This is a genomic window from Kribbella monticola, assembly GCF_003261635.1.
GTDB classification, from domain to species: Bacteria; Actinomycetota; Actinomycetes; order Propionibacteriales; family Kribbellaceae; genus Kribbella; species Kribbella monticola.
Genome location: NZ_QFXK01000092.1, coordinates 55,994 through 113,496 on the forward strand (window position 1 = coordinate 55,994; position 57,503 = coordinate 113,496).

Below are 57,503 nucleotides of genomic sequence, written 5' to 3' on the forward strand. Positions count from 1 at the left end.
GCTCGATCACGGCGGAAACGTCGGGCATGGCAGGGATCTCCTCGCTCGAAGGAGGCAACCCAGTAGGTGCCTCCGGCAACGGAAAGAGGCAGGAACCGGACTGGTTCCTGCCTCGGAGGCTCTGGGTGTGGAGTGACGAGCGGGTACTACGAAACGCCGGCTCCTCCCAGAGCCGGTCGATACTGCTGCACTGCTCGCTCGATCACCCGCCCAGGCTAACACCACCTGATCGCGGCGGGCACCGGGTTACCTCGGGCACGAAGAGGCGGCTGCGACTACGCTCGGTCAGATGACGACGGAGCAGGTGGTCCTGGTGGACGACGCCGGACGCGCGATCGGGACCGAGGACAAGGCGACGGTTCACCACGCCGCGACGCCGCTGCACCTGGCCTTCTCCAGCTACGTCTTCGACGATCGGGGCCGCCTGCTGCTCACCCAGCGGGCCTTCACCAAGAAGACCTGGCCGGGTGCCTGGACCAACAGTTGCTGCGGTCACCCGCTCCCCGGCGAGCCCGCGGAACAGGCCGTACGCCGTCGGCTGGCGGACGAACTCGGGCTGGTTCCGGCGACCGTCGAGCTGGTCCTGCCCGCGTTCCGCTACCGGGCCGAGATGCCGGACGGGGTGGTCGAGAACGAGCTCTGCCCGGTCTTCCGGGTCGACTGCATGGATGATCCCGAACCCGATCCGGCCGAGGTCGCGGCGTACAAATGGGTGGACTGGCCGAGAGACGACGTACAAGCTGGGCTCGAAGCAGCCGTCGGGGCGGAACTCTCGCCCTGGTGCGTGCTGCAACTGCAGGAACTGAAGCGACTGGGCGAGGTGCCGGGGGAGTGGGCGGTGGCCGATCGGGCTGCGCTGCCACCCGCGGCACAGTAGGGCGGGAAACGTGAGCGAGCTGTCGATCCGCGAGGCCATGACGGACGCGGACTACGAGCAGTGGCGTGAGGTCCGGATCGCGGTCCTTCCGTACGAGCGGTGCCCGAGCGTCGCCGAATTGCGCGACCTCGACAAGCCCGGGCGGTTGATGCTGCTCGCCGAGCGGGACGGGAAGGTCGTCGGCAACGGGATGTCCGATCAGTCGAACGAGACCGGCCGCGCAGCCGTCATCCCGCGGGTGCGACCGGACGCGCGCCGGCAAGGCGTCGGTACGGCGTTGCTGCTCGCGCTCGCCGAGCATGCCGTTGCCCAGGGCTACCATCGGGCCGGCTGCACGGTGGACGATCCCGGTTCGGTGCTCTTCGCCGAGAAGTTCGGTTTCGCCGAGGAGAGCCGCCAGGTCGAGCAGGTCCGCCGGATCGGGGCCGAGCCCTGGCCCGCACCACCAGTGGGCTACGAAGTGGTTACCGTGGCCGAGCGGCCGGAACTGTGGCCGCTCGCCTACCACCAGGTCGCTCTCCCGACCTTCCCGGACATGGACATCCCCAGCCTGCTGAACGTCTCCGAGCACGACTGGGCGACCGAGTGGATGACCGATCCGGAAGCGATGTTCGTCGCCGTCGCCGGCGAGGAGGTGATCGGCGTCGCCGGCCTGCTGCTCGATCCGGACAAACCCGAACGCGCCGAGGTCGCCTACACCGGAGTACGCCGGGAGTGGCGCGGCAAGTCGGTCGCCTCGACCTTGAAGCGCTCGAGCATGGCCTGGGCGGCCGAGCACGGGATCACCGAGATCTACACCTGGACCCAACAGGGCAACGCGAACATGCGCCGCCTCAACGAACACCTCGGGTTCAGCTACGGCATCACCAGCATCGACGTCCGCGCGGCCCTTCCCCTCAAGGCCTGAAGTCAGCCGGCCGAAGTCAGTTCGGTGAGCAGGTCAGGCCCTGTCCACGCTTTGCGGGGCCCCTGCTCGGCAGCGCGGATCAGCTCGACCAGCCGGGTGTTGACCGGTGCTGGGCGATCGAGGGACTCGGCCAGCCGGACGACCTCGCCGTTGATGTAGTCGATCTCTGTACGGCGGCCTGCTTGCAGGTCCTCCCACATCGAGGTCCGAGCGAGGGGATCGATGGCCAGTGTCTTGCTCGCGAGGCGTTTGTAGATGAAGTCGGGCAGCCGGAGCAGCACGGGGAAGCGGTGTGGCGGGATCGCCATCAGTTGTGCGGGTTTGATCCCCGCGGCGTCGAGCAGACCGAGGGTCTCGGCCTGGGCCGCCGCCAGGCAGCGCCGGAACGAACGCTGGGACAACTCTTCCTTCAACGGCACGTCGGCCAGCGCGTTGATCGGATTGTTCAGGTTGAGCAACAGCTTCGCCCACTGCACCGGCAGGATGTCGCCATGCTGGGTGAGCGGCAGTCCGGCGGTCGTGAATGCCTCGGCGTACGGCGCGAGCGCGGGATGCGCCTGGACGTCGAGCCCGCCCGATGTGCCCTGATGGAACGCGCCGCCACCGCGGTTGAGCACGTTGAACGGAACCATCCCGGCCAACACCACCTGGTCGGGCAACCGCTCTCGCAGTACGTCGCCGTTGCGGATGCCGTTCTGGAAGCTCACCACGATCGCGCCCGGCTTCAGTACTGCGGCCAGCTCCTCGGCCGCCGTCGCCGTGGCCGCCGACTTGACCGTCACCAGCACCAACCCTGCGTCCGCCACGGCAGACGCAGCCGTTTCGAAAGCAACATCCCGGACGCTGAGATCCGCACCCAGGTAGTCGGTGAGGTGCAACCCGTGCTCGGTGAGCTCGTCGGCCATCCGCTGTCGCCCGACCAACGTCACCGGCGTACCGGTGGCCGCCAGTCGTCCGCCGACATAGCAGCCGATCCCGCCGGCGCCGTACACCGCGATGCTCACCCGGACATCCTCCTCGCTCGGAAGGTCCGACAGTACGTCAGCGGCGGCCGGGTGCCGGGAGCCCATCGGTCCCCCTCCCGTCGATGGACTCCCGGCCGCGCCGACGGACCGGCCGCCGTGGTGGCGCCGGCCGGTCCGCCGGACATCAGTGCAGCCGCACCCGCGGGTCCAGTACGGCGTACACGACGTCCACCAGGATGTTCGCGACGACCACGGCAGCCGAGGCGAACAGGACGATCCCGATGATCACCGGCAGGTCCTGCTGGTTGATCGCGGTCACCGCGGTCTTGCCCAGCCCCGGCAGGCTGAAGACGGTCTCGGTGACGACCACGCCACCGACCAGCTGGCCCAGATCGATCCCGAACTGGGTGACCACCGGCGTGAGCGCGCTGCGCAGCCCGTGCCGCACGATCACCCGGCGCTCGCGGATCCCTTTCGACCTCGCCGTCCGGATGTAGTCCTCGCCGAGCACATCCAGCATCGAGCCACGGGTGAGCCGGGTATAGGTTGCCGCGAGCAACAAGGCCAGTGCCAGCCACGGCAGCACCATGTGCTGCAGCCAGGTCACCGGGCCCTGGGAGAAGGGGCTGTAGCCGCCGGCCGGGAACCAGGTGTAGCCGGCCAGCGTGAGCCGGAAGTACAGGAAGTACAGCAGCAGCAGGCCGAGCAGGAACGATGGGAACGAGTAGAAGAACAAGGCGAACAGGGTGAGTCCGCGGTCGGCGAGCGAGCGCGGATGGACCGCGGAGATCACTCCGTTGAACACCCCGAGCAGCAACCACAGCACCGAGGCGCCGAGCGCGAGCGACACCGTCACCGGCAGCGCCTGCCCGATGATCGTCGTGACCGCGACCTGGTGGTAGTAGTCGTAGCCGAGATTGCCCTGGACCGCGTTCTCGACGAAGTGCAGGTACTGCTTCCAGATCGGCAGGTCGAGCCCGAGCCGGTGCTTGATCAGCGCGATCGTCTCCGGGGTCGCCTGCCGGCCGGCCAGCGTCTGCGCGACGTTGCTAGGGGCAACGAAGAACAGCCCGAAGACAGCCAGCGTGATCAGCCAGAGCACGAGAATGCCGTGGCCGAGGCGACGGAGCAGGAACACAGCCATGGGACACCTTCCTCAGCGCAGTCGGTCGGCCCGTGGGTCGAAGGCGTCCCGGACGCCGTCGCCGAACAGGTTGAAGGCGAGCGTGGTGATCAGCAGCGCGATGCCGGGGAAGAGGATGAACCACCACGAGGTCGTGTAGTAGTTCTGCGAGGAACTGATCATCCCGCCCCAGTCGGCCGTTGGTGGCGGCAGGCCGAGCCCGAGGAACGACAACGTCGCCTGGGTGACGATGACGACCGGGATCAGCAACGTGGTGTAGACGATCACCGGCGCGAGCACGTTCGGCAGGACGTCGACGAACATGATCCGGGTGTCGCCCGCGCCGAGCGACCGGGCCGCCTCGACGAACTCGCGTTCGCGCAGCGAGAGCACCTGGCCACGGACGATACGGGCCACCGACGCCCAACTGAAGAACCCGATCACCATCACCGTGACGGTCAGGCTGGGCCCGGTGACGGACACCAGCGCGATCGCGACGAGCAGGAACGGCACCGACAACACGACGTCGATCAGCCGGGCCAGCACGGTGTCGACGATGCCGCCGAGGAAGCCCGCCGCCAGCCCGAGTACGACGCCGATCGCCACGGTGATGGCGGTCGCGATCACTCCGACCAGCAACGAGACCCGCGCGCCGTACGCGATCCGGACCAGGATGTCGCGGCCCAGATCGTCGGTACCGAGCCAGAACGTGCCGTTCGGTCCGCGCGGCAACCCGTCCGGGGTCAACCCGATGTCGCGGAACTGCTCGTTGGGCGGATGCCCGGTGACGGAGGCGAACACGGGCGCGAAGATCGCCATCAGCACGATCAGCAGGATCACCCCGAGCGAGATCATCGCGACCTTGTCCCGCCGCAGCCGGCGGATCGCGAGGACGAACGGGCTGCGCCCCTCGATCGCCTTGGCCGGCGTGGCGTCGAGAACCTCCACCGCGGCGGTCATGACGCCCTCAGATCCGGTACGGCGGTGGACAGGTCCTCGCCCAGCCGCAACGGGAACAAGCAGGCCGTCTCGTGCTCGGGATGTTCGGCCGCGACCGGTTCGAGTGGCGGCTCGGTGACCGTGCACTCGGTCCTGGCCTTCGGGCACCGGGTGTGGAACCGGCAACCGCTGGGCGGATTGGTCGCGGACGGGATGTCACCCATCAAGATGATCCGCTCGCGGCTGTCCGCGGTGTCCGGATCGCTCACCGGCAGCGCCGACAGCAGCGCCCGGGTATAGGGATGCCGGGTCTGCTCGAACAACTCCTCGGTCGGCGAGACCTCGACGATCTTGCCCAGGTACATCACCGCGATCCGGTCGCTGACGTGCCGGACGACGGACAGGTCGTGTGAGATGAACACGTAGGTCAGGTCGAACTCCTGCTGCAGATCGGCCAGCAGGTTGATGATCTGCGCCTGGATCGAGACGTCCAGCGCGGACACCGGTTCGTCGCAGATCACCAGCTTCGGCCGCAGCGCCAGCGCCCGGGCGACCCCGATCCGTTGCCGCTGGCCACCGGAGAACTCGGCCGGGAACCTGTTGTAGTGCTCGGGATTCAGCCCGACCAGCTCCATCAGTTCCTGGACCTTCCGCTTCCGCTGCTGCCCCGACGAGATGCCGTGGATGGCGAACGGGTCGCCGATGATCGAGCCGACCCGGCGGCGCGGGTTGAGCGAGCCGTACGGGTCCTGGAAGATCATCTGTACTTCGCGCCGCAACGGCCGCATCTCGCGCCGGGACAAGCGGGTCAGGTCGGTCCCGTTGAACCACACCGAACCCGACGTCACGTCGTACAGGTGGGCCATGCAGCGGGCCAGAGTGGACTTGCCGCAGCCGGTCTCGCCGACCAGACCGAGCGTCTCGCCGCGCCGGACCTCCAGCGAGACGCCGTCGACCGCCCGGAGAACTTCCTTGTGCTGGGTGGGAAATTCCTTGCGGAGGTCCTGCACCTTCAGCAAGGTCTCGGTCATGAAGCCACCGCCTCGGTCACGTCGTGGTTCAGCCAGCAGGCCGATTGGTGCCGCGGATCGCCCTGGACATCGGCCAGCGGTGGCGTCTCGACCCGGCAGCGGTCGAAGACGTGCGGGCACCGGGCGGCGAACGGGCAGCCCTCGGCCAGGCTGATCAGGCTCGGCGGCGTTCCGGGGATCGGTGTCAGCCGCAAGCTGTTCTGCGCCGGCAGCGAGGCCAGCAGCCCTTGGGTATAAGGATGATGGTTGCGGTAGAAGATGTCGCGCCGGGGCGCCTTCTCCATCGCGGCCCCGGCGTACATCACGATCACCTCGTCGGCCATCTCGGCGACCACGCCGAGATCGTGGGTGATCAGGATGATCGCCGTACCGAACTCCTCCTGGAGCCGGCGCATCACCGTCAGCACCTGTGCCTGCACGGTCACGTCCAGCGCGGTGGTCGGCTCGTCCGCGATCAGCAGCGCCGGATCGAGCGCCATCGCCATCGCGATCATCACCCGTTGCCGCATCCCGCCGGAGAACTGGTGCGGATAGTCGTCCAGCCGCTCGGCGGCCCGCGGGATCCCGACCAGCGTGAGCAGGTCGGCCGCCCGGCGGCGGGCCGCCTGCTTGGAGATCTGCCGGTCGTGTGCCTGGATCATCTCCACGATCTGCCAGCCGATCCGGTAGTGCGGATGCAGGCTGGACAGCGGGTCCTGGAAGATCATCGCGATCTCGGCCCCGCGGAGCCGCCGCAAGGTGGCGGCGTCCGCGGTGATCAGGTCGGTGCCCTCGAAGTACGCCGAACCGGTGATCGTCGCGCCGCGGGTCAGCCCGGTGATGGTCTGGGTGGCGACGCTCTTGCCGGAGCCGGACTCGCCCACCACGGCCAGGGTCCGGCCGGGTTCGACGCTGAACGACAGCCCCCGGACGGCGCGGACGATGCCGTCCGGGGTGTCGAAAGAGACCCGGAGGTCCCGGACTTCCAGCAAGGCCATCCGTCAGCCCTGCTTGCCCTTGGCCAGCCAGACGTTCGTCGGATCGAACATCTGCAGCGACGGGACGTAGACCGCGTTGTTCACCTGCTCGGCGTGGTAGTTCGCCTGCTTGGGGTTGCTGACCGGGTAGAACGCGGCCTGGTCCATCACCCGGGCGTCGGCCTTGGCCCAGATCGCTGCGGCGGCATCGGTGGTCGGCGCGGCCAACGCCTGCTGGGTCAACGCGTTGGTCTGCGCGTCGTTGAAGAGCCCGAAGTTGCTGCCGATCGGCGGGAACGAGGACTCACCGGAGAACAGCGGCTTGAAGAAGGTCAGTGCGGCGTTGCCGTACCAGTCCGATCCCCAGCTCGCCAGGGACAGGTCCCACACGCCGCGCTTCGCGACCGTCGGCACCTGCAGGTACTTCACGTAGAAGTCCGCGTTCGGCGACGGTACGCCGACCACCGTGATCCCGACCTTGCTCAGGTCCTGCTGGATCGTCTGGAAGGTCTTGCTGCTGCCCTCCGAGGCGTTGCGGTAGAGGAACTTCAGGGTCAGGTTGGGGTGCCCGGCGGCGGCGAGCAACTGCTTGGCCTTCTCCGGGTTGTACGGGTAGGGGTCGATCTGCTTGGAGCCGGTGATGACGTCGGGCAGGACGTGGGTCAGCGGCGGGTTGATGGTCGGTCCGCCGAGGACCTGGATGATGTGGTCGCGGTTGATCGCGTAGCTGATCGCCTGCCGGACCTGCGGGTTGTCCAGCGCCTTGTTGTTGTTCGGCGAAACCGTGTTGTAGATGACGTACGGGTTGGTCGACGAGGTGTCGCCGATGTTCAGCAGCTTGTCCTTCTTGGCGATCAGCGCGGGCAGCTGCGAGGGCGGCGGCGCCAGGTCCCAGCCGAGGTCGGCGTTCGGCGTACCGGTCTGCAGTTGCTGCTGGACGGAGTCCTGGCTGACCGTCTCGTTCACCACGATCTTGTCCACGTAGGCCTTGCGGACCGAGTCGGTGGCCGGGTCCCAGGCCGGGTTGCGCGAGTAGGTGATGGACTTGGTCGGCACCCACGAGTCGATCTTGTACGGCCCGTCGGAGGGGAAGTTGTTGCCCAGTTCGGTGCTGGCCGGCAGGTACTTGAGCGACTCCACCGGGGCCGGCGAGAAGGCCGACAGGGTGAGCATGTCGACGAAGTACGTGGCCGGCTGGGTGAGGTGGAAGACCACGGTGGTCTCGTCCTTGGCCTCGACACCCGGCAACGGCGTCTTCTCGATGTAGTCCTTGATCCCGGCCGGCGTCTTGGCGACCTTGCCGAAACCGTCGGCGAAGGCCTGGTAGCCGACGAGCAGGTCGGCGAAGTCGGGGATACCGCCGAACGGCTGTACCGGGTTGGCGGTCCGCTTGACGCCGCGGACCAGGTCGGCGGCGGTGATCTGGCGGGCCGGCGTGGTGTTCCATTTCGCGCCCGGCTTGATCTTGATCGTGTAGGTCTTGCCGTCGGCGCTGATCCCGCCGTTCTGGGCGGTCGGGATCTCGGTGGCCAGGTCCGCGACCGGCGTGGTGTTCTTCCCACCGGGTTCGGCCGGATAGGTGAACAGCTGGCGGCTCCACATCCGCAGGTTGAGGTAGCCCAGCGAGTAGTAGCTGATGTTCGGATCCATGTAGTCGACGTCGCCGCCCCCGAGCATGTTCAGGGTGCCCCCGCGGACCGCTTCACCCGCGTTGCCGGTGCCGGTGCCGCCGGGGGTGGTTCCGTTGCTGTTGCACGCCGCCAACGTGATCGCCATCGCCGCGACCAGGGATGCGGCCGCGAACCGCCTTGCTGCCATTGGTCCTCCTCCGAGACTCGATAGCTGCGAAAGTAGGACCGCGGGAGGAGAGCACGAGCGGGGTCACGCAAGCGTCAAGATCTTGTCATCCGGCGACTGCGCGAACATGACGAAGTCATGACGGACGTCACCTGACCGGTCGCCCCTTGGCGAGCGACACTGATGACGTGGCACACAGCTTGCTGTTGGTGGACGACGAGCCCCGGATCCGGCGGGTCCTGCGCCTTGCCCTGGAGGACGAGGGGTACGACGTGGCCGAGGCGGCGAACGGACTGGATGCGCTGGCCGCCCTGCGCCGCGAGCCACCCGACGTGGTGCTGCTCGACCTGATGTTGCCGGACCGGGACGGCTTCACGGTCTGCCGCGAGATCCGCCGTACCAGTGACGTGCCGGTGATCATGGTGACCGCGCGGGCGGACAGCCACGACGTGGTCGCCGGGCTGGAGGCGGGCGCGGACGACTACGTGACGAAGCCGCTGGTCGCGAAGGAGCTGTCCGCGCGGATCAGGGCACTGCTCCGCCGGGTGGAGCCGGCCAGTACGCCGCAGTCCGATACCTTTCTGGTCGGCGACCTCGAGATCCATGTCGCGGCCGCCGAGGTGCTGCGCGACGGTGAGGTGCTGCCGTTGACCCGGACGGAGTTCAAGTTGCTGGTCGAGCTGGCCGGCGCCGAGGGCAAGGTGTGCAGCCGCGAGCACCTGCTGTCGAAGGTCTGGGGGTACGGGTACTTCGGCGACAGCCGGATCGTCGACGTCCACGTCCGCCGGCTGCGGCTGAAGATCGAACGGGACCCGGCCGGCCCGAAACATCTCGTCACCGCGCGCGGTCTCGGCTATCGACTGGTGAGCTGACCGTGCGACGGCGGTTCGGCCTGCGGGACCGGGTGATGCTCGCCTACGGACTGCTGGCGCTCGGGCTCTCGACGGTGCTCGCCCTGGTCACCTTCAACGTGGTCGCGAACTACCTCACCAACCAGCGCGAGTCGTCGGCGGTGGTCGAGACCGCGGACAACGCGGCCGCCCTGCACTACGGGTTGTTCAGCAGCGCCTCCCAGTGCCTGCCGAACCGGGACCGCAAATCCAACGAGTGCAGCGGTATCGCCCCACGGCCCAACGTGGACGTGCTGGATCTGCTGTATTCGTTGCCGTCCACCGACTCGGCGGCGTCGATGCTGTACTACGACGGCCAGTGGTTCTCGGCCACCGGGCGGCCCGAGGATCTCCCGGCGGACATGGCGACGGCGGTGCGGGCCGGCTCCGAGCAATACCGCCGGATGAAGGTCGGCGGCCAGCAGGTGCTCGCGGTCGGCGTACCGATGGCCCGGCCGGACGAGGCGTTCTTCGAGTGGCATCCGTTGTCGAACCTGGACAACACCCTGCGGACGTTGAAGATCACCCTCGTCGTCGCCGCGATCCTGACCGCGCTGCTCGGCCTCGCCGTCGGCAAGCTGGCCAGCACGGTGGCGCTGCGGCCGCTGGCGAAGCTGACCCAGGTCGCGGCAGCGGTGGCCCGTGGACGGCTCGACGCCCGGTTGCAAGCCGAGGACGATCCCGATCTGGGCGGGCTGGCGCGATCGTTCAACCAGACGGCCGCGACGCTGGAGCAACGCGTGATCGCCGATGCCCGGTTCGCCGGCGACATCAGCCACGAGCTCCGGACGCCGTTGATGACGATGCTCAACTCCATGCAGCTGATCCAGAACCATTGCGGCGAACTGCCGCCAGCCGTGCGCGAACCGGTCGAGTTGCTCGGCGACGACCTGGAGCGGTTCCGCCGGCTGGTGCTCGACCTGCTGGAGATCTCCCGCGACGACGGCGGTGACCAGGGCAGTCGTGAGATCGTCCGGATCGCCGACCTGACCCGGGCCGCCGCGGATGCCGCGGCGGGGCGCGAGGTCACGACGGTCGCGCAGGACGCCGAAGGCCTCACCCTGCAGGCGGACAAGCGCCGGCTCGAACGGGTGATCGCCAATCTCGTCGAGAACGCCGAGTATCACGCGGGTGGCTGCAAGGGCGTGCTGGTCCAGGCGGGCGGACTCGGCGTCATCATCTACGTCGACGACGCGGGGCCCGGCGTACCGGTCGCGGATCGGGAGCGCATCTTCGAGCGGTTCGGCCGCAGCGAGGACAACCGGCGGGGGATTGGGCTGGGGCTGGCGATCGTGGCCCGGCACGTCGAGTGGCACCACGGAACCATCCGGGTCAAGGACCGCCCCGAAGGCGGCGCCCGCTTCATCGTCGAGCTGCCGGCGAAAACCAGCTGACTCGCCCGGCCCCTCCGCTCTACCCTGTCTGCATGGCTACTTGCCTCTGTGTCTAGCTGCGCGACCCGCTTCCGTGCCAGAAGTGCGTCCACCAGCTATCACGGAGAGTAACCATCATGATCACCGCTCGCGGTGTCGACCTTCGCGTCGGCGCTCAGCTTCTGCTGTCCGACCTGTCCTTCCACATCAGCCCCGGCGACCGCATCGGCCTGGTCGGGCGCAACGGCGCAGGCAAGACCACCCTGATGCGCGCCCTGGCGGGCGAGCTCCGTCCGGCCGCCGGCTCGATCGCGACCACCGGTTCCGTCGGCTACCTGCCGCAGGACCCACGCGCCGCCGACCCCGCCATCACGGTCACCGCGCGAATCCTGTCCGCCCGCGGCCTCGACGCCGTAGTACAGCGCCTTCGTAAAGCGGAGGCGGCGATGAGTACCGCGACCGGCGAGGCACAGGAGCGTGCAATGGCGGCGTACACCCGCGCCGAGACCGACTTCCAGGCAGGCGGTGGGTACGCCGCCGAGGCCGAGGCGGCCCGGCTTGCTGCCGGTGTCGGTCTGCCGACGCGTGCTCTGGAGCAGCCAGTGGGCCAACTGTCGGGCGGTCAGCGACGCCGGGTCGAGCTGGCCCGCATCCTGTTCGCCGACCACGGCACGCTGCTGCTCGACGAGCCGACCAACCACCTCGACGCCGACTCGGTCACCTGGCTGCGGTCGTTCCTGCTCGGGTACCAGGGCGGTCTGGTGGTCATCAGCCACGACCGTGAGTTGCTCGCGGCAACGGTCAACCGGGTGTTCCAGCTCGATCCGGCCCGACGCACGATCGACATCTACAACACCGGCTGGAAGAAGTACCTGACCCAGCTCGAGACCGACGAGCGCCGGCGCGCGCGGGAACGTAGTACGGCGGAACGCAAGGCGGCGGTCCTGCACGCCCAGGCCGCCAAGATGCAGGCCGGAGCCAGTACGGCCGTTGCCGCGCGCAACATGGCCCGCCGGGCAGACAAACTGCTGTCCGACCTCGAGCCGGTACGGCGTACTTCGCGGGTAGCCCGCATCCGCCTGCCCGAGCCGGTGCCGTCCGGACGGACTCCGCTGAGCGCAACCGGCCTGACCAAGTCGTACGGCGGGTTGCAGGTGCTCACCGGTGTCGATCTCACCGTCGACAGGGGCAGCCGGCTGGTCATCCTGGGGCTCAACGGCGCGGGGAAGACCACGCTGCTGCGGATCCTCGCCGGACACGAGCAACCCGACGCGGGTCGGGTCATGCACGGCCATGGACTGCGACTGGGGTACTTCGCTCAGGAGCACGACACGCTCGACCTGGCCGGTACGGTGCGGCAGAACCTGGCTGCCGTGGCACCGGCGTTGACCGACGGCGAAGTACGGAATGTACTGGGGTCGTTCCTGTTCAGCGGTGACGACGCGGACAAACCTGTCGCCGTCCTGTCCGGCGGTGAGAAGACCCGGCTGGCGTTGGCCGGCCTCGTGCACTCCGGGGCGAACGTGCTGCTCCTCGACGAACCGACCAACAACCTGGATCCGGCATCGCGGGACGAGGTACTGGGTGCTGTCAGCAACTATCCGGGCGCGCTGGTGATGGTGACCCACGACGAGGGCGCCATCGAGGCACTCCAACCGGACCGGGTACTGATTCTGCCGGACGCTGTCGAGGACCTGTGGACGGACGACTACCTGTCGTTGGTATCGCTGGCCTGAGCTGTGCCGCGGCCCCTGCCTGGTGGTGGATTCCGGCAGGGGCCGCGGGTTCTCGGGTCAGCGCAGACCGAGTTCCGTGCTCACCCAGGCGAGGCGGTCGTCCTTGGCGGGCTGGTCGAGGAAGTGGTCGGTGTTCTCGTACAAGCTCACCTTGGCCGACGGCTTGGCCGCGCTGAAAGCGGCCCGGACCTCAGGGGTGACGAATCTGTCCCGCCCAGCCCACTGGAAGTAGACGTCGTGGGCCTTGCCGACGTTGTCGACCGGATCGAGGCCGGTGAAAACCTTGCGGTAGGCAACGGCTTGGTCGGCCGGAAGGCCCAGCCAGAAGGTGTCGAACCAGTTGGCCCAGGTCGCGTCACCGGCCATGAAGACGAGGGCGTGCGCCCGCTTGCCGAGCAACGACGCGTACATCGCGCCGTAGTCGTGGCCGATCACCGCTGTCCGCCACGCATCGACGCCGTCCTGCCGGAGCAGCGTCCCGTACGCCGCTTCGACGGCCTTGAGCTGGTTCGTCACCTTGGTGCGGTCGGTCCGGTCGCCCACCGGGTCGCCCTCCCACGGGAAGGTGAGCTGGGGGAGGACAGCGACGGCGCCCCGACCGGCGAGCGCGATCGCCTCGGAGAGGAACTCGGTGCGGTTCTGCGTCGACGCCGGTGGCTCGAACCAGTGCAGATAAAGGGCTCCGGCGAGGTGCTTGTGGTGCTTCGCCGGCCGGACGAGGTACGCCGTGACGGGTGCCTGGCCGGCGACCGGGATCTGGATGTCGGTCACCACCACGGGCTCCGGGGCCTGCCTGGTCTGGACCGCGCTCGACGCACCGGCCGCCGTGACGCCGAGGATCAGTGCCCCCGCGACCGTCGCGATCAGGAATCTCTTCATCGCCCACCCCCTGGTTGCAGTCATCTACTAAAATGCTTTAACAACTGATGACGGTAGAGCCGGCTGGGCCTGCCGGTCAAGACGGGGGAGGATGTGCGGGATGAGCAAAGTGCCGGCCGCCGATCCCTTGCTGGGCTTCGTGCTCGACTTCTGCAACACCTACGACCTGCTCGAGGATCTGCCCGACCGGCTGAGCGTCCCGCTCGTCGACCGGATCGCCGCGCACCACGGTCTGCCCGCCTTCGGCCTCCGCGCCACCGACCTGGAGCCGGTCCGCGAGGTGCGCAACCACCTGTACGCCGTCTTCGCCGCGACCTCCGTCGAGGATCAGGTGGAGGTGCTCAACGAGCTCTTCAGCACCTACAACGCTGTACCCCGCCTGGTTCTCGACGATCCTGTGCGGATAGTTGCGACGGGTGGGGAAGGCGCGGTGGCGCGGCTCGCGGTGACGGCCGCCGGTGCGCTGGCCCGGGTGCTCGCCGACGGGTCCGCCGACCGGCTCCGGACGTGCGTGGGCGATCCGTGCCGCTGCGTCTACGTCGACCGGACCAAGGCGAACCGCCAGCGCTTCTGCTGCGAACTCTGCAACGACCGGATGGCCTCAGCCGCCTACCGCCGCCGCAACCGCTAGCTCAGACGTTCCTGGAGATGGACCGTGACGGAGTCGCCGGCCTCCTTCGCCAGCAGGGCGCGAAGGTCGGCCTTGACCGGGAGTTTGTGCGTGCCGTCACCGAGTGCCATGAACGAACTCTCGAACGGGTGGCCGTCCATGGTGCCGCGGACCTTGACCAGCCCGCGGGTGCCGAAGAATTCGGCGGACCCGGGCAGCTGGACATAGGTCCAGCCGCCCTTCGCGGGGCTCTGCAGCAGGGGTGCGGTGAAGGTCTTGTCGAGCGGCCCGGCTTTGCTGTTCTTCATCGGAGTCTCCTTCGATCCAAGGATGCATTCACCCGGTACGTAGAAGCCACGACGAGGTTTTCGACACGTCAGGTCGGGATCGGGCGGTGCGAGGTGCCGTGCGCGTCGCTGCAGTGGACGGTCTGGTCGTCGGCCGAGGCGTGGTCGACCTGGAGCGTCGAGTGGGTCAGGTGATGCCGCTCCGCCAGCAGTGCCTCGATCTCGCTGCGGATCTGGTGGCAGTCCAGGCCCTCCTGAACCATGATGTGCGCTGAGGCGGCCGGCTCGCCCGACGTGATCTCCCAGACGTGCAGGTCGTGAATCTCGACCACGCCTGGTACTGCGCACAGCTCCGCGCCGAGCGCTTGTGGGTCGAAGCTCGCCGGCGCCGCCTCCAGGAAGATCCGGCCCGAGTCGCGAACCAGGCCGACGCCGGCCTTGAGCATCAGGACCGCTACGACGAGCGCGGCGATCGAGTCGGCGCGGGTGAAGCCGGTCAGCAGGACGACGAGGCCGGCGACTGCGGTGGCGACGAAGGCGAACAGGTCGTTCAGGATGTGCTGGAAGGCGCCCTCGACGTTGAGGCTGGTGCGGTTCGCCTTGCTGATCAGCCAGGTGGCGACCAGGTTGACCGCGATACCGACGACGCCGGTGATCAGGACCAGGGCGCCCTCGACCTCAGGCGGGTGGATCATCCGGGCCACCGACTCGTACAGGAAGAAGGCCGCCAGGAGCAGCAGGGTGATCCCGTTCGCCTGTGCGGACAGGATCTCGACCCGCTTGAGTCCGTAGGTGAACCCGCCGGCCGGTGGCCGGGCCGACAAGCGGATCGCGACCAGCGCGAGCGCGATCGCGGCCGCGTCGGTGAGCATGTGCGCGGCGTCGGTGATCAAGGCGAGCGATCCGGCCGCGAAACCGACGATCACCTCGGCCGCCATGAAGGCGAGGATCAGCGCGAGTGCGCCGCTCAGCAACCGCCGATCGGCAGCGGCATCGACCCCGTGGCCATGACCGTGCCCGTGCCCGGCGCCCATCAGTTCCGCTCCGGGTGACGGCGTTCCGCGTGACTGCGTTCCGAGTGACTGCGTTCCGGGTGGCTGCGTTCGGGGTGGATGGCGTCGGTGTGCTCGGTGTGTGCGACGGCCCGGTCGACCAGCATCCGCACGTGCGCGTCGTCGAGCCGGTAGTACGCCATCCGGCCGTCGCGGCGGACCGAAACAACGCGATGGGCCCGCAGGAGCCGCAGTGCGTGCGAAGTCGCGGACTCGCTCATTCCGGTGACCGCGGCGAGGTCGCAGACGCAGAGTTCGCCGTCCAGGAGCGCGACCAGCAGCTTCAACCGCCGCGGATCGCCGAGCAGTCCGAACACGTCCGAGGTGTCGACCACGTCCTGCTCCGAAGGCATCCTGGCGTTGACGGCAGCCACCCGCTCGGGATCGACCAGCCGCACGGTGCAGTCGTCGATCACCGCAGTAGCTTGCACATCTGCAGAACTCTTCATACGTCCACCCTAACCCCTCCGGCCGTCTCCCGCCCACTCTGCGGGTCCGTCCCATACATCCACTCCACTACGGACTGTAACGGTCGCCGGGATGGGGCGATGTAACAGGCAGGGGGTCGCCATGACCATTGCTGCGCCTGTCCAACCGGAGGTCGAGCCGCCGCCGGTGCCTGCGCCCGAGCCGGCCAACCTGCGGACGATCGGCGCCTTTCTCGCCGTCCTCCTGCTGCTTTGGCTGGCGATGAACGAGCTCAGCCTGTTGTCGGCCGGTTTCCTGGCCACCGACGGGACAGCGTGGTCCTTCAACGGGATGTCCGGCCCGAAGGACGGTCCCAGGATCGCGGAGTGGAACAGCATCCTGACCGCCGACCAGTTGCCCTACTGGAAGGAGTTGCTGCGCGACTACCTCGTTCTCGACTGCCTGTTCATCGCCACGTACACGATCGCCTTGTACCGCGTGGTCGCCGGCCGCCCCAAGCTGTGGAAGGCCGTCTTCGCCCTCCCAGCACTCGATCTCCTCGAGAACCTGCTCACCGCGGTACTGCGAAGCAAGCGCTGCGCCGATCGCGACTGCGTGCCCGACGGCCTGGTCCATGGGCTGAGCTGGCTGACAGCCTTGAAGTGGCTGGCGATCCTGGCTCTCGTCGTCCTTGGGCTGATCAAGCTCAAGGACCAGACGCTCCGGCGGATGCGGCGGGCCCTTTATATCCAGCGTTTCAGCCTCCTCGCGTTCCTGCCGATCGCGGCGATGAGCATCGTGCCGGGCAGCAATGTGCTCGACCAGTTGCCCGACGTACAACGCCGTTGGCTGGATCGAGGACCGGGCCTCGGCCACGCGGCGGCGGCCGCTGTTGTCTACCTGGTGCTCTTGATGCCGACGATCTTCGTGCTCGGCAGACTTCGCAGCGACTGGGCGCTCCGGCGGGTGCGCGGTCAAGGGCTGTGGCCGTTCTACGACGGGCCGGGGCAGGCGAACGAACGCCGCTACGACCGCAAGCTCTGGCTGGTCGGGCCGATCCTGCTGCCGATCCTCGCCGTGGTGACCTGGCTGACGGGCGGGGGCACAGTGTTCTTGGTGCGATTGGCGATCTTCTGTGCCATTCCCCTGCTGGTGGTGGGGCTTTCCCACTGGCTGCAGGACAAGCCTGGACGGCATCCGCGGCCCTTGCACGACGTCTATCCGGAGTACCCGAAGGACGTGATGGCCGCCGGGGACGCGATCGCTGTCGCCTCGCTGTCACTGGCCGGACTGGGCATGATCCGCGCGTTCTCCGCGGTGACCGCCCTTGATCTGGTCGACCTGGTTCCGCCTCCGCACGTACGGCCGTTGATCGCGCTGCTGGTCGGTGCCGTTCTGGCGGTCGCGCCGTGGTTCGCGGCCGGCCCGGCGCTGCGAACGATTGCCGACTGGGACAGCGCGAGTGGGATCCGCGGATCGATCGGCCGTTTCCTGACGCCCGGCAAGAACACTCAACAGGACTCCGGGATCAACATCACCCCGCTGGCCCCGGTGCGGATCGGGTTGCTGTTGATCTCCGTGGCCACTTTTCTCTTGCTGGCCTGGAAACCTCGCCAGGTCGGCGACCTCTTCGGGGTGCTTGCGGCAGCGATTCTCGCTCTGAGTGTGCTGGTCACGATGGTCGGCGTGATGGTGGTCTATGCGCAGGACCGGCAGCCGCCCGAGCTCTTCCAGTCCGGCCCCGAGTGGCTGCGAACGAGGTCGACTCCGATCATCACGGTGCTGGTCATCGGGCTGGTGCTGACCAGTCTGGCCGGTGGGAAGAACGACATCCATCCGGTCACCGCCCGTGGAGTCGTGCCGGCGCGGCCGACGATGCAGCAGGCGTTCGACGCCTGGCTGAAGCAGGACGCCGGGTGCAGCGTCCCGCTCACCGGTCATCCTGGGCTCTCGGTCCGGCCGATGTTGATGATCGCGGCCGAAGGTGGCGGCATCCGCGCGGCGTACTGGACGGCGGCGACGCTCGGGCGCATCAGTGCCGCGGGCGGTGGATGTGGCGGGCACTCCGCGCTGTTCTCGACGGGTGCGAGCGGCGGCGCACTCGGGTTGAGCCTGGGCCGGTTCACCACCGATCCGGCGGCCGCGGCCAAGTCCATCACGGGCCATCAGGCGCTCAGCGCCGCGATGATCTCGTTGCTGACCGGCGATCTGCTGGCCACCGGCACCGGGCTGCGGTTCGACGCCGATTCGCCGTACCGTGATCCACAACGTCAGCCACTGGACCGGGCCGGGCTGATGGAGACCTCATGGGAAAACATCCTGCCGGGCATTCGTACGCCGTTCCTCGCAGCAGACAGCAGCACTGCGGCCGATGACGGCGCCAGAACCGTGACCGGCCAGCTCGTGCTCAACTCAACGGTCGTTCGCGACGGCTGCATCGCCCTGGTGAGTCAGGTGGATCTGTCCGCCGGAGCCCGGTCCGCGAACGGTACGCCGGTCTGCGGGTCCGAGGGAGCGGGTGCGCACAACTACGACTTCTTCGGCTTGTACGGCCGGCACACTGGCGACGCCGCGAAGGAGTGCGTCGGAGACCTTCCCGCCTTGTCCGCCACGATGCTCGCGAACCGCTTTCCCTATGTGACACCCTCCGGTACTGCGGCGCGCTGCCGCGGACTGGATCCGGCCCAGTTGGTCGACGGTGGATACACCGACAACACCGGCCTGGGCACCATCGTCGACCTTGCGCCGCAGTGGATCACGCTGGTCAAGAACCACAACGATCAGGTCGCCCAAGGAGGCGCCGGGCAGTTCGTCGTACCGATGGTCGTGTACGTCGAGAACGGGACGGGCCCTGACTTCAGCACCGGGCGCAGGGAATCACTGCACGACAGCCGGGTGCCGGCCGGTACGGGTCGAGTCTGGCCGTCGGACTTTTTCTTGCTGCCGAGGGGAGCGGTGCCGCTCGTTCCTGAGGTGGTAGTGCCGTTGGTCACGAAGTTTGTGACTGCCAAGGGAGACAGCACCAGCAGCCCTGAGCTGCTTTCGGAGGTCGCGCGCAGGTTGCAGCCGGAATCGCTGTGTACGTCGTCGGCGCTCTGCGACCAGCTTCGGTCGCAGAAACTGCTGCCGAACAACGTTTTCGTGGTGCATCAAAGCAAGCAGCCGTCGCTGTCGGCGCCGCTCGGGTGGGTGTTGTCCGAGAGCAGCCAGAGCGATCTGAACGGTGACCTGACGATGCAGGCGGAGAAGGGTTGCCCGGCTCCCTGCGCCGCGTACCCGACCCTGCACGATCTCGTCGACATCCTCAGGCCACCGCCGCCGAAGCCCTAGCGGAAGACGCCCGCCAGCTCGGGCCAACGTGCGGTCTTCGCGTAGACAGGCACGACGTCGAGCGGGACCTCGCGAGTGACCTGGCCGGTGCCGACCGATTCGCCCGTCCAGACATCGGTCCAGTCGCCTGCTGGGAGGTATGTCGTCCAGGTGGTCGCGCCCGGCTCGAGGACCGGATTGACGAGCAGGTCGTCGCCGAGCAGGTACTGGTGTTGGTGATTCCAGACTTCGGGGTCGTCGCCGTGATCGAAGAAGAGCGGACGCATCAGCGGGCGGTCGGTGCTGATCGTCTTGGCGGTCTGCTCGGTCAGGTAGGGGACGAGGCGTTCGCGGAGTTCGGCGTACCCGCGGAACAGGGGGACTACGCGCTCGTCTCCGGTCGTCTCCGCGACGTGCCACGGCGTACGGTCGCGCAGCGGGAGCTGGTGGTGGTTGAATTCCGAGTGGTACTGCATGATCGGCATGAAGACCGACGCGGCGGCCGCTCGCAGGTACAGCTCGGCGTCGGGGACCGGGCCGGAGAAGCCGGCCAGATCCCAGCCCCAGTAGACGATTCCGCACGACGCCGCGGTCAGGCCGGCAGTCACCGACGAGCGGAACGCCTCCCAGGTGGAGTCCTCGTCGCCCGCCCAGAAGATCCCGTGAGCCTGCGATCCGGTGAACCCGGAGCGGGAGAACGTCACCGGCGCCTTGCCGGCCGATCGGAGCAGGTCGCCGAACGTGCGGGCGTAGTGCACCGGGAACAAGTTGTTGCCCTCAGCACCGAGTCGCCCGTCGGCGTACCGGAGGTCGTGGCCCCACGCGTGCTCGCCGCCGTCGGTCTTGAAGCCGTCGACGTCGAGGTCCTCGACCAGGTAGCGGCGCTTCTCGGTCCACCAGTCGCGCGTGCGCTGGACCGACAGGTCGGGCATGAGCGCCTTCGGGAACCACCAGCCGCGGTTGTGGTACGGCGTACCGTCGGACTCCAGTACTGCGTGGCCGTCGCGCACCATCGCCTCGGCGTCGGCCGCGACCTGGCCGGTGCTGAACTCCGTTTTCTGCAAGGGGATCTGCCAGAGGATGACCTTGATGCCACGGGCGTGCAGCTCGTCGATCATCGCCTTCGGATCCGGCCAGGCGCCGTCCGCGCGGTACTCGAAGTCGGCCGCCTTGTGGGCACTTCCGTCGGCGGTCACCTCGTAGCGGGCATCGCGCCAGATGGTGATGCCCTCCTCGTCGCTCCAGGCCTCGATCACCACGGCGCCGACCGGGATCGCCAGGTCGCGGTGCGCGTCCATCCGCGCCATCACCAGCTCCTGGGTGTTCCACTCGTTGCCTGAGGCCCACAATCGGAAGACCCAGTCGGGCAGCTCCTCGGCCCGGCCCACCTCGTCCAGGAACTGCTTCAGGACCGCGGTCGGATCACCTTCGTAGATCGCCAGGTCGACCACCGGCTCGTCGCCCAGCTCCACCTCGACCACCAGCTCGCGGTCGTCCGAGGAGTACCACGTACGCCGAGAGGTCCGAACGTGGAAACCCCATCCTTCCCCGTTCTCACCAACCACGTGCGCGAAGGGCATCGGCAAATACGTCCGCCCGTGCACCCCCTGCGACTTGTACTGCTCGAACACCACCGCATCCAGCTGCTTCCCCCGCTGGTCCAGTACGTCGTACCTCTCCCCAAACCCAACCAGGTGATCCCCACGCCGCAGCCCCAACCTGAACCGCGCCCTATGCACCCCGACCGCAGAGACCAGCCACTCAACCTCCCGCACCCGGTCCCCACCACCTCGCACTTCACCGCGCCCACCCACCCACTCAGCCGGCGCCACCTCGAACCACTCGGTCGAGGTGGTCTCACCTGCAAGGTGGTAGGCGCGGAAGCGGTAGCGGGTGGGGGTGGTGATGGGGGGTGTTGTCACGGACCAGGCGTGTTCGGCGCCCAAGGCGTTGGCTTGGGCTTCGCTGAGGTGGCCTTCGCCGCCGGCTAGGGCTGCAGCGTCGGCGGTGTTCGCCTTGGCCGGTTTGAGTTCAAGCTCGAGGTCGCCCCACTCGCACACCACTCGGGTTACGTCAGGGGACCCGACTACGCCCAGGCGGACCGGAGTACCGGTCAGCGGCAGGACTGGGACGCGTTGGTCGGGGGAGGTGGCGTAGGGGTGCTCTATGCCGTGCGGGCGGTGGGTGATCATCGAGCGTCCTTCGTAGTGATGCCGAGTTCGTCGGCGAGGATCAGGTACATCCCGTGCGACCAGAGCAGCGGAGTCGCGACCGTGCCCCAGCGGGCGATCCATTCGTCACGGGATCCCGGGTGGAGGAGGTGATGCGGCACCTGCTCAGGTAGATCGCCGTGTTCATCCGCCTGGTCCGCGATCCAGCGAAGGTGCCGCAGCGCGCCGGCCGTATCGCCCGCGACAGCGAGGTTCCAGCCGAGCAGCGCGGACAGCAGGATCCACTGACCGCCGCCGTAGAACACATCCGCGGTGAACCGATGCACCCCGCCGTCGAAGTCGAGATCCTTCGCCACGGCAGCACGCGTCATCGCCGCCACATCGTCGTCGGGAGCAACCAACCCGAACGGTACGACGCACGCCGGCAACGACCCGTCGACCGCAGAACTCCCGAGCCACTTCACCAGATGCCCGTCCACGATGCCCTCTGCCGTCACCAGCGAACGGATGTCGGCGGCAACCTTCAACGCCGCCGCCGACCACGGCGCCGACCGCAACGCCTCACAGGTGCCGACGGCAACCAATCCGCCATGGATCGCCCCCAGCGTGGAGACATGCCGATGCTCGACATGCTCCTCCCACCAGTCGTAACAAGGCCGGTCCCAGAACGCCACCAGGTAGTCGACAGCGACGTCGATCCCGTCCCGCCACGGCGACAGGTCCAGCCCGTGCCGCGTAGCGTGGGTGACCACCGACCAGAGCCACATCCCGTAGCCGTCGGTCTGGAAGTCCCACCACGGATCGGATCCGTCGTTCCCGTCGAAGGTGAACCGGGTCGGCAGCATCGCCTCGTTCGGCGGCACCTCGCCCCGACCGAGCGCCGCGCGCAGAGAGTCCACCTGCGCGCGGCGACGACGCAGTACGTCGTTCACCCAGTCGTGGAAGCGCCCCGCCGAGACCAGATCGCCGTACCGGGAGATGCCCTCGGCGGTGAACGAGCCGTCGCGCAGCCAGGCATAGCCCCGGTACGCCGAGAAGGTGGGCGCGGCGGGATAGGCGCCGCCCGCATCCTGGTGCTCGGTGATCACGGCGTGGCTGTGCTCGGCCAAGGAGCGCAGGCGACTGAGTTCGGACAGGTCCAGGGCGGCGATCATCGATTCCTTCACTTCTTCAGCAGGCCGTTGACCTTGGTCTGGGCATCCGCGAGCGCCTTCTCCACCGGCTTACGGCCGGCCGCGGCGGAGGTGAGTTCCTGGGTGACCAGGTCCTGCATCTCCTGCTGACGCTCGATCACCGGCGGCAGGACGGTGTCCTCGAGCGCGGTGAAGACAGCCTTGCGGTTGGCCGGCTTCTTCTGGTCCAGGTACGGCGCAAGCTTCGCCTCGTCGGCGACCGGCGGCAGCTCCCACGAGGTGGCCAGCCGGGTCTTGGTGGTGTCGTCCGAGGACGCCAGGAAGGTGACCCACTTCTGCGCTGCCTCGGCGTTCTTGGACGCGGCCGAGACGACCAGGCCGTTCACGAACATCGCCGACGCCTTCTTGGTGTTACCCGGCTCGACCACGACGTCCCAGTCGAACGGCGCGTCGGTCATCGCGGAGAACATCCAGATCCCGGTGTGCCACATCGCGAGCTTGCCGGACTTGAACAGCTTCGAGTCGAAGTCCGGCGTACCGGCTCCGTCGGCCTCGGTCGGCATCGTCTTGCCGACCTTGTCGATCAGGAACTTGGCCGCCTCGACACCTTGCGGCGAGTTGAAGGTCGCCTCGGTCCGGTCGGCGTTCAAGAACTCGCCACCGTTCTGCGCGAGCACCTTGTAGAACTCGTTGTACGACACGGGCTGGTAGTCGCCCCAGGTCTTCGTCGCCTTGTTGGTCAGCTTGACCGCGGCGGCCTGCTCGTCCTTCCAGGTCCAGTCGGCGGTCGGCTCGGCGACCCCGGCCTTCTTGAAGAGCGCCTTGTTGTAGAACAGGACGACGTTGGAGAACGACTCCGGTACGCCGTACTGCTTGCCGCCGTCGTTGAACGCGTCCACCAGGGACTTCTTGTACGCCGCGGTGTCCACGTTCTTCAGCTCGGCCAGCGAACCGTTCTTCGCGTACGTCACGAAGTTCTCGTAGTTCAGCTCGAACGCGTCGGCCGCGGTGCCACCAGCCACCGAGGTCTGCAGCTTCGTGAAGTAGTCCGCGTACGGCACTGTCTCGACCTGGACGGTGATGTTCGGGTTGGCGGTCTGGAAGGCGTTGACGATTGCCGTCAGGTCCTTCTCGTGGCCGTCGTTGGAGGAGAAGTTCATGTAGCGGACGACGCTCTTGCCTTCCGGCGCGGCGGCCTCCTTGGTCGCCGAGCCCTGGCCGCACGCGGTCAGGGTGAGTGCGAGCGCTGCGGTCAGGCCGAGGCCCACGGTCTTGAGGTGACGCATGGCGGTTCCTACTTTCTCTGTTACTTGATGCCTGTGTGGGCGACACCGGCGATGATGTGGCGCTGCGCGAGCAGGTACACGATGGCGATCGGCACGATCGAGACGACGGAGCCCGCCATCACGACGTCCCACTGGGTGGTGAACTGGCCCTGCAACGTGGACAGGCCCAGCGGAAGGGTCATGAACTCCGGCGACCGGATCACGACCAGCGGCCAGAGGAAGCTGTTCCAGCTGCCCATGAACGCGAACACCGCGACGGTGGCCAGGGCCGGCCGGATCAGCGGCAACACGATGGTGGTGAAGATCCGCAGGTGGCCGGCGCCGTCGATGGTGGCGGCCTCGTCGAGTTCCGTCGGGACGCCGATGACGGCCTGGCGGAGCAGGAACACCCCGAACGCCGAGGCGATCGTGGGTGCCAGCAACGCGAAGTACGTGTCCTGCAGGTTCAGGGTCTTCATCTCGATGAACAGCGGGACGACGAGCACCTGCAGCGGCACCATCAAGGTGGCCAGGTAGAACCCGAAGATCACGTTCTTCAGCGGGAAGTGCAACCGCGCGAAGCCGTACGCCGCCATCGAGCCGGTGACGAGTTGCAGCACCGTGGAGACCACCGCGACGCCGAGCGAGTTCAGGATGATCCGCCAGATCGGCATCGCGTCCAGCAGGGTGCGATAGGCGTTCAGCGTCGGGTTGTCGACGAAGACGGTCGGGCCGTCGGCCAGTGATCCTTCCGGCGTGATCGAGGTGATCACGGTCCACAGGAACGGGAAGAGCATGATCGCCGCGCCGACCAGCACAGCGGCGTACAGGGCGAGCTTCGCCGGGAGAGACCTGCTGTCACGCATAGTGCACCCACCGGCGCTGGCCGCGGATCTGGAAGACGGTGATGATGAGGATGACTGCGAAGAGGATCCAGGAGAGCGCGGATGCCTCGCCGGCGCGGCCGTAGCGGAAGGTGAGGTCGTAGATCTGGCCGACCACGACCTGGCTCGAGCCGGCCGGGCCGCCGGCCGTCATCACGTACACCTGGTCGAAGACCTGGAAGCCGTTGATCAACGAGATCACCACCACGAAGAAGGTCGAGGGCGACAGCAGCGGCAGGGTGATCCGCCAGAACCGTTGCCAGGCGTTCGATCCGTCCACCTTCGCCGCTTCGTGGACGTCGGTCGGGATCGACTGCAGTCCCGCCAGCAGGATCACCATCACGAATCCGAGGTCCTTCCAGGCCGACGAGAGGATCACCGCCGGGAGCGCCCAGTGCGGGTCGGTCCACCAGCCCGGCTGGGGGAGACCCAGTCCACCGAGGAGCTGGTTGACCAACCCGTTTGTTGGATTGAGCAACCATTTCCAGACGAGAGCGACGACGACCCAGCTGGTGACGACCGGGAGGAAGTAGGTCGCTCGCAGGAAGGAGCGTCCCTTCAGCTTCTGGTTGAGCGCGAGTGCGAGCAGCAGCCCACCGGCGTACACGATCGGCAGGTAGCCGACGACGTAGATCAGCGTGTGCAGGAAGACGCGTCGCGTCATCTCGTCGCCGAGCAGGTTGGTGTAGTTCTTGAGCCCGACCCACTCCATCGGCGAGATCAGATTCCACTTGTGCAAACTCACCCACAAGCTGGACACCATCGGCACCAACGTGAAGATGAAGAGCGGTATCGCACTGGGCAGCAGGAAGAACAACACCCAGCCGAGCTTCTTCAGCTTCTGAGTTCTCGTACTGCGACGACGCGAGGTCGGCGCGTGGCCGCCGTCGCCTCCGCGCCTGCGGCTCGCGGTGACTGAGCTGAGGGAAGGCGGTGTGGCGGAGGTGTCCGGCACTTGTTCGGTTACTGCACTCAGCGGTTGGCCAGCGGCTGTGCCGCCTCTGCGGCTCATCCCGCGCCCAGCCGGGCTCGGACGAGGCGGCTTTGTTCGCCGCCGTTGCCGGCTGAGTCGAAGGGGCTGGACAGCACCAGCGAGGCGGCGCCGCGGGCCCACTGGACCTCCGTCCACGGCTCCACCACCACGGGTACCGCTTTGCGGGCCGGAAGCAACGATCGCCGGAACGACGGCTCGAACCCGGTCTCCCAGAACTCCCACCCGTCCACTCCCTCACCCATCAACACCACCACCTCGGGATCCACCGTGTGAATCACCCCGGCCAACGCCCGCCCGAGCATCGAGCCCGCTTCTTCGAAGATCTGCCGCGCGCCGGTATCCCCATTGATTGCCGCACGCAACAACGTCACCGCGGTACCGCGCGGCCCGATCACGCCCCGAGCCCGAGCCGTCCGCTGCAACCCCGCGCTCCCGATATGCGCTTCGAGACACCCCGTGGACCCACAAGTGCACGGCGGCTCGCCTTCGGCGAGACCACCTGAGGTGGTGGGGGAGGAGACGGCCGCGCCCCCGGAACTCCTGCCGGCTGCGCCGGCGGAGGCTGTGCCTGAGGAAGACGCATCGCCCCGGTTCCTGCCGGCTGCGGCGGCAGAGGCTGTGGCTGAGGGAGGCGCGTCGCCCCGGCTGCTGCCGGCTGGGCCGGCGGAGGCTGTGGCTGAGGAAGGCGCGTCGCCCCGGCTCCTGCCGGTTGCGCCGGCGGAGATGGTCGCCGTCGGCCAGACCGGGATGTGGCCGATTTCGCCGGCTCCGCCGTTGGCGCCTCGGTAGATGCCGCCGTCGACGACGATGCCGCAGCCGATACCGCGACCGATGGTGATCACCAGGTACGACGAATGGTCGCGCCCGATGCCGTAGAGACGCTCGGCGGCAGCAAGGGTGTTGACGTCATTGTCGACCAGAACCGGCGTACCGATCGCGGCCCGTAGTACGGGCCCGACTCGTGCGGCCTGCCAACCCAGCGTCGGCGCATCGACGACACCCGATGCCTGCGAGTCCACCGCCCCCGGTACGCCGACGCCGACGCCGAGCAGTGTGTCGTCGAGCTCCGCGACCTGCTTGGCAAGGATCTGCCCGAGTCGCTCGATCGCGTCGCCGGCGGCCGGGTCGTACTCGATCTCCGTCGACGAGCGCACCGTCCCGTCCAACTCGACGGTCACCACCGCGACATGATCGGCCGTCACCTTGGCGCCGAGCGCGACCCCGGCGTCCCGCACCAACCCGAGCAACCGCGACGGCCGGCCGCCCTTCGACGGCACCGACTCCAGCTCCTCGACCAGCCCGCGCGCGATCAGGTCCTTGGTCACCTGCGTGACGGTCGCCGGACTCAACCCGAGCGCTCGCGCAATATCGGTCCGCGCCGTAGGTCCCTGTGTCCCCAGCAACCCGACGATGCCCGACGGCACCAGGTCGCCCCGGGGAACAGGCCCTTGCAGGTTCACCACAGCGACGCTCCCGACTTAGTTTGGCACTAAATTTAGCCAAAAACTAAGCCGATCCAGAACGGCTGTCAAGACCTCGGACTCAGGCGACGTGGCTGGCGGGAGCCTCCGTGCGGGCGAAGAGCCGGTCGAAGACCGCAACCCGGTCGAACTGCAACGCGTACGCTCGTGCGCGCTGTTCGGCTGCCGCCCGCTGCTCGGAGGACCAGTCGCACACCACTTCGTCGAGCACTGTCCGTAGCCTGGCCGGGTCGCGTTGCGGCACCAGCAGGGCCGTATCGCCGACCGCCTCGGGTACGCCGCCGGTCGCGCACGTGATGATCGGTCCACCACCCGCGAGAGCCTTCTCGACCAGCGCGATCCCGAACGTCTCGACGAACTCCGGCTGCTCACGGGTCGGCAGCACGAACGCGGCGCTCCCGGCCATCAGAGCAGGCTTCTCCGCGTCGTCCACGTCGGTCAGCACCCGCACCCGATCGCCCAGGCCCGCTGCCGCCACCCGCGCCACCACCTCGGCCTCTTGCGGCCCGCGACCCGCGAGGACCAGTTGCACCCGCTCGGCCGACCTCGACCCGGCGTACGCGTCGATCAGGTCGTCGATCCCCTTCGCCGAGGCAATCCTCGACAGGAACAGCACGTACCCGTCCCGCTGAAGTCCACGTCTGGCAAGGGTTTCGGCGATCCTGTCATCGGTGAGCGACAGGTACGACCAGGAATCGACCGCCGGGTAGGAGATCGCGATGCGCTCGCGGCACCGCTGGGCGAACGTCGTACCGTGCAATCCGTCGAGTGTGGCCGCAGAGGCGACGATCAGCTCCTTGGTGTACTCCGAGACTGCCACGCAGTGGTCGGCTGCCAAGTAAACCGACAGGATGTGCGCGGCTGCTCCGAACCGGCCGGTGTTCACGCACTCGCGCACCACGTTGGTGATGTCGGACCCCACCGCCTCGGCGATCGTCGTGACCCGTGCGGGGCCGAGTTGGCGCGCCACCTGAACGGCCTCCTGTACGGCGATGGCGTGTGGGCTCAGGTACAGCGACATCGCCACCGTCGGCACGCCGTCGCTGAACAGCTCGACCAGCCGTCCGATCAGCCCGGACAGGTAGCGCCCGTCCGGAACCCGGTAGTCGCCAACGGGCTCGGGTCGCTCCACGGTGATACCAGGGCTGTACGGCAGCACGCCGTCGAGCGGCTTCAACGGCAGGCCGGCCGCCTCCAGCGCATCCAACGGCCAGGTCACGATCCGCACGTCGTCGAAGCCGCGAGTGAGCGCTACCTCCGCGAGGCACCTGGCCTCACCTGAGTGCCCGCAGATCACCGGGTCGGCGCGGACGACCAGGACAAGCCGGCGGTCGGGCTCCGACGGATCATCGTTGATGCTCATGCATCACCTCCCGTGGCGGGCAGTGGGTCGGACGTGGACGGTGGCCTGATCCGGGTGCCCCAGCCGGAGGGCTGAGGGCCGAGCTCGATGTGCAGGTTGCGGATGTGCCGCAGCTCCCGGCCGGAGATCCACGGGCGTTCGAGTGCCTTGCCGTTGACCGCGACGGACTGGACGTAGGAAACCGGTCCGCCTGCCTCGACCGGCTCGAGTCCTGTGGTGGTGATCGACAGGTCGCCGTCGGGTAGCTGGATCGTGGACTCCGCCACGGCCGGCGCGCTGACCAGGAACAGGTTCTGCCCGGCCACCGGGAACAGCCCGAGCGTCGCCAACACGTACCACGCGGACAGCCCGCCCGAATCGTCGTTCCCTGGCAGCCCGCCCCGGCCGGTGCCGAACTGGTTGGCGACGACGGCATGCACGACCTCTGCGGTTCGGTCCGGTCGGCCCGCGTAGTGGTACGACCACGGCGCCTCGTAGTCCGGTTCGTTGTTCAGTCCCTCGAACCGGCACAGGGCGTATCCCGCGTCCATCTCGGCCACGCTCGGCGCGACCCCTGGCTGGGTGACCGGCGCGGCGTCGTACCCGAAGAACCGGTCGAGCAGTGCCACGAATGCCTCGTCGCCGCCGGCGAGCGCGATCCGGGCGCGCATGTCGTGCAGCAGCCGGAAGGAGTAGTTCCACCGGCCACCCTCGTAGAACGTCGAGTCGCGCAACAGACCCGTCCCCGGGTCGTACGCCGCCCGCCAGCCATGGGCGAGGTCGCTCAACTGCTGGGCCAGGGGCCGGTCGCGCAGCTTCCGGGCGACCGCCGCGGTGCAGTGGTAGGCATAAGCCAGGTCGAGGGTGTGGCTGATCGGGTGCGCCACGCCATGCACCAGATAGTCCTCGCCGTACGTCCGACGCAGGTCCATCTCCAGGTGCACCATGGCCCAGTCCCAATCGATCCCCGGCAGATCCAGTTGGCACAGGTCGGCCAGGAAGGTGTGCGCGAGCGCGCTGCCCTGCCGCGAGAACCGGTCGGCGCCCTTGGCCATCCGGTAGCCGATCGGCAGATTGCCCTCCTGCTCGCAGATCGACAGCATCGAGTTGGCCAGGGCGACCGAGCGTTCTGGGAACAGTGTCGTCATCAGCGGAAGCTGAGTGCGGTAGATGTCCCACATGGTGCAGATGTCGAAGGCGTAGGGGCCGCTGGTCGTCCACGGACTCTCGTCCGGGGCGAAGCACGGCTTGACCAGTGAGTGGTAGAGCGCGGTACCGAAAACCGTTGCCTGGTCATCGGATCCGGCCTTGATCTGGATTTTGCCGAGGTGTTCGCGCCAGGTGGCCGCAGTGCTGACGCGCCGCTCGGCGAAGGTGGCCTGGCTGCGGCCGACGTCCGTGTGCAGGTTGTCGCGGGCAGCCTCGCAACCGCGCAACGAAAACCCCAGCCGTACTTCGATGGTCTGCTCGGCGCGCGACGGGCCCATGAACATCAGCCCGAACGGCCGCAACGTGGTCGGCCGGATGTAGTCGAAGTCGAGCCGGGTACCGCCGGGCATCAGCCGCCGGTCGTACCACAGCAGCTGCCGCCAGCCCGGCGCATCGACCTCCAAGTGCACGGCCAGCGGGACACCCTCGACATGGATCTCCCCTTGAGCCACTCCCGGCTCCAGCATCGCCAGATGCGCCTTCAGCGGCACAGTCCGCCCGTGCGGGATGGCCAGCCCACCGGTCGAGGCGTCGATGACGATCCGCGCGGCGTCATGCGCCGGAAAGGTGTACCGATGAACGGCCGACTTCGGCCCCACCGTCACCTCACAACGCACCCCCGAACTCAACGTCGCCGCGTAGTACCCAGGCTCGGCCACCTCGTCCAACAGCTCCCACGTAGTACCCAGCTCATCAAGCGGCCCCAGCATCGGCGTGACCCGAAAGTAGTTGTAATACTTGCGAATCGCCCCAGTACCGGACTGCTGGAAGTGCGTGAACCCCGAGGCGACCGGCCGGTCGTACAGCAGCCCCGGCACCCCCTCGGTGTTGAAGTCGTACAACCCGTACCCCGTCGGATAGGCCCCCGAATACGCACACGCCGACACCATCCCGAACGGATGCACAGCCCCCGGATGCGTATTCCCAACCTGAGGCTTAGGCCACCACCACCGCGCAGCCAACCCCACCGGCGCCGGCAACTCAGTAGCCCCGCTCCCCACAAACGGGTCCACGTGCTCGTACATGAGCTCACCGCCTCACGCGCCCGACAGGAACCCTCAAGGTAAGAAGCCCATGTTTCGGCTGGATGGACCGCAGGAGACGCGCAGGTTACGGGAACCAGGGGGCTGAACTGTTGACCAGCCGCCTGTGCTGGGGTTAGCGTCCGGGGGACTTCCTTCGGTGACCTTAGTAAGGGGTGGGGATGCAGCCGGTGCGGGTGGGGAGCAAGGAGTTGATCCGGGAGATCAACTCTTCGCTGGTGCTCGGGGAGCTTCGGGGTGGGTTGGTTTCCCGGACCGAGTTGGCCAGGCGGACCGGGTTGAGCCTGCCTACTGTGTCCGAGATTGTTGGGGAGTTGCTTGGCAACGGGGTGATCGAAGAGAGGGAGACCGCGAGTTCTGGGGGTGGGCGGCGGCCGGTGTTGCTCGGGCTGAAGGCTGATGCGGGGTATGTGATCGGCATCAAGCTGACCGAGACGCGGGTGATCGCAGTACTGACCGATCTCAACGCGGGAATCGTTGAGCGGGCCACGGCCGAGGTCGCGACTAGCGACGTCGGCACCGTAGTACGGACTGTTGCCAAGACCGTGCGGTCGCTTAAAGGCGGCAGGCTCGTGTACGGCGTGGGCGTCGGCGTGGCCGGCGTGATCGACCGGGCCGGCGGGGTGGTCCGGCACGGGACGTACTCCGACTGGCACGACGTGGAGCTTGCGGCGTTGCTGGAGAAGAAGCTCGGGCTGCCGGTGGTGGTGGACAACGACGTCAACACCCTGGTGGCGAACGAGCAATGGTTCGGGGCCGGGCGGGGTGTGTCCGACGTCGCGGTGGTCAGTATCGGCCGCGGTATCGGCCTCGGCATGGTTCTGGACGGCAGGCTGTACCGCGGTGCCGGTGGCGGCGCGGGGGAGTTCGGCCATACCAAAGTCGTTGCCGACGGCCCCTTGTGTGACTGCGGCGGCAGCGGCTGCCTGGAGGCGCTGATCGGTGAGCCGGCGATCTGCGCCCGGGCCGGGACCGCCACGATCGAGGAAGCGATCGACAAAGCCCGTCAAGGCGATGAGACGACGGTAAAGATCTTCGACCAAGTCGGCCGAACCCTGGGGACGGCCGTCGGCAACCTGGTGAATCTTCTCAATCCGAAGCTGATCGTCCTCGCCGGGGAAGGCACCCGCGCCGCGGACCTGTTCCTGCCCGGCTTCGACGACGCACTGCGCAGCACCGTCTTCGACGGCCTCCAGCGAGACCTGGAGATCGTCGTGGACGACTGGGACGACGAGGCCTGGGCGCAAGGCGCCGCGGGTCTCTTCCTGGGCGAGCTGTTCCAGCCGAACCTGCGACCGGACGAGGCCGGCAGGCCCTCGCTCACCGCCAGATCGGCGAGCTGACACCCGCCCCCGACAACCCATCCCCGGCCCACCCGAGGCCGGTGCGACCAAGCAAGTCCACCCATCCCGGCCCGGGCCACCCGGGGCCGGCGCGACCAGCAACTCCACCCGGCCGGCTTGCCCAGCCGCCGGCGACACACCACACCCACGTCCGGTCGCCGACCGGAGAGAAGTGAGGCCGTAGATGAGGCATGCCGTCACGCCGCGAAGGCGGTGGACCGCTGCGTTCCTGGTGCTCGCAGCGCTGATCTTCCAATTCACCCCGGCCCCCGCCTGGGCCGGCACGCTGACCGGCGTCTTCCACGCGCCGTACGGCGCCGACGAGTTGTACAACACCACTGCCACCGAGCGGGCGCCGCGCGACCCGATGGCCGGCGAGGCGGTGCAGATCAAGGCCACCACCTGGCCGATCTCGCCCGGGCAGACGGTCTGGATCACCTGGACGAAGAACGGCGTGAACCAGACGCCGATCGGGGCGTCGTTCGACTACAACAGTGGCAACAACACGTACTGGAAGGTCGGTCTCGGCACCTTCGCGCGCGGCGACCAGATCACCTACACGGTGAACGCCGACGTGGACGGCGCGAACCAGAAGACCACCGGCCCGTTCTCGTTCGCGGTGACGTCGTACTCCGGTACCGGCAACGTCTCCGGCTTCGTCAACAACGGCACCAGCGTCGACGTGACCACCGGCGACACCGCGGGCAGCTTCACGCCGAAGGTGCGCTTCGCGTTCCCCGCGATCGACCGGTTCCATGTCCAGGTCGCTCCGACCGGGAGCGGTCTCAACATCACCGGCTCCTCGGCGTACACGGTGACCGACAGCGCGGGCACCCTCCAGATCGCCACCACGAAGGTGGTCCTCAAGATCCAGAAGTCGCCCTATCGGGTAGCCGTCTACAAGGGCGACGGTACGACGCTGATCGCCCGGCAGTACGACCCGGCCACCTTCCGCAACACCGGCTGGGCCAGCGACGGCAGTACGACGGTCACCAAGGTCGAGGACCACTGGCTGTCCCCGACCACCGAGCGCTTCGAAGGCCTCGGCGAGCGGTACGACGCGTTGAACCAGCGCGGTAAAGACGTCAGCAACTACGTCTACAACCAGTACCAGGACCAGGGCCCGACCGCGCGCACGTACCTCAGCGTCCCGTTCGTGACCAACTCGGCCGGCTACGGCATCTACGTCCCGAGCACCCGGTACTCCGTGTTCAACCTCGGCACGCATTTCAGCGATATGGCGGGCTTCACCGTCGACACGGGCGGCGCGCTCAACTCGACCGTCGACTACTACTTCTTCACCGGTACGCGGGCCGAGATCCTCGACCAGTACACCGCGACCACCGCGCGGCCCAAGCTGCCGCCGAAGTGGTCGTTCGGGCTCTGGGGTTCCGCGAACGAGTGGAACACCCAGGCGGAGGTCAACGCCGAACTCGCCAACATGACCTCGAACCAGATCCCGCACACCGCGATGGTGCTCGAGCAGTGGAGCGACGAGGCGACCTTCTACCTGTGGCACGGCGCGACCTACACCCCGAAGCCGGGGAACCAGGCGCTCACCTACGCGGACCTGACCTTCCCGGCCGGTGGTGAGTGGACCGATCCCAAGGCGATGGTGACGGCCGCGCACAACCAGGGCGTGAAGATGGTGCTTTGGCAGATCCCGGTCCTGAAACAGGACTTCGACACCAACCCGTCGACACCGCCGCAGCAGCACATCAACGACCGCGACTATGCCGTTGCCCAGGGCTACGTTCTCGGCGACGGTGCCGGTGGTCCGTACCGGATCCCGGCCGGCCAGTGGTTCGGCAACAGCACGGTGCCGGACTTCACCAACACCGCGGCGACGAACTGGTGGATGAGCAAGCGCTCCTACCTGTTCGACGACATCGGCATCGACGGACTCAAGACGGACGGCAGCGAGGCGGTCTTCGGCCGCAACGTGACGAGCAACTCGGGCCGCAAGGGCGACGAACTGCACAACGGCTACCCGAACGAGTACACCAGGGCCTACAACGACTTCGTCACCACGAAGAAGGGTGCCCAGGGCACCTTGTTCAGCCGCGGCGGTACGTCGGGCGCGCAGGCGAATTCGATCTTCTGGGCCGGTGACCAGGCATCCACCTTCGACGCCTTCCAGCAGGCCGTCCGGGCCGGTCAGAGCGCCGGGGCGAGTGGCATCCCGTTCTGGTCCTGGGACCTCGGCGGCTTCACCGGGACGTTCCCGAGCAGCGAGCTCTACCTGCGGGCCGCCGCGCAGGCGACCTTCGCGCCGATCATGCAGTACCACTCGGAGAAGTCGAACCCGGCGGTCTCCGAAGCCCGTACGCCGTGGAACGTGCAGGCCCGCTCGGGTGACTCGACCGTGGTGCCGAAGTTCCGCAAGTTCGCCAACACCCGGATGAACCTGATTCCCTACCTCTACACGGAAGCCAAGAACGCTTCCACCACAGGGCTTCCGATGATGCAGGCGATGAGCATCGCCTACCCGAACGACGCGACCGCGGCCGCGCAGGATCAGCAGTACATGTTCGGCCGTCAGTTGCTGGTGGCACCGATCACCACGCAGGGCGCGACCAGTAAGAACGTCTACCTGCCGGCCGGCGAGTGGTACGACTTCTGGAACGGCGGCCGCGCTCAAGGCGCCGGAACCAAGGTCTACAACGCCGACACCGGCACCATCCCCGTCTACGCCAAGGCCGGCGCGATCGTCCCGCTCAACTTGAACGCGAACTACGACCTCGGCGGCAACATCGGCAACAGCGTCGACAACTACACCAACCTGGCGTTCCGCATCTACCCGTCCGGTACGACGAGCTACGGGTACTTCGAGGACTCGGCGAACCAGACCCGCACGGTCACCTCGACCGAGAACTTCGCCGCTCACCAGGTCACCGTCAGCGTGCCGCCGCTGGCCACGAAGAGCACGTTGCAGGTCGCGTCGTCGAAGCCGACGAGCGTGACGAAGGACGGTACGACGATGACCGCGCACGCGACTCTCGCCGCTCTGCAAGGTGCGACCGAGGGGTGGTACTGGGACCCGGTCCAGCAGCTCACGCTGATCAAGACCGCGTCGAGCGCAAGCGCGCGGAGCGTAGTACTGAACGGCGTGGACAAGGCCGGCTACGAGGCCGAGTTCGGTACGAACACCGGTACGACGACGAACACGGATCACCCGGGCTACACCGGAACGGGTTTCGTAGACGGCTTCGAGACTGCTGGTGACAACGTCTCGATCGACGCGAACGCCGACGTCACTGGCAGCCACGTGATCAAGCTGCGCTACTCCAACGGCGCGGCGACCACCGCAATCCGCACGATCCAGATCGACGGCGTGAGCGTCGGCACGGTCAATCTGCCGAGCACCGGTAACTGGGACACGTGGGGAACGGCAACGCTGACAACCAGCCTCACCGCCGGTAAACGCGTGGTCAAAGTGTTGTACGGCTCAGGCGGTATCAACCTCGACAACGTGACGGTGGCACGCCCATGAAGCGTTTAGCAGCTTTCCTGTTACTGATTCCATTGCTGGTAGTCCTGCCGACTCAAACTGCGCAGGCCGCGGTACAAAGAGTTCAGTTCACTGCCGGAGGCAACTATCTGGTGGTGGAGTTCCTCGACGACGATCTCGTGCATTTCGAGCTGGGAGCGGGAGCTGGCCCGGGGAGTGGTTCGCCGATCTTCACGACCGACCAGATCGCCAAGACCAACTACACCGGCCCGACCACCTTCAATCAGACCGGGAACACCTTGACGACGGCCGGGCTCAAGGTGGACGTCAACGCGACCACGCTCTGTGCGACCGTCACCGACATCACCCGGTCGCCGCAGCTGTTGCTCAACACGACGTGTCCGCGAAACCTCAGCCAGGCGTGGAAAGGGCTGAGTTTCACGAAGTCGTCGATGCAGAACGCGTACGGGCTCGGTGAGCAGTTCTTCATGGGTGGCAGTGCCGACGGCGACTGGGTCGGCCGGCAGCGCACGAGTGGTCCCTACGGCAACGCGATGCTCTACGACACCGACAACGGCCCGGTCGGCAACGCACAGATCCCGGTACTGTTCGCGGTCGGTGCGAACACCACCAACTACGGGATGTTCGTCGACCAGGTCTACAAGCAGGACTGGAACCTGACCGGCGATCCCTGGACGATGGACACGTACGGCGATCAGCTCCGCTGGTACGTGATGAGCGGCCCGGATCTGCCCGACCTGCGCAAGGACTATCTCGAGCTGACCGGTCGCCCGCCGGTGCCGCCGAAGAAGGCGTTCGGGTTGTGGATGTCGGAGTACGGCTACGACAACTGGAACGAGATCGACACGACGCTGAGCGGGCTGCGGGCGAACAACTTCCCGACCGACGGCGTGATGCTGGACGTGAACTGGTTCGGCGGTGTCACGGCCGGCTCCGACAACACCCGGATGGGCACGCTGGACTGGGATCCGGTGAACTTCCCGAACGCGGCGGCCAAGCTGGCGACGTACAAGAACACCAACGGCGTCGGCGTGATGACGATCGAGGAGTCGTACGTCGGCAAGAACCTGCCCGAGCACACCGACATGGCGAATTCCGGCTACCTGATCAGAGCCGGCTGCTCGAGTTGCAGCCCGTCGTACCTGACCGGGAACGACTGGTGGGGCCGCGGCGGCATGATCGACTGGACCCAGCCCGCCGCCAGCGCGCACTGGCACACCACCCAGCGGCAGCCGTTGATCAACGACGGCGTGATGGGTCACTGGCTCGACCTCGGCGAGCCGGAGATGTACGACTCGAACGACTGGACGTCGGGAGTCCTGGCCGGCAAGCACGCGCACTCCGACTACCACAACCTCTACAACCTGGAGTGGGCCAAGGGGATCGCGAAAGGCTATACGGACAACGCGGTCCAGCAGCGACCGTTCATGCTCGCGCGCTCCGCGGCCGGCGGCATCCAGCGCACCGGTACGGCGATGTGGTCCGGCGACATCGGCTCGAAGCTGACCGCGCTCGCGGACCAGCAGAACGTCCAGATGCAGATGTCGATGTCCGGGATCGACTACTTCGGCTCCGACATCGGTGGCTTCCGCCGGGAGATGCTCAACTCCGACCTGAACGAGCTCTACACCCAGTGGTTCGCGAACTCGTCCTGGTTCGACGTACCGATCCGGCCGCACACCGAGAACCTCTGCAACTGCGCGGAGACCTCGCCGGACTCGATCGGCGACGTACCGAGCAACCTGGCGAACCTGCGGCAGCGCTACGAGCTCACGCCGTACTACTACTCCCTGGCCCACAAGGCCTACACGACCGGCGAACCGCTGATGCCGCCGCTGGTCTACCAGTACCAGAACGACCCGAACGTGCGGGAGACCGGTCACGAGAAGCTGATCGGCAAGGACCTGCTCGTCGGTGTCGCGGCGGGCGCGAACCAGCGCAAGCGGGACGTCTACCTGCCGGCCGGGACCTGGTACGACTACTACACCAACACCAAGACGGTGAGCACCGGACAGAACCTGACCGACGTACCGCTGTGGCGCAACGGCAAGTTCCAGCTCCCCGCCTACGCCAGAGCAGGCGCGATCATCCCGAAGATGTACGTCGACGACCAGACCATGAACGTGCTGGGCAAGCGCGCCGACGGTACGACGCGCAACGAACTGGTGGCCCGGGTGTACTCCGACCCGACCGCGTCGTCGTTCACGCTCGCCGAGGACGACGGCTCCACCATCGGCTACCAGACCGGCTCCAAGCGGACCACCGACCTGACCCAGTCGCGATCAGGCAGTACTGCGACCGTCGGCATCGCGGCCGCCTCGGGCACCTACACCGGAGCACCGAGCAGCCGCTCGAACGTGGTCGAACTGGTGGCCGACACCCAGGCCTCGGCCGTGACGCTCAACGGGTCGGCGCTCACGCAGTACGCGAACAAGGCAGCCTTCGACGCGGCCGCCAGCGGCTGGTACAACGCCGGCGGCAACCTCGTCGTCGCCAAGTCGGCCTCGCTGGCAGTGAGTACGGCGAAGTCGTTCGTCTTCACCCTCGGCCAGGCGGTCGTCTCCAAGACGTTCAGCTGCAGCAACGGGACCACGACGACCGGCCAGTCCGTGTACGTCGTCGGCAGCGTGCCGCAGCTCGGCGCCTGGTCGGTCGCGAGCGCGGTGAAGCTGGCGCCGACCAGCTACCCGACCTGGACCGGCACGATCAGCAACCTGCCGCCGAACACCTCGGTGGAATGGAAGTGCATCAAGCGGCAGGAGGCGAACTACCCGGCCACGGCAGACCTATGGGGGCCGGACCCGAACATCACCTTCACCACGCCGGCGACAGGCAGTGGTGGAACTACTACTGGCGGGTTCTGACTTCTCTCACCGATCAGCGGGCTGTGGCACAGCGATGCCAGTGTCACAGCCCGCGACGGCGTCTGAGACCCTGGTAACGGCCTTCCATGTCCTGAGTAAGGACTTAGTGAAGATTGGCTGCTGACGGCTCTGCCGAGGTGGATCCGCGGGGTGGCCGCCGTAAGTTCGGAGAGGTGTCAGTCGAAGTCAGGAGTGAGCGAAGTGCAACGGGGCAGTCAGGCCGTGCCGTCGGCATGCCTGCAGAGATCGGCGTCGGCGCCGTCATGACGACGCTGAACAAGATTCTGGCGATCGCCGGAGTGGCACTGCTGCTCGGCGGGCTGGCACTGGGTTTCCGCTCGGTCTCCGCTGATTCGACCAACTGCGGCTCGGTGTTTCAGCCCGCCCGCGGCATCACCCCGATGGCCTGCGACGGGCGGCTGAACAACTCGGCCACCCTGGTCACGGTGCTGATGGTCGTCGGCGGCCTCGCCGTGGCGGCCGCCATCACGCTGAAGGTCGTCCGCGACCGCGTCGACGCCTGACCTCCGCTGCACGACGCTCGATGGTCAGGGCCCGATGAGCAGAGCGGTCCCGCCCAGGGCCGGATGAGCAGAGCGGTGCCGCTCAGGGCCGGATGATCAGTTTGCCGGTGGTGCGGCGAGCCAGCAGGTCCTCGTGGGCCTGCCTGGACTCCTCGAGTGCGTACTCGCCCCCGAGGATCGGGCTGATCGTGCCGCTCGCGGTAAGGCGCAGCAACTCCGCCAGCGGTTCGGCATAGCCGCCTGGATACTCCAGCGCCGGCACCAGCCAGAACGCCGCGGCCGACTGGTTGCCTTCGGCAAGCACCCCGATGTCGACCAGCGGCCGCCCCTCCCGGGCGGCATTCCCGTACGACACCAGCCGGCCGAATCCGGCCAGCACCTCCAGACCGGCCAGCAGCGTCTTGCCACCGGTCGCGTCGAGGATCACGTCGACGGGCCGGCCGTCGTTGGCGGCCAGCACCTGGTCGGCGTACGAGTCGAGGGAGCTGTTCACGGCGACGTCCGCCCCGAGGTTGATCGCGAGTTCGCGCTTGTCCGGTCGTGAGGCGACGGCGATCACCCGGCCCGCGCCGAAGAACTTCGCCAGCTGGATCGCGAGCGTCCCGACGCCGCCCGCGGCCGCGTTCACGACCACCGTCTCGCCGGGTGCCAGGCGCGCGGAGTTACGCAGTACGTGCCAAGCGGTCAGCCCCTGCACCAGCAGCGCGAGCGCCTGGCCGTCGCTGACCTCGTCCGGTACCTCCACCGCGCGGGCCGCCGGGATCACAGCCTCCTCGGCATAGCCGCCGCCCGAGAAGATCGGGGCGAGCAGCCGCCGGCCGTCAGCGGCCCGGCCGACCACCTCGACGCCGGGGACGAACGGAAGCAGTGAGCCGCCGCGATACGACCCGTCGGTGCGATGGGTATCGGCATAGTTCACGCCGGCCGCGCTGACCTCCACCAGGAGCTGGTCCGGGGCGGGGACCGGCGTGGGGAGCTCGGTGGGGACGAGGACCTCTGGTCCGCCGTACCGGCTGACCTGGATGGCGCGCATGGCTGGTTCCGTTCCGTCGACGACTTGTGCGGCAAAGGTAGATACGGCTCGAACCGGCCGAACAGTTGTCGTCGTCGATGGAAACTCGTTGTCCATGAGAGGCGCTCATGGATGAGCGCTAGCCTGGTGAGGTGCTGGACGATCTCACCGCAGCCGAGCTGCGCATTCTGGATGCCGTCGATGCCGAAGGCAGCTTCTCCGCGGCCGCGGCCAGACTCGGGCTGACGCAGTCCGCCGTCTCACACTCGGTCCGGGGCACGGAGCGGAAGGTCGGCGCGGTCCTGTTCGACCGGGGCCGGCATGGGGCCCGGCCGACCGCCGCCGGGCTGAGTGCGATCAAGCACGGCCGCGGCGTCCTACGGCTGATGACCGTGCTCCAGCAGGATGTGCGGGCCGCTTCGGGCGAACAACTGACCGACCGCCTCCGGATCGCCGCGTTCCGCAGCGCAGCCGCCCAGTTGTTGCCACCGGCCCTCACCAGACTCCGGTCCCGCCACCCGAACCTGGTGTACGACGTATCGATCGTGCGCGACGTCGGCGGCGGTACTGCGAACGAGGTGGTCGCCGGGCGGGCCGATGTCGCGATCGTCAATCTGCCGCACCGGCTCCCCGCCGAGGCCGGCCTGGTCGGCGGCACACTGCTGGAGGAGCCGTACGTACTGATTCACCCGTCCGGCCACCCGGATCCGCGCTCGCTGCCGGTGATCGACTGGACGGAGAACTGCTCGGCCGCCACCAAGGAGTGGTTCGCCACCCAGGAATGGTTGCCGACGGCCACGATCAACGTCGCCGACGACACCGTGCTGTTGTCGATGGTGGCGCACGGGCTGGGGATGGCGGTGGTGCCGCGCTCGACGGCGGCGGATCGCCCGGCGAACGTCGTACTGGCCGAGCTCGGTACCGACGCGCCCCGGCGTACGGTCGGCTATGTCGCGGCACCCGAGCTGGCGCGCAGTACGGCGGTCCGGGAACTGGTGCGCGAACTACGGTCATTATCGTGAGGCCATGAGTTTCACCGGGTTCCCGACCGCCGCGCTCGACTTCTACGACGACCTGGAGATGGACAACACCAAGACGTTCTGGAACGAGCACAAGCACGTCTACGAGGAGTCGGTGAAGGCGCCGATGGCCGCGCTGCTCGCCGAACTCGAGGCGGAGTTCGGGGCGGCCAAACTCTTCCGGCCCTATCGCGACGTCCGGTTCGCCAAGGACAAGACGCCGTACAAGACCCACCAGGGCGCCTTCATCGATCTCGGCCCGTCGACCGGCTGGTACGTGCAGCTGTCGGCGCCCGGCGTCCGGGTCGGGGCCGGCTTCTACGAGGCCTCGGCCGACCGGCTGGCGCGCATCCGGGCCGCGATCGACGACGACCGGCGCGGCAAGGAACTCGAGAAGCTGCTCGGCAAGCTGCAGAAGGCCGGCTGGACGCTCGGTGGGGAGAAACTCAAGACGAGCCCGCGCGGCTGGGACGCCGACCACCCGAGGATCGAACTCCTCCGGCACAAGTCGATGACGCTCGGCAAGTCGTACGGATTCGAGCCGATCATCCACACCCCCGACCTGGCTGACCAGATCCGCCACGACTGGCGAGCCACCCGCCCCTTCCTCGACTGGCTCACCACCAACGGCTGACCGGTCCTCGCTGGGCGAGCACGGACGTCAGTCGTCGAAGTCCTTGAGGATCCGGTACAGGTGGTCGCGGGTTTTGTTCGGTGGGGGAGCGGCGACACAGAGGGCTTCCATGGTCGCCGTGTACTGGTCGAGGTCCTCGAGCTTGTCCAGGTAGAGCGCGCTGGTGAGGTGCTCGATGTAGACGATGTCGGGCAGGTCCTGCTCCGGGAAACGGAGAATGCTGTACGCACCGCCGGTGGCCGCGTGGCCGCCGGACTCGAACGGCATCACCTGGAGCGTCACGTTCGGCATGTGGGTTGCTTCGAGCAGCGCCTCGAGCTGGATCCGCATCGCCTTCACGCCGCCGATGGGACGGCGCAGGACGGATTCGTCGACGACGGCCCAGAGCCGGACCGGGGTCGGCGTACGGTGCAGCACCTCCTGGCGACTGACCCGCAGCGCTACCCGGCGCTCGACCTCTTCGGCGGGGATCAGCCCGCGACCGAGCTGGACGACCGCCCGCACGTACTCCGGGGTCTGCAGCAGGCCGGGGACGAACTGCAGCTCGTAGGTACGAATCAGTTGAGCGGCCGCTTCGAGGCCGAGGTAGGAGTGGAACCAGCTCGGCAGTACGTCGCCGAAGCGGTGCCACCAGCCCGGGTTGTTCGCGTCCCGGGCGAGGGCCATCAGCCGCTCGCGCTCCTCGCCGTCGTCCAGGCCGTACAGCGTGAGCAGGTCGCCGACGTCGCGTTCCTTGAACCCGACCCGGCCCAGCTCCATCCGGCTGACCTTGGACTCCGATGAGCGGATCTCCCAGCCGGCGTCCGACCGGCTGATACCGGCCGCCTCCCGCATCCGGCGGAGATGCGCTCCGAGAATGATTCGCAGCGCTGTCGGTCCGCTCTGCGCGCCCGACTCAGTCACGCTCACCTCCGACGACACCCCAGCTGCCCCGTAGCGGACGGTCTGCCCACCCCGACCAAATCATCGCACGTCCTCGCACCGAACTGTCGAAGTTCTTACACAAGAGTCGCCTCGAGTGGCCGCCGTCTGGCCTCCGGTCACAGAGTGTCATCGTAGCCGGTTGCGGCATCGATGCCAGTTTCCGGCCATGTTCTGACAAACTTCGGCCGTTTCGGGCCCGATTTCCGGCCCGTCGAGGGGTCCGGAAGGCCGATCCACGCCTGAAAACGGCCTCAAAACGGTCACAACTCAAAAACGTGCGGATGCACGTGCATTGGGCGCTTGCATTCGTACTGTGCGACCGCCATGATTACTTCATGCACAGAAGGTGAGCTGAATCTCGCAACCAGTGACATCGCGTGATTCGGCAGGCCGGTCCATTGATCGTCGGCGGGGACGCCGGCACGACTGGTTGGGGAACCCGAGTCGATGAGCAACCACGACATCGAGGCAGCCGGCAACGGCGCGGACACCAGCGGTGGCCGGGCGCCCGAGGAGCTGACCGAACGGGAGATCCAGGAACTCGTCGCACGCTGCCCCGAGCAGCAGCGATGGGCCTTCGAAGGCTGGCTTCGCGGCGTCCGTCAACTCGACGGGGATCCGATCGTGAGCCTGGGATGAACAGCGACCGAGCAGGAGGCTGGAAGATGGTGCGGATCTGGTTGGGTGATCACCTGATCGCCGAGTACGTCGCGGAGCCCGACCGTGCGTCGCGGTACCAGCGAGTCATGACGCCCAAGTTCACCGGACTGCGAATCACTGTGGACGGAGCGGCGACCGCGGGAGCCTCGGAGCTTCCGAGCGAGCAGCTCTGGCCGCTCACCGTGCAGTGAAGCAGTAACCACCTCTCCTCGACGACGGCCACCTCGGTGGCCGCGCCGCGGCAAGCCACCGCCGCGGTACAAGAAGGCCGATCTTCACTGAAGATCGGCCTTCTTGTCGTGCTGCCGGTGGCTGCTCTGTTGTCTGCACCTGCTCGGCTCTGTTGTCTGCACCCGGGCTCGACTCTGCTGTCTAACGCCCGGGGCTCGACTCTGCTGTCTGCACCGGGGCTCGACTCTGCTGTCTACGCCCGGGCTCTGCTGTCTACGCCGACTCGGTCGGCGCCAGTGCCGGCCGGAACGTCAGAGGCCCCCTCACCACTCGCCTGGTGAAGGGGCCTCTTGCTTGTGCTGGTCTAGGTCAGACGAGATCGTCGAACTCCCCGTCGTGGACTCCGCCGAGGAATGCCTCGATCTCAGCCTTGGTGAACACCAGCGCCGGTCCGGACGTGAAACGCGAGTTCCGCATCGCCACGCCACCATCCGCCAGCTTCGCCACCTCTACGCAGTTGCCGTTGGGGCCGCTGCGCTGACTCTTCCGCCAGGTCAGCTCGCTCGTCGCGTCCCCGGGCATGCCGTTGTAGATAGCAGTCATCAGCTGCACCTTCCGTACGTCTTTGGCATATGCACGTGCATTTGGGCTTGCATTTGCATCGTACACGTTCCAGGCCTCTGTGTCCGGTCGATTACCCAGCGTTTAACTCGCGTGCCGACTCCCCGGCGCGGCGGTCGCTCACGGTGAGTAGAAATTGCCTCCACGCCGCACAAAAGCCTGCTCCCCGCCGTACGAACTGCCCGGCGCAGAGGGGATGGATCGAGCGGCAGTAGGACGGCCCCGAGGCCGAGTCGCGGCTGAATGGCGGTCGGGCACGGCGTCACTCAGCTGAAGGATGTGAGCGACCCGCGTGAAGTGAAAAGCGACCTCTTTGGTTGAGGGATCAGGTAGATCGGGGCGGGACCTGGAATCCTTGCCAGAAACACTCGCGGGAGGGGTGATCCACCCTTCCACTGGTCTGCAGATGCACTAGGCTGACCGAGACGAATCCCCCCACACGAAGGCTCCGCCGATGGCGACTCCCGACGGCCCGGACGCGACTCCCGGCTTCGACACCTCCCAGCCGACCATCGCGCGCGTGTACGACGCGCTGCTCGGTGGCAAGGACAACTTCGCCGCCGACCGCGAGGGCGCGGCGACCTATCTGAAGTACGTTCCGGACGCCGGTCGCTGCGCGATCGAGAACCGGGCTGCCCTGGTCAAGGGCGTTCAGTACCTCGCGCGCACGGCGGGTATCGACCAGTTCCTCGACATCGGCAGCGGCCTGCCGACGCAGAAGAACACCCACCAGGCGGCGCAGGAGGTCAACCCGCGGGCGAAGGTCGTGTACGTCGACGTCGACCCGATCGTGCTCGCGCACGGCCGCGCGCTGCTGGCCACCGACGACAGCACCATCGTCGTGACCGCGGACCTGCGCGACCCGCAGGGCATTCTGGACAACAAGGAGATCACCGACCACCTGGACTTCACCCGTCCGGTCGCGTTGATGATCGTCGGCATTCACATGCACTTCCACGACGACGAGAAGCCGGACGAGTGGGTCCGCACGCTGATGAACGCGCTGCCCTCCGGTAGCTACTTGTTCATCACGGACTTCGTCGACACCGGTGAGCCGTTGCAGAAGGCGATGGAGCAGGCCGGCCTGGAGAGCCTGGGCAACGGCTGGATCCGGACGCCGGAGCGGATCGAGCAGCACTTCCTTGGCCTCCCGCTGGTGCCGCCCGGACTGGACTTCCTGGCCCGCTGGTTCCCGGAGGACCCCGACGCCGAGGTACCGGCAGCCGAGGACCTTCAGCCGTACCAGCGCATCCTGATGGCAGGAATCGCCAAGAAGAACTGACCCACACAGCACCCTGAAGGCGCGCGACCAGCAGCTGGTCGCGCGCCTTCAGCATGTCCGCGACGCATACCCCTTCGATCGTGGTGTGCCGATTGTGACGCTGGGTGTCGGGTACCGGCAGAATGGGGCCGACAGCTTCTATTGATGGGGACCCTGTGCACTACCGGATGATCAGGACGGTGCCCGCCGACGCGGTCGCCATCGTGCGGGCGTATCCGCCGATGGTGATCTGCTTCGCCGCGGCCCTCGCCGGTACTGCGGTGGTCTTCGACGTGTTCTACCTGGTCGCCAGTCCCGGTCTGACGCTCGCGATGGTGTACACGATTCCCGTGCTGGCAGGCCTGATCGCCGGCCTGGTCGCGGCGTCGGACGAGGTCGGGCTGGAGCGGAAGGTGCTCGGCTGGACCACGGCCGCGACGATCTCCGTGGCGATCACCAATGTCGTGGTGGTCGCGATGATCGCCGCGATGCGCCGGACGGGTCCGTCGAACTGGGCCGCCGGTTTCCGCTCGATCCTGCTGGCCGGCTGCAGCGTGCTGTCCGTTGCCGTCACCATCGTTGTCGTCGGCAACCTGATCCCGCAACTGGGGATCGAGCTCAGAACCAAGCTGCCGAAGAAGAAGGTCAAGGTCTACGTGCCCCCGGCGCCGATCGCGGCACCGAAGCCGCGGGCGAGCAAAGAGGCCGCTGCCCGGGCGAAGCCGGCGCGCGTCGAGGTCGAGCCCGAGCCGGTCGAAGAGCCGTACGCCGAGCCGACATATGTTCCCCCGGCGCCGAAGGTCGTCGACCTGGACGAACCACGCGAAGTCGTACTGCGCTCCGAAGGCACCGGCCACGCCGATCGACTCGTCCCCCGCCCACGCCGTACGCCGTCCGTCCCTCCCTCCCGCCGCTCCCACCGCCCAGGCCGCCGCCCCGAGCGCTGACCCAGCCCAGGGCGGTCAGAGAGGGACGAGGTGCCAGGGGCCGGTCCCGGGGGCGTGTTGCCAGCCCTGGATCAGCGTGGCATTGGTGCTGACGGCAACGAACACCAGCTTGCCCGCTGAGTCGAGATAGACGGCGGGGTCGGCGGCGAGGTTGGGGAGCTGGTCGGTGGTGGCGTCGCGGATGATTGTCGAGTGCCAGGGGTCTGAGCCAGGCGTCTGCTGCCAGCCGTGGAGCAGGCGACCGTCTGTCGTGCGGATGAAGTAGGTGAGCTTGGCGCCGTTGTCGAGGGAGATGACCGGTTCGCCGGCGAGCTGGACGGTTTCGACGCCGTCGGTGTCGGTGGTCGGCTGGATCGTGGTCGACTGCCAGGTATCCGCGCCGGCTGAGGTCTGCCAGCCGTGGAAGAGCTTCCCGTCGACGGTGCGGGCGAAGTAGACGAGCTTGCCGGAGACGTCCACCGCGACCGACGGGTCACCGGCCAGCGGCGAGGTCGCGATGGTGGCGGTCTTCCAGGGACCGGTACCCGGTGCCGCCTGCCGCCCGTAGAGAAGGTTGCCGTCGGCCTTGCGGGTGAGGAACGCGATCCGTCCAAGGTTGTCCTGGGCAACGACCGGCCGCGACGTGATGCTGAGCTGCTGGTTGGTCACCGAGTCGCGGATGATCGTGGCATGCCACAGCGAGCTGCCCGGTGCGTCCTGCCAGCCGTGGAAGAGCCGGCCGTCCGTGGTGCGGGCGAAGTACGTGAGTTTGCCCCGGGCATCGATCGAGGCGGCAGGATCGCCGGTCAGGTGGACGGTCTCGACGCCGTCGAGGTCGGTGGTCGGCTCGATCGTGCCCGAGACCCATTGCGCCGCGCCGGGAGTGGTCTCGTAGCCGGCCCGGAGTTTCCCGTCGGGGGTGATGGCGAAATAGTACGCCCGGCCGATCGAGTCGAGCGTGGTGGCGATCCGGCTGTCGACGGCGACGCTGCCCGGCGGTTCGATCACGGTCGACTGCCAGGTCTGCGCCGCCGGGGCGGTCTGTGCGGCGAGCTGGACGGATCCGTCCGCGGTGGCGGCGAACGAGATCAGCCGTCCGGCCACATCCTGCCCCATCCACGAGCCGGGGCTCGCCGTCGCACCGGCGACCTTGTTGTAGCGGTACGGCGTGAACGTCTTCAGATACGAGTTGGTCCAGGTCCGTTCCTCGGCGACGTGCCCGTAGTCGTACTCCTCACGCACGGTCGGCCGCGTCCGTGCGACGTCGGCCCAGCGGACGAACAGCGCGATGTGGTTGACGCCGCCCGACGTACGGTGCAGAGCGTCGCCCGGCTGCAGGTCGTCGTACGTGATGGCGTGCATGACGCTCGGCAGGGAAGCCGTGGTGAGCGAACTGCCGAGGTGCCACGCCATCGAGAGGAAGCCGGAGCAGTCCCGGCGATAGCTGCCGTACTCGTTCACGTGCGGGCTGGCGTTGTCCTGGCTGTAGGGCACCTGGTCGCGGATCCAGGAGGCGGATCGCAGCAGCATCTCCTGGCGCGAGATCGCCCCGTTCGCGACGCTGGCCGGCTGCATCGTGGTCTGGCTGGTTTCCGTGACCGCTGTTGCCGGCACGGCCGCGACGCCACCCAGCAGGGTGAGGGCGGCGGAAGTCAGTACTACGAGCTTGCGGAGCCTCACCGGGATGTCTCCTGTCGTCCGTGACCTGGGCACTCTGATCCTGACCTGCGCCCGGCAACCGCCCAACCTGTTCGATCAGCATGCAAACTGGATCCAGGGAGGTGCCGGTGAAGCTGGTCTGGGATTTGGTCGTGGTGGGCGCGGGACCGGCCGGTGCGGCAACGGCTCTCGGCGCGCTGACGGAGAACCCGTCGCTATCGGTTCTCCTTCTCGACCGGGACGACTTCCCACGCGACAAAGCCTGCGGCGACGGCATCGCGCCCCACGTGCTCGACCTGCTCGCGTCAGTCGGCGTAACCGGCCTGCTGACCGACCGTACGCCGGTACGCCGCCTCGCCTTGCGCCGTGGGGATCTCGAGGTCGCCCGGGACATGGCCCGACCTGCCTGGGTCGTACCGCGCAAGGTGTTCGACCAGCGCCTCGTGGAAGCGGCGCGAGCGGCCGGGGCTCACCTTCTACGCCACCGGGTCAGAACGATCGACGTACGCCGTGACGCCGTCCAGGTGGACCACCTCGCGGCTGCCGTCGTGGTCGGCGCGGACGGCGCGAATTCCGTCGTACGCCGGTCCGTCGGCGGCCCGAAGAGCCAGGCCGGACCCGTGGCGTTGGCGATTCGGGGCTATGCGCCGACGCCGCCCCAGCGGGCTGCCCGGCAGGAGATCGTGTTCGGCCTCGGCCGCCAACCGTCGTATGCGTGGTCCTTCGATCGCGGTGACGGCCTCTCCAATGTCGGCTACGGCGAACAACTGCTCCCGAGTCGCCCGCATCCGACGCGACGCGACCTGCTCGACCGGCTGGAGGAACTGCTCCCCGGAGCGGGCGAAGGCGGGACCGATTGGCGAGGGCACCATCTCCCGCTGTCGTCTTGGTCGTGGCGGCCTCGCGGCGGGCGCGTCCTGCTCGCGGGAGACGCGGCCGGGCTGATCAATCCGATGACCGGTGAGGGCATCTACTACGCCGTCGCCACCGGCCTGCTCGCCGGCCTGGCTGCAGGGGGTGCACTGCGATCGGGCGACGCGGGTACGGCGTACCGGCGTACGGCTGGACGTTTGCTCGGACGGCACTTGCGGCACACCGCGTTGACCGCGCAGCTGTGCAGGTCAGGACACGTGCTGGACCGCGGCATCCGTGCTTCGGCCGCCAGTCAAGAGGTCTTCGACGATCTCGTGGAGATCGGCCTGGCCAACGGCCACATCACACCGCGGCTGGTGCGCGCACTGCTCTAGCCAGCGCCTTCCGTTGAGCCGCGGTCAAGCGGGCCGGTTTGGCGGTGATCCCGTAGGTGTCGTCGGTGCGATGCTCGATGACGACCGGGTCGGTGAAGTAGGCATAGGTCTCGGCGGTTGCGAGGGCTTCCTCGACGCGGGGGAGGGGCCAGGACAGGGCGGTGCTCAGCTGGGACGCGGTGAGCGGTGCGCCGGCGTGGACCAGAGCGGCGAGAATCGTCATGACGTCTTCTGCGGCAAGGGCAGTGGGGCCGCCGTTCATGTCGGTGCTGAGTTGTGCGAAGAAGTGGCCCATCTTGTCCAGCCTCGAGCCGGCCGGGGTCTCCGGGCCGAAGAGCTTGGCGCCGTACTGCGCGGCTTCGGCCCAGCTCGCGTTCGTCCGGGCGCTCGTCATCCACGCCCGGAGCCAGACGTCGTCCTCGATCACGTAGTACTCATGGCGTCTGCCCGGCTCGCGGCGTCGCTCGACCATCTCGACCTTCTCCAGGTACGCGATCGCCTTCGAGACCGAGGCGGGGCTGACGCGGAGCTGGCGGACCAGGTCGGCGGCGGTCAGGCTGCGCGAATCCGTGGTGTACAGGCGGGCCAGGACGCGCGCGACCATCCGGGGGAGACCGGCCTCGACCATCAGGCCGGCGAACTGCTCGGCGTACTCGCGGACCGCGCCCGGATCGCGCCCGTAGCCGTCGGTCTCGATCGGTTGCTCGCGTGGTGGCGGTTTCGGCCGGCGGGCCCGGCTCTCGGTGGCGTAGTGCGCGTGGTCGGCGCGGTAGCCGGCCGGGCCGCCGTTGCGGGCGACCTCGCGGCTGATCGTGGACGTCGGCCGGTCCAGTTGACGGGCGATCTCGGCATAACCCAGACCGTCGGCGAGGCCGGCCGCGATGGCCTGGCGATCGATGTGGCGCAGCCTGCCGCCTGGCATCCGTCCTCCCGATGCGTTCATTGTCTGGTCATTGCAACGGCACTTGGGGAACCTTTGCATTCACCGTCATTTCCGTTGCAACAATAGCTGATTCCAGTACATGAAGTCCCCTTCAAGGCCGTCATAGTCGTTGCCGGATGATCAAACGCAACGTAGCTTCCTGGGCAGAACCGAGGGAGCTGGGGATGAAGAACGAGATGGTGCTGGCCGTCGACGGGCTGCGAATGCGGTACGGCACGACAGACGTGCTGCAGGATGTGACGTTCCAGGCGAGACAGGGCGAAACGCTGGTGCTGCTCGGCCCGAACGGGGCGGGCAAGACCACGACGATCGAGATTCTCGAGGGTTTTCGGAGCAGATCCGCCGGCGACGTGTCGGTGCTCGGCTGCGACCCGGCGAGCGGTGACGAGCGATGGCGGTCGCGGCTCGGCGTGGTACTGCAGTCGTGGCGGGACCACGGCAACTGGCGAGTGCAGGAACTCCTCGCGCATCTGGGCACGTACTACGCGCCGTACGCGACCGCCGAGATGTCACGACCGTGGGATGCGGCCGAGCTGATCGAGACCGTCGGCCTGACCGGGCAGGCTCGGCAGAAGATCAAGACCTTGTCCGGCGGGCAGCGGCGCCGGCTCGACGTGGCGATCGGGATCGTCGGACGCCCTGAGGTGCTGTTCCTGGACGAACCGACCGTGGGTTTCGATCCGGTCGCGCGGTACGAGTTTCATCAACTCCTGCAGGGACTTGGCGAGCGGACGACGGTGCTGCTCACCACGCACGATCTGGACGAGGCGGGCAAGCTGGCCGATCGCATCCTGGTCCTGGCCGGCGGACGCATCATCGCGGCCGGTACGCCGGCCGAGCTGACCCGGCAGATCGCGGGCTCCGACGAGTCGCGCCCGGCGTCGCTCGAGGACGCCTATCGCCAGCTCGTTCGTGGGGCCGCGTTGTGAGCGCGCGGAAGGCGGCGGTTCGCAGCGGGCTGGGTCAAGGGTGGATCGAGCTGCGGCAGTCGTTCACCAATCCCGCCGAGTTGACCAGCCATTTCCTCTGGCCCGTGCTGCTGTTGATCGCGTTGTTCTTCTTGCGGGACAGGACTTTCGACGGGTTCCGGCTCGGCGTACTGGTGCTGCCGAGCATGGTCGGGATGAACGCCGCGATGGGTATGGTCAGCATGAGTCAGCTGCTCACGGCCGACCGCGAGGACGGGACTCTGCTGCGGGCAAAGGCCACACCGAACGGGATGCTCGGTTACCTCGTCGGCAAGGTCGTCTCGGTAGCGGCCGGCCTGGTGGTGGATCTGGCGATCCTGCTGATCCCCGGACTGCTGCTGGTCGACGGGCTGACAGTCGGCGGTTCGTGGGTCACCTTGTTCTGGGTGCTTCTGCTCGGGCTGGTCGCGACGCTGCCACTCGGTGCTGTGCTGGGCTCGGTGTTCACGACCACGCGGGCGCAAGGTTTGATCCAGTTGCCGGTGCTCGGGCTGATCGCGATCTCGGGGATCTTCTATCCGATCACCGCCTTGCCGGGCTGGGTGCAGGCAATCGGGCAGGTGTTCCCCATCTATTGGCTGGGTCTCGGGATGCGGTCGGCGTTCCTGCCGGATTCCTTTGCGAGCGTGGAGATCGGCGATTCCTGGCGTCACCTGGAGACGGTCGGTGTCCTGGGCGCCTGGGCAGTCTTCGGGTTGCTGGTGGCCCCCGTAGTACTGCGGCGGATGGCGCGGCGGGAGTCCGGATCAGCGGTGGCGGGCCGGCGTGAGCGGGCACTGCGGCGAATTGGGTGACGAGCGATTCCTTTTGGGCGGCCGTCCGGTCTGTCTGTTGACAGGTTCGCGACGAAGGGATCGTTCGATGAAGTTCAGTGTGTTTCTGCCGACCGGGTTCGGTGGAGATCTGGCCGGGTTCACCGATCCGGCGGCAGCGGCCGACCTGGTGCTCGAGCTGGCAGTGACGGCGGAGGAGAGTGGGTACCACGGTGTCTGGCTGCCGGATCATTTCCAGACGATCCCGCCGTCGGCGTCGTACGTGTTCGAGTCGTGGTCGTTGCTCGCGGCACTGACCGGGCGGACCAGCCGGATCAGGATGGGCCAGCTGGTCAGCGGGAACGGGTACCGCAATCCGGCCTTGCAGGCGAAGATCGCCTCGACGGTCGACGTGCTGTCCAAGGGCCGGCTGACGTTCGGGATCGGGGCGGGCTGGTACGAACGGGACTACCAGGCGTTCGGCTACCCGTTCCTGCCCGCACCCGAGCGCCTGCGGCAACTCCGCGAGGCCGTCGAGATCATCCGGTCGCTCTGGACGAACGACGTGACGACGTACGACGGCGAGTACTACCAGCTCGTCGACGCGGTGAATCAGCCGCGCGGGATCCAGCAGCCGATCCCGTTGATGATCGCAGGCGGTGGCGAGAAGGTGACCCTGAAGATCGCCGCGCAGTACGCCGACCTCTGCAACGTGATGGTGTCCCCGGCGGAGGCGGAGCGGAAGTTCGCGATCCTGCGGGACCACGCGACCGCGGCCGGCCGCGACTTCGGTGAGATCACCCGGACCGTGACGACGACCTGCCTGATCGCTGACACGGACGAAGAGGCCGCCGCGCAACTGCATCCGTCGATGGGCGCCTTCTACCCGGGCGACTTCGCCTCCTACCTGCTCTACGGCTCGCTCGACACGGTCCGCCGGCGCATCGAGGCCTACCGGGCGGCCGGCGTACAGGAGTTGATCGTCGGCTTCCACAACTCCACCGATCCCGAGGCTGTCCGGCTGTTCGCCAAGGAGTTCGTCAGCTGATAGGACCCAGCGCGGGCGGCAGGCCGAAGAGCGCGAAGGCGTTCGAGTCGATGAAGGAGGTGACGGCAGCGATCTTGCCGGCCCGCACGGTGAGCACCTCGATGGACCATGGCAGATGGTCGCTGTGTGCCGAGGCGCCGAGATAGGAGGCGATGGCGGGTTGCCCGTTCGCCGTGATCGGGAGGTGCTGCCAGCTCGGGCACCTGGTCAACGGGATCGCGACGGCGAAGTCGGTGACGGCGGCGATTCCGGCGTACCAGTGCCGCAGTGGTGGCATCGACCAGGTGACGTCCTCGGTCAGCAGGGCGATGAGCGAGTCGGCATCGCCTTGCTCGAGGGCGGTCGAGTACTGCCTGACGATGTCCCGCACCCGGGCGTCGCCGAGCTCGCGCAGGCTCTGCTGCCGGCTGTGGTCGGGCACCTTGTCGCTCACGATCCGCCGGGCGCGTTGCAGCGCGCTGTTCACCGAGGCGACCGAGGTGTCCATCATCTCGGCGATCTCGGCGGCGCTGAAGTCCAGTACTTCGAACAGCAGCAGGGCCGCCCGCTGGTTCCCCGGGAGATGCTGCAGCGCCGCCACGAAGGCGAGCTGGACCGACTCGCGTTGCTCATAGCTGTCGCCCGGCTGATCGGGGTACGGTCCGAGCCAGCTGATCTCGGTGAGTGGCGGATTGTCCAGTACGGCGCGGTCGCTGGCCGGCCCGAGATCCATCGGCAGCGCCCGCCGGCCGCGTTGCTCGGCCACGTCCAGGCAGGTGCGGGTGGCCACCGTGTAGAGCCACGAACGCACCGAGCTGCGCCCCTCGAACTTGGCCAGCCCGCGCCAGGCCCGCAGCAAGGCGTCCTGGAGCGCATCGTCGGCGTCGTACGAGGAGCCGAGCATCCGGTAGCAGTGCGCGTGCAACTCCCGTCGCAACGGACCGACCAGCCGGTCGAACGCCTCGTCGTCGCCGGCCCGCGCCAGCTCCAGATCAGCCGTCACCCCAGACCTCCGCTACTGGCGGACGTGATCGACCCAATCGGGCGGCACGGTCCCACCGGGCACCGGCTGGCTGACAGGGTGACTGTCCGGTGCCGCGAGCTCCGGACCGTCGACGAACTGCTCGGTCGTGTAGTTCCAGAACCAGTCTTCACCCGGCTCGAAGGACCGAATGATCGGGTGCCCCGCCTCGGCAGCATGCTTGCTCGCGTGCTGCTCCGGGGAACTGTCACAGCAACCGACGTGCCCGCACTCGGCACATCGCCGCAGGTGGAACCACCAGCCGCCCCCGTCCAGGCACTCCACACACCCGTTCCCGGACGGACCAACCTCCGGCCGGATCCCGGCGATCTCGGTCATCCACACTCCTCTCACCACACCCCGGAGCCCGCCGTAGAGCGGCTCCCTTGCATTCCACCACCCTGACACAAGCATCCGGTCCCGCGGCACCCGCGCACCACCTGGACGCCTAACGCAGGTTGTAGGTGCGCCAGCTGCCGAAGCTCGTGATGTCCCGGCCCGGATCAGCCGCGTCGGCGGTGCAGACGAAGCCGAGCACCTGTCGGCCGTCGACGAGTTCCACCGGACCGATCGCCAGCGGAGCAAGGATCGTCGCGAGGAAGCCGGCCAGTTCGGCGCTGGGCAGCGCCCAGACCTCGACTTCGATACCCGGTCCATCACTCGGCGTGAGAGTGCGGGTGACGCCGGGGCGAGGTACTGGGCCGTCCACCAAGAACATCCTGTAGTCGCGCGCCATGCGGCTCTCGAAGGCCAACCGGGCGCCTCGCAGTACGAGGTCGTCGTTGAGCGGCTGACCGGACAGGTGAGCACCCGCCACCGCGAGGAGGATCTCGTCGGTGGACGGGGCGCGCGGCGGTACCGGCTCGCCGCACCACGCAGCAGCCAGGTCGATGATCAGCTCGTCGTGCCCGGCCGGCGCCAGCAGCTGTACGCCGAACGGCAGGCCGTCGTCGCGAGCGGGACCGGGGAAGGCGACGGCGCACAGGTCGAGCAGGTTGACCATGTTCGTGAACCTGCCCATCCGGCTGTTCACCCCGACCGGATCGGCCGCCACCTCCGCCAGCGTCGGATGCGACTCGGTCACCGGCAGCAGCAACGCGTCGATCCGGGTCCACAACGGCTCCGCCTGCCGGGTCAGCGAGGCCAGCCGGTCGAATCCGGCGAACGTCTCCGCCGCGGTCAGCCCGGCGCCGCGTCGTACGATCGATCGGACCGTCGGGTCCACCGCGGGGTCGTCGTCGAGCTTGTCGCCGAAGGCGAGCCAGCGTTCGGCCAGCCACGGCCCGGAGTACAGCAGGTCGGCGGTTTCGAGCAGCACGCTGACGTCGACCGGTACGACGATGCCGAGCTTGGCCGCCTGGTCGACCGCCTCCGCCCAGGCGCGCTCGTGCAACGGGTCCATCCCGAGTGGACGATCCGGTACGCCGATCAGCGGAGCTCCGGTCGACGCGGCCGGCCGGGGCAACTGGCGCGAGTACGGATCGGCCGGGTCGTAGACGGCCATCACCTCGAAGGCCCGGCGAGCGGTGGAGACCGTGCGGGCGAAGACCGTCACGCAGTCGAGCGACCGGCAAGCCGGAATCACCCCGGACGTGGAGACCAGCCCTTTGCTCGGTTTGATCCCGACGATCCCGTTGAAGGCGGCCGGCACCCGCCCGCTGCCCGCGGTGTCCGTCCCGAGCGCGAAATCGACCTCGCCCGACGCCACCGCGACAGCACTGCCCGCACTCGACCCGCCGGAGATGTGCTGCTCGGAGAAGACCGAGTGACAGGCCCCGTACGGCGAACGCGTGCCGACCAGCCCGGTCGCGTACTGGTCGAGGTTGGTCTTACCCAGCGCTGTCGCGCCGGCCTCGATCAGCCGCTCGACCACGAAGGCGTTGGCAACGGCAGGCGTCGTACTGCGCGGGTCGGCGGCCGTGGTCGGCACGCCGGCCAGGTCGATGTTGTCCTTGATCGCCATCGTCAACCCGTGCAAGGGACCGGGCTTCGGCTCGGCGGGCGGAACGCGCGTGATCCAGACCGTCATGCTCCCCACCTCGCCCGCTCGGCGTCGAAGGCGGCGCGCCTCTTGGCGCGAAGGGTGACGATGTCCATCGGTGCCTCCTGCTCGATGCGGCGGACGTCGGCGATCGAGAACGTCGCGGGTCTCACGTCCAGGTCTGCGCCGGCCTTGATCTGTTCCCGTCGGTCGGCAAGTTCGTGCGGACTGACGGGGGTGAAGCGGATCCGGTCGAACTGCCTGAGCAACCAGGGCTGTTCGTCGTTGTCCGAGATCCGCCAGACCGGCACGGTCCTGCCGACGAGCTGATAGCCGCCAGGCCCTTCCATGCCGTAGATGCACAGGTAGATCCCGCCGATTCCGACGGCATTCTGCGGCGTCCAGGTCCGGGCCGGGTTGTACTTCGTGGTGACGAGCCGGTGGCGTGGGTCGAGCGGTACGGCCACCGGTGCGCCGAGATACACATCGCCCATGCCGACCACCAGATAGGTGGCCGCGGCAACGATGTCGAACACCTCGGCACGATCGTCGAGGTCGTTCACGCGGCGGATGAACTCCACGTTGTCCGGACCCCAGGGCGCGTCCGGGCGGACCGAGGTCTGGTAGCGCTGCATCGCCTCGTGGGCGAGCGGATGGTCGAACGCGATCGGCAGGATCACCTCGCGGGCCGGCAGGATCACCGCCGCCGGGTCCGCGAGTTCGCCGGCCAGCCTCGCCAGTTGTTTCGCAAGTTCGTCCAGACCGAGGCGGGCGGAGTCGATTGCCACCAGCACCGACCGGACTCCCTCGACGATCTCGACGACGCCGTCGGGTCGGTCCCCGCGCAACGCTTCAGCCAACAGGTGAACCCAGACCCGGACGGTCAGGTCGAGTTCGGTAGGTCCCGCTTCCACCAGCAGATGACGGTCGCCGGACCGCCTGATCGTGTACGCCGGTACGGAACCCGCCCCGCCTTCCTGGTGAAGGACTTCCGGTCGCTCCGGGCCACACCCGATGGGCGTCACGGGTGGTGGGTCCTGGCGAAGATCGGCCAACCACGTACGGCGTACTCGCATGGCCTCCGCTGCGTTGTCCGGTGACACCGGGTGGAGCTGGACGGCGTCGCCTGGCCGGAGCTGGCCGAGCATCCAGCGATCGGCCTCGATCACCACCGCCGGTACGACGAACCCTCCGAGCGACGGGCCGTCCTTGCCGACGATGACCGGGGTGTCGCCGGAGAGCATGATGCCGCCGACCGGGTAGGCGGAGTCGTGCAGGTTCGAGGGGTGCAGGCCGGCCTCACCGCCGTCGTCGCGGGCCCAGCCTGGTGTGGGGCCGACCAGGCGGACGCCCGTGCGGTCTGAGCGATGGTCGACCAGCCAGGTCGTGGCGAAGAACTCCTCGACACCTTCGTCGGTGAGGTGGTCGGGCGCGCCGTGAGGCCCAGGAATGACCCGCAGCATCCAGTTGCCGGTCAGTTCGGGGAGCGTGATCGGTGCCGGCGTGAGGAGATTCTCCTTCCTGGCCAGGGGAATCTCGTCACCGTGCTGGAGCGGGCGGCCTTCTTGGCCGCCGAAACCGCCGAGGGTGAAGGTGGAGCGGCTGCCGAGGACGCGGGGAACGTCGAGGCCGCCCTCGATCGCGACGTACCCACGCATGCCGGGGCCGTCGAGCGGGCCGACGTCGAGCGTTGCGCCGGCCGACAGCTTGGCGACCTTGCCTGCCTCGAGCCTTCGTCCGTCGATGGTGGCCTGCGTTGCCGCACCGCCTACGCAGACCAGCCGGTCTTCGTCGGCCGTGATGGTCGGCCCGG

The 57,503-nt window shown here is 67.9% G+C and carries 49 protein-coding genes (2 of these 49 running past the window's edge); 21 read left to right on the forward strand and 28 right to left on the reverse strand.

Annotated elements, in window-relative coordinates:
* Positions 1-28, reverse strand: the 5' portion of a protein-coding gene (gene tyrS / locus DIZ26_RS36550; RefSeq protein WP_112249155.1) for a tyrosine--tRNA ligase. Its footprint begins 1,178 nt before the window's first position; only the first 28 of its 1,206 coding nucleotides appear in the window; its start codon is at positions 26-28; the stop codon falls past the left edge of the window.
* Between the two features lie 261 nt (positions 29-289).
* Between tyrS and idi the strand changes: the two genes are divergently transcribed.
* Together idi and DIZ26_RS36560 are read left to right on the forward strand one after the other, a co-directional pair.
* Positions 290-877: an isopentenyl-diphosphate Delta-isomerase gene (gene idi, locus DIZ26_RS36555; protein ID WP_112249156.1), complete on the forward strand. Its 588-nt coding sequence runs from the start codon at positions 290-292 to the stop codon at positions 875-877.
* Positions 878-887: 10 nt separating this feature from the next.
* On the forward strand, positions 888-1,784 hold the full coding sequence (locus DIZ26_RS36560) for a GNAT family N-acetyltransferase (RefSeq protein WP_232828941.1): 897 nt from the start codon (positions 888-890) through the stop codon (positions 1,782-1,784).
* Between the two features lie 2 nt (positions 1,785-1,786).
* On the opposite strand, the gene DIZ26_RS36565 is transcribed toward DIZ26_RS36560, so the two are convergent.
* The 6 genes from DIZ26_RS36565 to DIZ26_RS36590 form a co-directional block, all read right to left on the reverse strand.
* Positions 1,787-2,788 carry a 2-dehydropantoate 2-reductase gene (locus DIZ26_RS36565; RefSeq protein WP_198676484.1) on the reverse strand — a complete coding sequence of 334 codons (1,002 nt, stop codon included), beginning with the start codon at positions 2,786-2,788 and terminating at the stop codon, positions 1,787-1,789.
* Positions 2,789-2,933: 145 nt separating this feature from the next.
* Positions 2,934-3,893, reverse strand: a complete 960-nt coding sequence (locus tag DIZ26_RS36570; protein WP_112249158.1) for an ABC transporter permease — start codon at positions 3,891-3,893, stop codon at positions 2,934-2,936.
* Positions 3,894-3,905: 12 nt separating this feature from the next.
* Positions 3,906-4,832, reverse strand: a complete 927-nt coding sequence (locus tag DIZ26_RS36575; protein ID WP_112249159.1) for an ABC transporter permease — start codon at positions 4,830-4,832, stop codon at positions 3,906-3,908.
* Positions 4,829-5,842, reverse strand: a complete 1,014-nt coding sequence (locus DIZ26_RS36580) for an ABC transporter ATP-binding protein (RefSeq protein ID WP_112249160.1) — start codon at positions 5,840-5,842, stop codon at positions 4,829-4,831. The genes DIZ26_RS36575 and DIZ26_RS36580 overlap by 4 nt, the downstream gene beginning before the upstream one ends.
* Positions 5,839-6,819 (reverse strand): ABC transporter ATP-binding protein, encoded by a 981-nt coding sequence (locus DIZ26_RS36585; protein WP_112249161.1) that lies wholly within the window; start codon positions 6,817-6,819, stop codon positions 5,839-5,841. The genes DIZ26_RS36580 and DIZ26_RS36585 overlap by 4 nt, the downstream gene beginning before the upstream one ends.
* Before the next feature lie 3 nt (positions 6,820-6,822).
* Positions 6,823-8,616 carry an ABC transporter substrate-binding protein gene (locus DIZ26_RS36590; RefSeq protein ID WP_112249162.1) on the reverse strand — a complete coding sequence of 598 codons (1,794 nt, stop codon included), beginning with the start codon at positions 8,614-8,616 and terminating at the stop codon, positions 6,823-6,825.
* A 167-nt stretch (positions 8,617-8,783) separates the two neighbouring features.
* Here DIZ26_RS36590 and DIZ26_RS36595 point away from each other — a divergent pair, with 167 nt between their 5' ends.
* The 3 genes from DIZ26_RS36595 to DIZ26_RS36605 all read left to right on the forward strand — a co-directional run bounded on the left by DIZ26_RS36595 (position 8,784) and on the right by DIZ26_RS36605 (position 12,594).
* A complete protein-coding gene (locus tag DIZ26_RS36595) occupies positions 8,784-9,467 on the forward strand; it encodes a response regulator transcription factor (protein ID WP_112249163.1) in 684 nt (227 codons plus the stop codon).
* A 2-nt stretch (positions 9,468-9,469) separates the two neighbouring features.
* On the forward strand, positions 9,470-10,879 hold the full coding sequence (locus DIZ26_RS36600) for a HAMP domain-containing sensor histidine kinase (protein WP_112249164.1): 1,410 nt from the start codon (positions 9,470-9,472) through the stop codon (positions 10,877-10,879).
* A gap of 116 nt (positions 10,880-10,995) precedes the next feature.
* A complete protein-coding gene (locus tag DIZ26_RS36605; protein ID WP_112249165.1) occupies positions 10,996-12,594 on the forward strand; it encodes an ABC-F family ATP-binding cassette domain-containing protein in 1,599 nt (532 codons plus the stop codon).
* Positions 12,595-12,651: 57 nt separating this feature from the next.
* Here DIZ26_RS36605 and DIZ26_RS36610 read toward each other — a convergent pair whose 3' ends face one another.
* A complete protein-coding gene (locus DIZ26_RS36610) occupies positions 12,652-13,473 on the reverse strand; it encodes an alpha/beta hydrolase family protein (protein ID WP_112249166.1) in 822 nt (273 codons plus the stop codon).
* Between the two features lie 100 nt (positions 13,474-13,573).
* On the opposite strand from DIZ26_RS36610, the gene DIZ26_RS36615 reads away from it, so the two are divergent.
* On the forward strand, positions 13,574-14,104 hold the full coding sequence (locus tag DIZ26_RS36615; RefSeq protein ID WP_198676485.1) for a CGNR zinc finger domain-containing protein: 531 nt from the start codon (positions 13,574-13,576) through the stop codon (positions 14,102-14,104).
* On the opposite strand, the gene DIZ26_RS36620 is transcribed toward DIZ26_RS36615, so the two are convergent.
* The 3 genes from DIZ26_RS36620 to DIZ26_RS36630 form a co-directional block, all read right to left on the reverse strand.
* Complete coding sequence (locus DIZ26_RS36620; RefSeq protein ID WP_112249168.1) at positions 14,101-14,391, reverse strand: DUF1905 domain-containing protein; 291 nt, start codon at positions 14,389-14,391, stop codon at positions 14,101-14,103. The genes DIZ26_RS36615 and DIZ26_RS36620 overlap by 4 nt on opposite strands.
* A gap of 68 nt (positions 14,392-14,459) precedes the next feature.
* Positions 14,460-15,404 (reverse strand): cation diffusion facilitator family transporter, encoded by a 945-nt coding sequence (locus DIZ26_RS36625; protein WP_112249169.1) that lies wholly within the window; start codon positions 15,402-15,404, stop codon positions 14,460-14,462.
* Positions 15,404-15,871, reverse strand: a complete 468-nt coding sequence (locus DIZ26_RS36630; protein WP_232828943.1) for an ArsR/SmtB family transcription factor — start codon at positions 15,869-15,871, stop codon at positions 15,404-15,406. The genes DIZ26_RS36625 and DIZ26_RS36630 overlap by 1 nt, the downstream gene beginning before the upstream one ends.
* Positions 15,872-15,992: 121 nt before the next feature.
* Between DIZ26_RS36630 and DIZ26_RS36635 the strand changes: the two genes are divergently transcribed.
* Positions 15,993-19,160, forward strand: a complete 3,168-nt coding sequence (locus DIZ26_RS36635; protein WP_112249170.1) for a hypothetical protein — start codon at positions 15,993-15,995, stop codon at positions 19,158-19,160.
* Here the strand turns inward: DIZ26_RS36635 and DIZ26_RS36640 are convergent.
* The 8 genes from DIZ26_RS36640 to DIZ26_RS36680 all read right to left on the reverse strand — a co-directional run bounded on the left by DIZ26_RS36640 (position 19,157) and on the right by DIZ26_RS36680 (position 30,643).
* Entirely contained in the window at positions 19,157-21,331 is a 2,175-nt protein-coding gene (locus DIZ26_RS36640) for a glycoside hydrolase family 31 protein (RefSeq protein WP_112249171.1), read from the reverse strand. The genes DIZ26_RS36635 and DIZ26_RS36640 overlap by 4 nt on opposite strands.
* Positions 21,328-22,464, reverse strand: coding sequence for a glycoside hydrolase family 15 protein (locus DIZ26_RS36645; protein ID WP_232828945.1), 1,137 nt, complete (start codon positions 22,462-22,464; stop codon positions 21,328-21,330). Before DIZ26_RS36645 ends, DIZ26_RS36640 begins: the two co-directional genes overlap by 4 nt.
* An 8-nt stretch (positions 22,465-22,472) precedes the next feature.
* Complete coding sequence (locus tag DIZ26_RS36650) at positions 22,473-23,729, reverse strand: ABC transporter substrate-binding protein (protein ID WP_112249173.1); 1,257 nt, start codon at positions 23,727-23,729, stop codon at positions 22,473-22,475.
* 20 nt (positions 23,730-23,749) lie between these two features.
* A complete protein-coding gene (locus tag DIZ26_RS36655; RefSeq protein WP_112249174.1) occupies positions 23,750-24,574 on the reverse strand; it encodes a carbohydrate ABC transporter permease in 825 nt (274 codons plus the stop codon).
* Positions 24,567-25,547: a carbohydrate ABC transporter permease gene (locus DIZ26_RS36660; protein WP_232828947.1), complete on the reverse strand. Its 981-nt coding sequence runs from the start codon at positions 25,545-25,547 to the stop codon at positions 24,567-24,569. The genes DIZ26_RS36655 and DIZ26_RS36660 overlap by 8 nt, the downstream gene beginning before the upstream one ends.
* Positions 25,548-25,600: 53 nt before the next feature.
* Positions 25,601-27,046, reverse strand: a complete 1,446-nt coding sequence (locus DIZ26_RS38500; protein WP_232828949.1) for an ROK family transcriptional regulator — start codon at positions 27,044-27,046, stop codon at positions 25,601-25,603.
* Positions 27,047-27,128: 82 nt separating this feature from the next.
* On the reverse strand, positions 27,129-28,430 hold the full coding sequence (locus DIZ26_RS36675) for a glycosyltransferase (protein WP_112249175.1): 1,302 nt from the start codon (positions 28,428-28,430) through the stop codon (positions 27,129-27,131).
* A complete protein-coding gene (locus tag DIZ26_RS36680; RefSeq protein WP_112249176.1) occupies positions 28,427-30,643 on the reverse strand; it encodes a glycoside hydrolase domain-containing protein in 2,217 nt (738 codons plus the stop codon). Before DIZ26_RS36680 ends, DIZ26_RS36675 begins: the two co-directional genes overlap by 4 nt.
* A gap of 179 nt (positions 30,644-30,822) precedes the next feature.
* On the opposite strand from DIZ26_RS36680, the gene DIZ26_RS36685 reads away from it, so the two are divergent.
* The 4 genes from DIZ26_RS36685 to DIZ26_RS36700 all read left to right on the forward strand — a co-directional run bounded on the left by DIZ26_RS36685 (position 30,823) and on the right by DIZ26_RS36700 (position 38,864).
* Positions 30,823-32,004: an ROK family transcriptional regulator gene (locus DIZ26_RS36685; RefSeq protein WP_112249177.1), complete on the forward strand. Its 1,182-nt coding sequence runs from the start codon at positions 30,823-30,825 to the stop codon at positions 32,002-32,004.
* Between the two features lie 184 nt (positions 32,005-32,188).
* Positions 32,189-35,497 carry a TIM-barrel domain-containing protein gene (locus DIZ26_RS36690; protein ID WP_112249178.1) on the forward strand — a complete coding sequence of 1,103 codons (3,309 nt, stop codon included), beginning with the start codon at positions 32,189-32,191 and terminating at the stop codon, positions 35,495-35,497.
* A gap of 113 nt (positions 35,498-35,610) precedes the next feature.
* Complete coding sequence (locus tag DIZ26_RS36695) at positions 35,611-38,340, forward strand: TIM-barrel domain-containing protein (protein WP_232828951.1); 2,730 nt, start codon at positions 35,611-35,613, stop codon at positions 38,338-38,340.
* Between the two features lie 233 nt (positions 38,341-38,573).
* Positions 38,574-38,864, forward strand: coding sequence for a hypothetical protein (locus DIZ26_RS36700; RefSeq protein WP_112249180.1), 291 nt, complete (start codon positions 38,574-38,576; stop codon positions 38,862-38,864).
* Between the two features lie 82 nt (positions 38,865-38,946).
* On the opposite strand, the gene DIZ26_RS36705 is transcribed toward DIZ26_RS36700, so the two are convergent.
* Positions 38,947-39,897, reverse strand: a complete 951-nt coding sequence (locus DIZ26_RS36705; RefSeq protein ID WP_112249181.1) for a quinone oxidoreductase family protein — start codon at positions 39,895-39,897, stop codon at positions 38,947-38,949.
* 131 nt (positions 39,898-40,028) lie between these two features.
* Here DIZ26_RS36705 and DIZ26_RS36710 point away from each other — a divergent pair, with 131 nt between their 5' ends.
* Both DIZ26_RS36710 and DIZ26_RS36715 read left to right on the forward strand, forming a co-directional pair.
* On the forward strand, positions 40,029-40,898 hold the full coding sequence (locus DIZ26_RS36710) for a LysR family transcriptional regulator (RefSeq protein ID WP_232828953.1): 870 nt from the start codon (positions 40,029-40,031) through the stop codon (positions 40,896-40,898).
* A 4-nt stretch (positions 40,899-40,902) separates the two neighbouring features.
* Positions 40,903-41,529 (forward strand): DUF2461 domain-containing protein, encoded by a 627-nt coding sequence (locus tag DIZ26_RS36715; protein ID WP_112249182.1) that lies wholly within the window; start codon positions 40,903-40,905, stop codon positions 41,527-41,529.
* A 27-nt stretch (positions 41,530-41,556) separates the two neighbouring features.
* On the opposite strand, the gene DIZ26_RS36720 is transcribed toward DIZ26_RS36715, so the two are convergent.
* Positions 41,557-42,432: a helix-turn-helix domain-containing protein gene (locus tag DIZ26_RS36720; protein ID WP_112249183.1), complete on the reverse strand. Its 876-nt coding sequence runs from the start codon at positions 42,430-42,432 to the stop codon at positions 41,557-41,559.
* A gap of 468 nt (positions 42,433-42,900) precedes the next feature.
* Between DIZ26_RS36720 and DIZ26_RS36725 the strand changes: the two genes are divergently transcribed.
* Positions 42,901-43,092 carry a hypothetical protein gene (locus DIZ26_RS36725; protein WP_112249184.1) on the forward strand — a complete coding sequence of 64 codons (192 nt, stop codon included), beginning with the start codon at positions 42,901-42,903 and terminating at the stop codon, positions 43,090-43,092.
* Positions 43,093-43,118: 26 nt separating this feature from the next.
* Complete coding sequence (locus DIZ26_RS36730; RefSeq protein WP_112249279.1) at positions 43,119-43,304, forward strand: hypothetical protein; 186 nt, start codon at positions 43,119-43,121, stop codon at positions 43,302-43,304.
* A gap of 349 nt (positions 43,305-43,653) precedes the next feature.
* Here DIZ26_RS36730 and DIZ26_RS36735 read toward each other — a convergent pair whose 3' ends face one another.
* Positions 43,654-43,887, reverse strand: coding sequence for a DUF397 domain-containing protein (locus DIZ26_RS36735; protein WP_112249185.1), 234 nt, complete (start codon positions 43,885-43,887; stop codon positions 43,654-43,656).
* A 472-nt stretch (positions 43,888-44,359) separates the two neighbouring features.
* On the opposite strand from DIZ26_RS36735, the gene DIZ26_RS36740 reads away from it, so the two are divergent.
* Both DIZ26_RS36740 and DIZ26_RS36745 read left to right on the forward strand, forming a co-directional pair.
* The gene (locus tag DIZ26_RS36740) at positions 44,360-45,187 is read left to right on the forward strand and encodes an SAM-dependent methyltransferase (RefSeq protein ID WP_112249186.1); all 828 of its coding nucleotides are present in this window, start codon (positions 44,360-44,362) and stop codon (positions 45,185-45,187) included.
* A 167-nt stretch (positions 45,188-45,354) separates the two neighbouring features.
* Positions 45,355-46,113, forward strand: a complete 759-nt coding sequence (locus DIZ26_RS36745; RefSeq protein WP_232828955.1) for a hypothetical protein — start codon at positions 45,355-45,357, stop codon at positions 46,111-46,113.
* A 15-nt stretch (positions 46,114-46,128) separates the two neighbouring features.
* Here DIZ26_RS36745 and DIZ26_RS36750 read toward each other — a convergent pair whose 3' ends face one another.
* On the reverse strand, positions 46,129-47,772 hold the full coding sequence (locus DIZ26_RS36750) for a hypothetical protein (RefSeq protein ID WP_112249188.1): 1,644 nt from the start codon (positions 47,770-47,772) through the stop codon (positions 46,129-46,131).
* Between the two features lie 107 nt (positions 47,773-47,879).
* Between DIZ26_RS36750 and DIZ26_RS36755 the strand changes: the two genes are divergently transcribed.
* Positions 47,880-48,998, forward strand: coding sequence for an NAD(P)/FAD-dependent oxidoreductase (locus DIZ26_RS36755; protein ID WP_232828957.1), 1,119 nt, complete (start codon positions 47,880-47,882; stop codon positions 48,996-48,998).
* Here the strand turns inward: DIZ26_RS36755 and DIZ26_RS36760 are convergent.
* Positions 48,967-49,920, reverse strand: a complete 954-nt coding sequence (locus tag DIZ26_RS36760) for a GbsR/MarR family transcriptional regulator (RefSeq protein ID WP_112249190.1) — start codon at positions 49,918-49,920, stop codon at positions 48,967-48,969. The genes DIZ26_RS36755 and DIZ26_RS36760 overlap by 32 nt on opposite strands.
* A gap of 185 nt (positions 49,921-50,105) precedes the next feature.
* On the opposite strand from DIZ26_RS36760, the gene DIZ26_RS36765 reads away from it, so the two are divergent.
* The 3 genes from DIZ26_RS36765 to DIZ26_RS36775 all read left to right on the forward strand — a co-directional run bounded on the left by DIZ26_RS36765 (position 50,106) and on the right by DIZ26_RS36775 (position 52,709).
* Positions 50,106-50,870, forward strand: a complete 765-nt coding sequence (locus DIZ26_RS36765) for an ABC transporter ATP-binding protein (RefSeq protein WP_112249191.1) — start codon at positions 50,106-50,108, stop codon at positions 50,868-50,870.
* A complete protein-coding gene (locus tag DIZ26_RS36770; RefSeq protein WP_112249192.1) occupies positions 50,867-51,703 on the forward strand; it encodes an ABC transporter permease in 837 nt (278 codons plus the stop codon). The genes DIZ26_RS36765 and DIZ26_RS36770 overlap by 4 nt, the downstream gene beginning before the upstream one ends.
* Positions 51,704-51,770: 67 nt before the next feature.
* Positions 51,771-52,709 carry a TIGR03560 family F420-dependent LLM class oxidoreductase gene (locus DIZ26_RS36775; RefSeq protein ID WP_112249193.1) on the forward strand — a complete coding sequence of 313 codons (939 nt, stop codon included), beginning with the start codon at positions 51,771-51,773 and terminating at the stop codon, positions 52,707-52,709.
* On the opposite strand, the gene DIZ26_RS36780 is transcribed toward DIZ26_RS36775, so the two are convergent.
* The 4 genes from DIZ26_RS36780 to DIZ26_RS36795 form a co-directional block, all read right to left on the reverse strand.
* Complete coding sequence (locus DIZ26_RS36780) at positions 52,702-53,691, reverse strand: sigma-70 family RNA polymerase sigma factor (protein WP_112249194.1); 990 nt, start codon at positions 53,689-53,691, stop codon at positions 52,702-52,704. The two genes, DIZ26_RS36775 and DIZ26_RS36780, sit on opposite strands and share 8 nt — an antisense overlap.
* A 12-nt stretch (positions 53,692-53,703) precedes the next feature.
* Complete coding sequence (locus DIZ26_RS36785; RefSeq protein ID WP_112249195.1) at positions 53,704-54,048, reverse strand: UBP-type zinc finger domain-containing protein; 345 nt, start codon at positions 54,046-54,048, stop codon at positions 53,704-53,706.
* Between the two features lie 109 nt (positions 54,049-54,157).
* Positions 54,158-55,738 carry an allophanate hydrolase gene (atzF, locus tag DIZ26_RS36790; RefSeq protein ID WP_112249196.1) on the reverse strand — a complete coding sequence of 527 codons (1,581 nt, stop codon included), beginning with the start codon at positions 55,736-55,738 and terminating at the stop codon, positions 54,158-54,160.
* Positions 55,735-57,503 carry the 3' portion of a 5-oxoprolinase/urea amidolyase family protein gene (locus DIZ26_RS36795; RefSeq protein ID WP_112249280.1) on the reverse strand. The gene runs 181 nt beyond the window's last position, so the window shows 1,769 of its 1,950 coding nt (coding positions 182-1,950); its start codon lies beyond the right edge, outside the window — the gene reads right to left on this strand; the stop codon is at positions 55,735-55,737. The genes atzF and DIZ26_RS36795 overlap by 4 nt, the downstream gene beginning before the upstream one ends.

Bases quoted from the DNA above. Each gene is read 5' to 3' on its own strand.
- DIZ26_RS36650 (WP_112249173.1), bottom strand. From the start codon at position 23,729: ATGCGTCACCTCAAGACCGTGGGCCTCGGCCTGACCGCAGCGCTCGCA.
- DIZ26_RS36605 (WP_112249165.1), top strand. From the start codon at position 10,996: ATGATCACCGCTCGCGGTGTCGACCTTCGCGTCGGCGCTCAGCTTCTG.
- DIZ26_RS36575 (WP_112249159.1), bottom strand. From the start codon at position 4,832: ATGACCGCCGCGGTGGAGGTTCTCGACGCCACGCCGGCCAAGGCGATC.
- DIZ26_RS36625 (WP_112249169.1), bottom strand. From the start codon at position 15,404: ATGGGCGCCGGGCACGGGCACGGTCATGGCCACGGGGTCGATGCCGCT.
- DIZ26_RS36630 (WP_232828943.1), bottom strand. From the start codon at position 15,871: ATGAAGAGTTCTGCAGATGTGCAAGCTACTGCGGTGATCGACGACTGC.
- DIZ26_RS36775 (WP_112249193.1), top strand. From the start codon at position 51,771: ATGAAGTTCAGTGTGTTTCTGCCGACCGGGTTCGGTGGAGATCTGGCC.
- DIZ26_RS36675 (WP_112249175.1), bottom strand. From the start codon at position 28,430: ATGAGCATCAACGATGATCCGTCGGAGCCCGACCGCCGGCTTGTCCTG.
- DIZ26_RS36685 (WP_112249177.1), top strand. From the start codon at position 30,823: ATGCAGCCGGTGCGGGTGGGGAGCAAGGAGTTGATCCGGGAGATCAAC.
- DIZ26_RS36745 (WP_232828955.1), top strand. From the start codon at position 45,355: ATGATCAGGACGGTGCCCGCCGACGCGGTCGCCATCGTGCGGGCGTAT.
- DIZ26_RS36730 (WP_112249279.1), top strand. From the start codon at position 43,119: ATGGTGCGGATCTGGTTGGGTGATCACCTGATCGCCGAGTACGTCGCG.
- DIZ26_RS36725 (WP_112249184.1), top strand. From the start codon at position 42,901: ATGAGCAACCACGACATCGAGGCAGCCGGCAACGGCGCGGACACCAGC.
- DIZ26_RS36590 (WP_112249162.1), bottom strand. From the start codon at position 8,616: ATGGCAGCAAGGCGGTTCGCGGCCGCATCCCTGGTCGCGGCGATGGCG.
- DIZ26_RS36700 (WP_112249180.1), top strand. From the start codon at position 38,574: ATGCCTGCAGAGATCGGCGTCGGCGCCGTCATGACGACGCTGAACAAG.
- DIZ26_RS36690 (WP_112249178.1), top strand. From the start codon at position 32,189: ATGAGGCATGCCGTCACGCCGCGAAGGCGGTGGACCGCTGCGTTCCTG.
- DIZ26_RS36705 (WP_112249181.1), bottom strand. From the start codon at position 39,897: ATGCGCGCCATCCAGGTCAGCCGGTACGGCGGACCAGAGGTCCTCGTC.
- DIZ26_RS36715 (WP_112249182.1), top strand. From the start codon at position 40,903: ATGAGTTTCACCGGGTTCCCGACCGCCGCGCTCGACTTCTACGACGAC.
- DIZ26_RS36645 (WP_232828945.1), bottom strand. From the start codon at position 22,464: ATGATCGCCGCCCTGGACCTGTCCGAACTCAGTCGCCTGCGCTCCTTG.
- DIZ26_RS36640 (WP_112249171.1), bottom strand. From the start codon at position 21,331: ATGATCACCCACCGCCCGCACGGCATAGAGCACCCCTACGCCACCTCC.
- DIZ26_RS36760 (WP_112249190.1), bottom strand. From the start codon at position 49,920: ATGCCAGGCGGCAGGCTGCGCCACATCGATCGCCAGGCCATCGCGGCC.
- DIZ26_RS36740 (WP_112249186.1), top strand. From the start codon at position 44,360: ATGGCGACTCCCGACGGCCCGGACGCGACTCCCGGCTTCGACACCTCC.
- DIZ26_RS36580 (WP_112249160.1), bottom strand. From the start codon at position 5,842: ATGACCGAGACCTTGCTGAAGGTGCAGGACCTCCGCAAGGAATTTCCC.
- DIZ26_RS36635 (WP_112249170.1), top strand. From the start codon at position 15,993: ATGACCATTGCTGCGCCTGTCCAACCGGAGGTCGAGCCGCCGCCGGTG.
- DIZ26_RS36585 (WP_112249161.1), bottom strand. From the start codon at position 6,819: ATGGCCTTGCTGGAAGTCCGGGACCTCCGGGTCTCTTTCGACACCCCG.
- DIZ26_RS36735 (WP_112249185.1), bottom strand. From the start codon at position 43,887: ATGACTGCTATCTACAACGGCATGCCCGGGGACGCGACGAGCGAGCTG.
- DIZ26_RS36570 (WP_112249158.1), bottom strand. From the start codon at position 3,893: ATGGCTGTGTTCCTGCTCCGTCGCCTCGGCCACGGCATTCTCGTGCTC.
- atzF (WP_112249196.1), bottom strand. From the start codon at position 55,738: ATGACGGTCTGGATCACGCGCGTTCCGCCCGCCGAGCCGAAGCCCGGT.
- DIZ26_RS36785 (WP_112249195.1), bottom strand. From the start codon at position 54,048: ATGACCGAGATCGCCGGGATCCGGCCGGAGGTTGGTCCGTCCGGGAAC.
- DIZ26_RS36765 (WP_112249191.1), top strand. From the start codon at position 50,106: ATGAAGAACGAGATGGTGCTGGCCGTCGACGGGCTGCGAATGCGGTAC.
- DIZ26_RS36680 (WP_112249176.1), bottom strand. From the start codon at position 30,643: ATGTACGAGCACGTGGACCCGTTTGTGGGGAGCGGGGCTACTGAGTTG.
- DIZ26_RS36620 (WP_112249168.1), bottom strand. From the start codon at position 14,391: ATGAAGAACAGCAAAGCCGGGCCGCTCGACAAGACCTTCACCGCACCC.
- DIZ26_RS36655 (WP_112249174.1), bottom strand. From the start codon at position 24,574: ATGCGTGACAGCAGGTCTCTCCCGGCGAAGCTCGCCCTGTACGCCGCT.
- DIZ26_RS36610 (WP_112249166.1), bottom strand. From the start codon at position 13,473: ATGAAGAGATTCCTGATCGCGACGGTCGCGGGGGCACTGATCCTCGGC.
- idi (WP_112249156.1), top strand. From the start codon at position 290: ATGACGACGGAGCAGGTGGTCCTGGTGGACGACGCCGGACGCGCGATC.
- DIZ26_RS36615 (WP_198676485.1), top strand. From the start codon at position 13,574: ATGAGCAAAGTGCCGGCCGCCGATCCCTTGCTGGGCTTCGTGCTCGAC.